The sequence below is a fragment of the Pseudoalteromonas sp. MMG006 genome, from assembly GCF_018101025.1.
Lineage (GTDB): Bacteria > Pseudomonadota > Gammaproteobacteria > Enterobacterales > Alteromonadaceae > Pseudoalteromonas.
This window is the reverse complement of record NZ_JAGJEJ010000003.1, coordinates 286,675-341,125: the sequence shown is the minus strand read 5'-3', so window position 1 is coordinate 341,125 and position 54,451 is coordinate 286,675. Positions and strand designations below refer to the sequence as shown.

Sequence of the window (54,451 nt, the reverse complement as noted above, 5' to 3'; positions counted from 1 at the left end):
CCCGAGCTTAGTCTCGGGTTTTTTAATGCCTGAAATTTAGCATACATGAAGGTGGCGCTCTTACCTTAGGTGTAGGTGCTTTGTAGCAACGTTCAACGAGTAATAGTTAACAATTAGTACTGAAAAAAACCGAGCTTAGTCTCGGGTTTTTTAATGCCTGAAATTTAGCTTACATGAAGGTGGCGTTCTTACCTTAGGCGTAGGTGCTTTGTAGCAACGTTCAACGAGTAATAGTTAACTTTTAAGTTAATTAATACTAAAAAAACCCGAGCTTAGTCTCGGGTTTTTTAATGCCTGAAATTTAGCTTACATGAAGGTGGCGTTCTTACCTTAGGCGTAGGTGCTTTGTAGCAACGTTCAGCGAGTAATAGTTAACTTTTAAGTTAATTAGTACTGAAAAAAAACCGAGCTTAGTCTCGGGTTTTTTAATGCCTGAAATTTAGCTTACATGAAGGTGGCGTTCTTACCTTAGGCGTAGGTGCTCCGTAGCAACGTTCAACGAGTAATAGTTAACTTTTAAGTTAATTAATACTGAAAAAAAACCGAGCTTAGTCTCGGGTTTTTAATGTCTGAAGAAAAGTGATTAATTTCAGCTATCAGTTATTAGTAAAATGATCTGACCCCGATAATTACTCTACCTATAGTGCGCTTAAATAAACTAATTAACTTCTATTAAAAAAAACTCACAAAGCTATCCCCTAGATATGTGTATTTGATAAGGTAAAGTGTCACTTATTAAAGGAGTCCTTATGCTAAATAAACAAATATTTACCGCAAAAGAAGTTAGGGATAACGAGGCTCTCGCTGCTAAAAATAGTCATTGTGAGTTATTTACTCTTATGCAGCGCGCAGGGGAGGCTGTGTTCAGCACTTGGAAAGAGTTTAATGCTGAGCATACCTTGGTGATTGTGGGTCATGGTAATAACGCTGGAGATGGTTATATAACCGCGAGCCTAATTAGGCAATCGGGTAAGCTGGTGACTTTGTGTGCCGTCAACCCTGAACAAGCACTAACAGGAGATGCCGCTAAAGCATATAAATTGTGGCGTGATGAAGGCGGTGAAATTAATGCATATTCAAGTGAATTATTAAACCGTAGCGATTTAATTATAGATGCAATGTTAGGTACTGGGATCAAAAGCTCAGTACGCGATAATTTTGCTAAAATTATTAATGAAATTAACGCCTATAATAAACCGGTATTGAGTATAGACGTCCCCTCAGGCATCAGCTCTGATACTGGCCAACCTTTAGGTATTGCTATACAAGCAAGTAAAACAATAACTTTTGTTGGTATTAAGCAGGGGCTGACAACGGCTGCCGGTAAACAACATTGCGGGCAGTTAATATTTGATGATCTAAATATTGGACCTGCATTTTTTGAGCTCGCTACTTCAAGCGGTACACTAATAAATATTAATAGTTTTAAAAAGCTTGGTGCGCGTAGCCTAAATAGTCATAAAGGTACTCATGGCAAACTACTCTGTGTTGGCGGAAATGAAGGGACTGCCGGTGCAATTAGATTAACCAGCGAAGCTGCACTTAGAGCCGGTGCTGGTATGGTAAGAGTATATACACATTCAAGCTCTATAGCGCCTGTAAGCATTGGTAGGCCAGAATTAATGGTAGGCAGTGCAAATTTACAACAAGCGCTTGAATGGGCTAGCAGTGTGGTAATTGGCCCTGGACTTGGGCAAGATGAGTGGGCACAACAAACGTTCGATGAAGTAATGCAATATTGCCAAAACAATAACACCCCATTAGTTATAGACGCAGATGCTCTTAATTTACTCGCTAAGCAAGCTTCATCATATATGTTAAAGCAGTGTGTATTGACTCCGCACCCAGGCGAAGCCTCGCGACTGCTAAGTGTTAGTACCAGCGATATAGAATCGGACCGCTTTAACTACGCCCGCCTCTGCGCAAAGCGTTATAACGCGACTTGCGTTTTAAAAGGTGCAGGAACTCTAATTGATAATGCAAGCCATACATGGGTTTGTGAAAATGGTAACGCAGCACTTGCTGTGGGTGGAAGTGGTGATGTACTCACCGGTATTATAGGTGGATTGTTTGCACAAGGCCTTGATATGGACGAAGCAGCCCGGTATGGCGTAACATTGCATGCTAAAGCAGGTGAAATTGCGTCTGAATGTGAAGGGCAGCGAGGTATGCTCCCCTCAGATTTATTTAAAATAGTTAGATCGTTAATAAATTAAACTTTTTATTTTGGTTCAATTAAATCCCATTTATTACCGTATAAATCTTCAAAAACAGCAACTGTCCCGTAGGGTTCATTACGGGGTTGTTCATTAAAGATGACCCCGTTTGCTAACATGCTTTCATGATCGCGCCAAAAATCGTTAGTATGTAAAAACAGCCAAACCCGACCTCCCGCCTGATTTCCAACAGCACTCAGTTGCTCCGGCTCAGTGGCTTGAGCAAGTAGTATATGTGTACCGTTTGATAGCGGTGGTGTAATTAAGACCCAACGTTTTCCTTCGCCTAAATCAGTGTCTTCAACTAATTCAAAGCTTAATTTCTTCGTGTAGAATTCAATCGCTTCATCATAATCTTTTACGACTAAGGCAATACTCCCAATGTGTTGTTTTATACCTGACATAAACTACTCCCTGACTGTGTTGCTGCGTATTTTTACATACCAGTGTGTGTTTTGTGTAAGGTTGTATACTTTTGTAGATTATACCTCTTCATCATCGAGTGGATCGCCTGATTCTCCTTTACGTTTACGCTGTTCTTGTTTTGCTTTTTGTACATTTTCGTAGGTGGGTGGCGGAATAGGCATCAGTGAAATAAGCGGAAAGAATGCTAAAAATAAATAAGCCCCCTTAGACATACTTTTACCCCAAGTGACCATTTTGAGCATAGAGCAAACTAAGAATGAAAATAATCCAGTCACAAGAGCAACAGAAATAAAGAAGGTGAATATTGTGTTATTACTTAATAAATCCATTTAATATAAATCTTAGTTATACGTAACTTAGTTATGGGTGTAAATTAAACAATATCAATAATACCTGTAAAAATAAGAAATTCTTAGAATCGACGTAAAAGAATAACTGCAAACATACATAATCAAACACTTACGAGTTTTGTAATAACCTTTCATGTATGCCCTAATTTGCGCCTCAGCATGTAAGACAAAGCTCAGACCTTAACTTTTAGTGATTTATTGTCATCTTGTTAATTGTAACTTTTTTGTAAAAAAAAGCTTGTTTTTCGTTCCTTTTCAAGGTATTTTCCCGCCTCGTTTAATTACTTGCACTTACTTTTTACGTTGTTACCTAATCAAAAAGACTACCTATTGATTATCTGCACACAATTCAAACAAATTAATGAGAAATAAATAATGATTCGAAAATTTAAATTATTACCGCTAGTATGTATTTTATTAACAGGTTCGATACAAGCGAATGCAGTAACTATTAAAAACGCAGGTTTTGAAAATGGGTTAACGTATTGGTCAATAGTTGAACCAGGAAGGGCTTCTATAATTAGTAACTCTGGTACACAATCGTTACAGTTGCTAGGTGCCCCAGCAAGAGTACACCAATGGATTGATGTAGAAAAAAACACTGATTATATCTTAACAGGTTATGTTAATGGTTCAGGAAAGATTGGTGTAAATAATGGTTACGACGTAGTAAAAAAAGTAGCTTTCGAGTTTAACTCGTGGAGTAAAGTGACTGTACCATTCAACTCTAAAACAAAATCAAGAATTCAAGTTTATACAAAGTTTAATGATACGCTTCAACATGGTTATTTTGATGATATTCAAGTTGTAAAAGCTGATGCAGAGCCAGAGCCAGAGCTCCCTATAGAGCCTACAAACCCTGTGCCAGAACAGTGTTTAGTAACTAAACTTGAAGTAACGGCGAGTGATGATGGCTCTTATGATAGTAACTATTCGCCTGAAAGAGCAATTGATGGCTTTTTAACTAGTTCATCTCGTTGGTCTTCAAAAGGCATTGGTAAGTGGATCCAGCTTGATTTAGGTGGCGAAGCAAAAATCGATAATATAAAAACGGCTTGGTTTTCTGGTGATAAACGCACAGCCTATTTTAATATTGAAACGTCATTAGATGGCGTGAACTGGACTTCAGCAGTACTTGATGCTGAATCACAAGGTGATAGCCTTTTAAATAGTGATGATTTGAATGATGCTTTAGCTCGCTTTGTTCGTATTATCGGCCGCGGCAATAGTTCTTCAGAAGACAATGCTTGGAATAGCTTGCTAGATGTGGAAGTACATGGTTGCCTCGAATTAAAAGAGAGCCCAATTGAAGTGCCTGTAGAGCCTGCACCAGTAGAGCCTGCACCAGTAGAGCCTGTACCAGTAGAGCCTGTACCAGTAGAGCCTGCACCAGTAGAGCCTGCACCAGTAGAGCCAGCTCCAGTAGAGCCAACACCAGTAGAGCCAACGCCTGTAACAGGGACTACTTATTATACAAGTGCGGATGATCTTAATGATACGTTAGCAGAGGCTGCAGGAGGTGATGAAATTATCATTACAAACAGTGGTGAAATTTCAATTAAAAATATTAGTTTCGATAGTCCAGTTTTAATTCGTGCAGAATCCATTGGAGCCCTTAAATTAGAAAATGCGACTATTAATAATTCAAATAATATTACGCTACAAGGGTTCCTTTTTGGCCCATCAAATGATGTAAGTACCTTAGTTAAAATTGAAAATTCGACCAATATTAAAATCTTACGTAATTACTTTGACCACTTAGATGTAACAGAAGGGCAAAGTTCTTTAGTGATCACCCAGTCAAGTCAATATATAGAGATTGGCTACAATGAATTCCATGATAAAAATATCAGCGTTGTTGATGGTGAAAAAAACACTGGTAGCTACATTAAGCTACAGTATGACGATGGACAAATGACAAAAAATGCACATATCCATCATAACTATTTTAACAACATTGCTCCTTATCTTATCGATGGTGTTCCAGCGGGTGATTCAGATCGTGAAGCAATAGTAATGGGGATCTCTTCATCTCAGGATATTGTGACAAATAACGTGGTTGAATATAACTTGTTTGAAAACTGTGATGGTGAAAATGAAATTTTAACCATTAAAACGTCAGAAAATACGTTTCGTTATAATACCTTTAAAAACTCTATGGGCTCATTATCATTGCGTCTAGGGCATAGTAATGAAGTATACGGAAACTATTTTTACGGAACTGGTGCTAGCGATACTGTAAGTGATGATAATTATCAAACGGGTGGTATTCGTGTTTATGGTGCAGGCCATGGTATTTATGATAACTACATGGAAGGTTTATCTGGTACAAGCTGGAGACTACCTCTATTAGTTGATAATGGTGATACATCAGACAGTTCAAATGGTGATAACCACCAAACCCCTACTGATGTCACTATTACTAACAATACAATTGTGAATAGTATCGGTGGTGGTATTTATATTGGCCGTGAAGACAGCAAGTATAAAAATAAACCAACGGATATTTCGATTATTGGCAATGTTGTAATTGGTAGCGAAGGATTACTGTTCAATAATAGTGCTGCTAGCGATACAAATACTTTTTCTAATAATACTGCCTATGCAACAGGGTCTGCCGTGGTAAATGGAGGCACTATATTAACGAGTGCTCAATTGAAAGTATTAACGACTTCGCCTTCAGTGTCTGTTCCAACGCCATTAACACCAAATGATGTTGGCACAAAGGCACAATAACAGTTAGCGTGTAACGCACGATTTATACTGCGCTTTAATTAAGCCGATTGCCTTTGCAAGTAATCGGCTTTTTAGTGAAAGATATATATTAAAAGCTATCATTTTATAAAATCTCCTATGTGATTACGCTTGGTTGTTTAACTCGCTAACGAGGCGAATTAAAAGGTAAGCATACGAATATAATAAATAGCACTGTGTGTGCTCCAATATTATATTGGGGGAGGAGCGAAAGTATTTTGTTACGGTAATTAGCTCTTCGAGTACGTTTAGTACCAATTCGCTTAATTAAGAGATCTATTTTAGGTAAGAAAATCGTGTCGATAATAAGGCAAAAACTTCGTTACTTAGTTGTTATTACTAATTGCTCTTGCATTGCACTACCACTTACATCCATGCATCCGTATTTCAGAAGCTTTTAATTCTGTTCACGTTATATTGAACCCCCAAAATTGGTTAAGTAACCCGAACTGTGGATAGTAAATCTATCTTGAGCCGCTACTTTCAGCGCTAACCGCGTTGAATTTACTTGCCTTCCATAGGCCAGCTATTGACGGGTAAATTCGCTTCGTTTTCATTAAAAATCTCTGGCTAGAAAAAATAAATTTAAATATCACATTAATTCAACGTGTTAACAAGTTTTTTAAGCAGAGTTCAGGTTAAGTCTTATTGCGAATTGGCATAAATTGCAACACATAGAATTGAAGGCTGCTAAAAAGCAAAAACCCAGCAAAAGCTGGGTTTTTATATAAGCAAGGTGCTTAAGCGGTGATGTTTACATCATGCCGCCCATGCCACCCATTCCGCCCATGCCACCCATATCAGGGGCACCAGCTGCTTCTTCTTTAGGAATTTCAGCTACCATTGCTTCAGTTGTGATCATCAGACCCGCAATCGAACCTGCAAATTGTAGTGCAGAGCGCGTTACTTTAGTTGGATCTAGGATACCCATCTCAAGCATGTCGCTGTATTCACCAGAAGCGGCATTGTAACCGTAGTTACCTTCACCGCCTTTAACTGCGTTGATTACAACAGACGCTTCGTCACCTGCGTTAGTTACGATTTGGCGAAGTGGTGCTTCCATCGCACGAAGTGCAACTTTAATACCGTGGTTTTGATCTTCGTTATCACCAAGTAGTTCTACAAGCTTACTTGCAGCACGTACTAATGCAACACCGCCACCAGGTACTACGCCTTCTTCAACCGCTGCGCGAGTTGCATGTAATGCATCTTCAACACGGTCTTTTTTCTCTTTCATTTCAATTTCAGTTGCTGCGCCTACTTTGATTACTGCAACACCGCCGGCAAGTTTAGCCATACGCTCTTGTAGTTTTTCTTTATCGTAGTCAGACGTTGCTTCTTCAATTTGCGCTTTAATTTGTGCAACACGGCCGTTAATGCCGTCTTCTTCACCTGCGCCATCAATGATAGTTGTATCATCTTTAGTGATAACTACGCGTTTAGCAGTACCTAAATCTTCGATTGTAGCTTTTTCAAGTTCAAGACCAATCTCTTCAGAAATAACGGTACCGCCAGTTAATACTGCGATGTCTTGTAGCATTGCTTTACGACGATCGCCAAAACCAGGCGCTTTAACTGCTGATACTTTAACAATACCACGCATGTTATTCACAACTAGTGTAGCTAGCGCTTCACCTTCAAGGTCCTCAGCAATAATGAGTAGTGGCTTGCTTGCTTTAGCAACTGCTTCTAATGTAGGTAGTAACTCACGAATGTTAGATACTTTTTTGTCTACAAGTAGAATGAACGGGTTGTCTAATTCAACAGCGCCTTTTTCTGCGTTGTTGATAAAGTAAGGCGATAGGTAACCACGGTCAAACTGCATGCCTTCAACAACATCTAGTTCGTTTTCAAGTGATTGACCTTCTTCAACAGTGATAACACCTGTATTACGGCCTACTTTTTCCATTGCATCTGCAATGATTTCACCAATTTCTTTATCAGAGTTTGCTGAAATAGTACCTACCTGTGCAATTGCTTTAGTATCTGCACAAGGAACTGAAAGTTCTTTAAGCTCAGCAACAGCTGCGATAATTGCTTTATCAATACCGCGCTTAAGATCCATTGGGTTCATACCCGCTGCAACTGCTTTAAGGCCTTCATTAACAATAGACTGTGCAAGTACTGTTGCGGTAGTTGTACCATCGCCCGCTGCATCATTTGCTTTAGATGCAACTTCTTTCACCATTTGTGCACCCATGTTTTCAAACTTGTCTTCAAGTTCGATCTCTTTTGCTACAGATACACCATCTTTAGTGATTACTGGTGAGCCAAATGATTTGTCTAGTACAACGTTACGGCCTTTAGGACCTAATGTAACTTTAACTGCGTTTGCTAGGATGTTTACGCCAGTTAGCATTTTAGCGCGTGCGTCACCTGCAAAAAGTACTTCTTTTGCTGCCATGTTTAAATTCCTCTAAATTCTTAAATGTTTGTTAAACGAAAAGTAGGGTTAGCCTACAATGCCTAAAATGTTGTCTTCACGCATGATCAGGTACTCTTGACCTTCGATCTTTTCAGTTTTTTCAACATATGAGCCAAATAACACTGTGTCACCGGCTTTTACTTCTAAAGCTCTAACGTCACCGTTTTCTAGAACGCGACCATTACCAACGGCAATAACTTCTCCGCGAGTTGATTTTTCAGCTGCAGAGCCAGTTAATACAATACCGCCAGCAGACTTGGTTTCTTCTTCTAGACGCTTAACGATTACGCGATCTTGTAAAGGACGAATGTTCATTTTTTAGTTCTCCTAACAGTTTCTGAACAGTACAGAAAAAAGCTTTTCTAATTTGCAATCATTAATGGGGGTGGAGTAAAAAATTCCAAGAGAAAAAACGATAAATTTTTAATCTTTTCTTTCATATTCTCCATCAATAGTTGTTGGTTGTTCCATTTGTGGCTGTTCTTGCTTTGTTTGTTGCTGCCCAGCGAATGGAGATGGACCTTGCTGCATACCCGCACTCATTCTAACCGTTGCTTGGCTAGCAAGGCCTGCAGCTAATTTATTACGAATTGCAGGGGTTAATAACAGTAAGCCAAATACATCAGTCATAATGCCAGGCGTTAAAAGTAATACACCTGCAATTACCACGCAAATTCCGGTAAATAACTCTTTGGCTGGCATTTGCCCTTGTGCCATTTGTGTCTGCACATTTTGCAGTGCACCCATGCCTTGTTGCTTCACCATTTTAGCACCTAAAATCGCGGTAATAACAACTAACGCAATGGTCGCAAATCCACCTATTACATCACTTACTTGTATAAGTAGTGCAATTTCAATAATAGGAATGATGATAAACAGCACAAATAAAAATCTAAACATAACGCTCTCTAAATAATGACACTCAAAAGAGTTGATGAAATATAAGTGAGGGTGAGGAGGTCTATTTTCAAGGTTACTGGTTACGTATCGTTACTTTGTAGATGTTTTAGCGCCTACACATTGAACTTGCTATCGGATACTATGATGTTAAACAACGTCAAATAAGTAAAGGTTCATTATGAATACGCAATTTAAACTGATTTTTACAACCTGCAAAGATGAGCCAGAAGCTCGCGCATTGGCAAAAGCGTTGGTAGAAAAAAAGTTAGCCGCATGTGTGAATATCATACCAAACATTAGTTCAATATATATGTGGGAAGGTGAAATTGCCGAGGCTACCGAAACAAAGTTACTGATCAAAACCAAACTAGATAAAATGAACGATGTTTTTTTAACTATAAAAGAGCTGCATAGTTATGAAGTGCCAGAGATTCAGGTTGTAGAAGTGTCAACTGGTAATTTGGCGTATTTTAATTGGATGGACGAGGTGTTGAATTAATGCGTTTTTTCTTTTTATTGCTGGTAACGTTATTAACGCTTCCTGTAAAAGCGGAGAATAATAACTTACTTGGTGATTTGCTTGGGCCGCCTCAGCAAACATTTTTACCGGTAGAGCAAGCCTTTGTATTTGATTTTGATCAGCAAGGAAGCACATTATTTGTTGGTTGGGATATTGCACCAGACTACTACCTATATAAAAAGAAAATAGAAATAATAGCCAAGGGAGCCAACATTCAAGTAGGCGACTCTGGCAGTGGCGAAATTATTGAAGATGAGTTTTTTGGTAAAACTGAAGTATTTTTTAATGCTGTAAGTGTTGTCAGCAAACTGAGTGATATTACTGAAGGGGCTATAGTTAAGGTACGTTACCAAGGCTGTGCTAAAGCTGGGCTCTGTTACCCGCCAGAAGTAATAAGTATTCCGCTTAGTGTGATTAATACAGAAGAGCCTAAAAATATTAATCAAACTAATTCGAATGATGTAGCTACAGCACAAAGTACATTTGCAGCACTTAATGAAAAGCCTACTGAGCTTGTAAAAGTAAATTCTAATGAGCCAGAAAAAGAGCTTTCGTTTACTGAGCAATTAGCAAGTCAGAGCCTAATAACTAATTTATTGATATTTTTTGTAGTGGGTGTGGGGCTAGCATTTACACCGTGCGTTTTTCCTATGTTTCCTATTTTGTCGAGTTTAATTGCAGGGCAACAAAATCTTTCCACTAAAAAAGCATTTGCATTATCGCTTGTGTATATACAGGGTATGGCCGTTACCTATGCAGCGCTTGGGCTTGTTGTTGCAGCTTTAGGTGGGCAAGTTCAAGGGTACTTACAACATCCGTTTGTACTTATTAGCTTTAGTTTATTGTTTGTCTTATTAGCTATGTCGATGTTTGGCTGGTACGAAATAAAACTACCAAGCAGCATGATGAGCAAGTTAACTCAGGTAAGTAACAACCAAAAAGGCGGCAATTACGTTGGCGTATTTTTAATGGGTGTTTTGTCGGGGCTTATTGCATCTCCTTGTACTACAGCGCCATTGTCGGCAGCTTTATTATTCGTAGCGCAAAGCGGTGATTACCTAGTTGGTGGTTTAACGCTTTATGTATTAAGCCTTGGTATGGGCTTGCCGTTATTGTTATTAGGTACATCTGGCGGAAAGTTACTTCCAAAAGCTGGCGGCTGGATGGAGCAAGTTAAAATCTTGTTTGGTTTTATAATGCTTGTAGTACCACTTATTTTATTAGAGCGCATAGTAGACGCTGATATTATTTTACTCATGGCTGGTCTACTTGCTTTAGCAACTGCGCTGTATTTACATTATTGGCAAAGCGCTCAGGTGCAGAGTAAATTAAAAACAGCATTATGGTTTAGTGCCATTTTGCTTGTTTTAACTGGGTTTACACTCACTAAAAACTATATTTGGCCGCAGCAAAATCAAACTATTCATTTCAACACTCAAACTAATGAGTTTAAAAAGGTCGCTGATTTAGCTGAGCTAAAAGAAGCTGTAGCGCAAGCTAGCGATGAAGGCCGAATGGTTATGGTCGACTTATACGCCGACTGGTGTGTGGCGTGTAAAGAGTTTGAGCATTACACATTTCCCGATGCAAAAGTGCAAAGTGAGTTTAACCACTTTCAGCTTATTCAGGTTGATCTAACCAGTAGCGATAACAGCACAATTGAGTTGATGGAAGAGTACACTGTGTTTGGTTTACCCAGCATTTTGTTTTTTAATGCCCAAGGCGAAGAGCTAAGTACACAACGAGTTACTGGCTTTTTAAATGCTGATGATTTTGCTACTCACTTAGCTGCAGTGCGCGCTAGCGCACAATAATAGTGCAATTAAGCCGCTTGTATAAACCAAGCGGCTTACTATTTCCCTCCCCAAAATTTGTTCCCATCATAGAGATTAGACCAGTATTTTGCTGCTATTTACATCGAACTCACTATAATAGTTGGTTAACGTGAGAAATTGTTGCTATCTTGGTTTTTTATACAGATGTTATAGTAAAAAATCGTTAGTAACCGCTTAACTCATTACTTATAGGATATATCGCGTATTATGGCTGCAAAATTTAACATTTTAGTTGTTAATGGTCCAAATTTAAACATGCTGGGCAAACGTGAACCGGATAAATACGGTTTTCAAACGCTAAGTGAAATTATGAGCGAACTAACAAGTGCCGCTGATAGTCTGGATGTTGAGTTAACGCATTTTCAAAGTAATAGTGAGCAAGCGCTCATTGAACGCATACACAGTGCTTGGCAAGCGGTTGATTATATAATAATTAACCCTGCTGCATTTACGCATACAAGCGTCGCATTACGTGATGCATTGCTAAGTGTTGATATACCGTTTTTTGAAGTGCACTTAAGCAATGTGCACGCACGTGAAGCGTTTCGTCACCATTCTTATTTTTCTGATGTGGCGCAAGGCGTGATATGTGGATTAGGCGCAATGGGTTACCACGCGGCACTAAACTGTGCAGTGGGCCGATTGCAAAACGCAATTTAATTTTAAATTAACACACAAACTAACAGGCGGGTCGTAAAATGGATATTCGCAAGATAAAAAAACTTATCGAATTAGTAGAAGAATCGGGTATTGCTGAGCTAGAAATCACTGAAGGTGAAGAGTCAGTACGTATTAACCGTAACAACATGAGCGCGGGCCCAGGTTACGCACAATTTGCTCCACCGCAGTATGCTCCAGCGCCTGCAGCACCCGTTGCCGCAGCGGCTCCTGTTGCAGTTGAAGCTGACGCAGCTCCAGCAGCACCTACGGGTCATCAAGTTAAATCACCTATGGTTGGGTCTTTTTACTCTGCTGCATCTCCAGAGGCACCAGCATATGTAGAAGTGGGCTCACAAGTTAAAGTGGGTGACACGCTTTGTATTATCGAAGCTATGAAGATGATGAACCAAATTGAAGCAGATAAAGCCGGTACTATAAAAGCTATCCTAGCTGAAAATGGCGAGCCAATAGAATTTGATCAACCTCTATTCATCATTGAATAATAGCGCAACCTAAAAGGCCAACTCTAATGTTAGATAAAGTAGTCATTGCAAACCGAGGTGAAATTGCACTTCGTATATTGCGCGCCTGCAAAGAGCTTGGGATCAAAACGGTTGCTGTGCATTCAACGGCAGATCGCGATCTTAAGCATGTATTGCTTGCAGATGAAACCATCTGTATTGGTAAACCATCAGCAACTGAAAGTTATTTAGATATTCCGCGCATTATTGCAGCGGCAGAAATAACAGACGCAGTAGCGATTCACCCAGGTTATGGTTTCCTTGCTGAAAATGCTGATTTTGCCGACCAAGTTGAGCAAAGTGGCTTTGTATTTATTGGTCCTAAGGGCGATACAATCCGCTTGATGGGCGATAAAGTGTCTGCAATTGCAGCAATGCGTAAAGCAGGTGTTCCGTGTGTACCGGGTTCTGATGGCCCAGTGTCAGACGATAAAGAACGCAATATGCAAATCGCTAAGCGTATCGGTTATCCCGTAATTATTAAAGCCGCTGGTGGCGGTGGTGGCCGTGGTATGCGTGTAGTACGCAGCGAAGCTGAACTGATTGATTCAATTTCATTGACTCAACAAGAAGCTAAGCAGTTCTTTGGTAATGGCATGGTTTACATGGAAAAATTCCTTGAAAATCCACGTCATATCGAAGTTCAAGTACTTGCAGATGGTCAAGGTAATGCTGTGCATTTAGGTGAGCGAGATTGTTCTATGCAACGTCGTCACCAAAAAGTAGTTGAAGAAGCACCGGCGCCAGGCATTACTGCTGAAACGCGTAAATTTATTGGTGAACGCTGTACTCGAGCATGTATCGAAATTGGATACCGTGGCGCAGGTACGTTTGAGTTTTTATACGAAAACGGCGAGTTTTACTTCATTGAAATGAATACACGTATTCAAGTAGAGCACCCTGTAACTGAGATGGTTACTGGTATCGACTTGGTTAAAGAGCAGTTAAAAATTGCTGCGGGTCAGCCATTATCTTTCACTCAAGATGACGTGGTTATTCGCGGACATGCTGTTGAGTGTCGTATTAATGCTGAGGATCCTGAAACGTTTATTCCTTCACCGGGTAAAATTACACGTTTTCACCCAGCGGGTGGTTTAGGTATTCGTTGGGACAGCCATATTTACGCTGACTACACAGTACCACCACATTACGATTCAATGGTTGGTAAGTTAATCACTTACGGCGAAAACCGTGATGTTGCTATAGCACGTGCGCGTAATGCACTTAACGAGCTAGTAATTGACGGCATTAAAACGAATACTCCTTTGCATAAACGTATTCTTGCAGATGAGCATTTTCAAAATGGTGGAACGAATATCCACTATCTTGAGAAGAAATTAGGGTTATAATTTCCCTGTTTTTAAAAACCGGCTTAGGCCGGTTTTTTTATGCCTAAAACGGCAATTTATCGCCTTAAATAAATATTCTGGTATGATTAGCAAACATGCGCTTTTAAGTAAATTTTTGAGGTAGTAATGACGCGTAGTTTCCAATCTCACTTAAATGATGAAATAGCCACAGTAGCAATGGGTAATCAGGTTGCTGCTATTGTAGAGCAAGGTGCGGTTATATATTTACATGGTGATTTAGGTGCTGGTAAAACAACATTTACGCGAGGTGTGGTGCAAGGTTTTGGCCATACAGGTAAGGTGAAAAGCCCAACATATACACTGGTAGAACCTTACGAACTTGAGCGAGCTAACGTTTATCACTTTGACTTGTATCGTTTAGGTGACCCTGAAGAGCTTGAATACATGGGAATACGAGATTATTTTTCTGCTGATGCTATATGCGTAGTTGAATGGCCCGAAAAAGGTGGTGAATTTATTCCTGTGCCTGATTTAGATATTACTCTAAGCTATGTAGGCGATGAGCGAAAAATTGTTATTAATAGTGCAAGTGAGCGCGGTGTAGCAATTGTCGAAAAACTAAATAGCTAAGATACATAAAGCTAGCTCTTATAATAAAAAATAGTTAAGGCAGTGGTTATTAAAATGACTCGAGGTATAACTAAATTTCTTTTTACCCTTATGGTATTTGCTGTGAGCTTGCCACTGTGGGCGCAAAATACGATTAACAGTGCCCGAGTTTGGCCATCACCAGATAGCACTCGCGTTGTATTTGATTTAGATGAAAAGCCAGATTTTAGCTATTTTATGCTTAAAAATCCGAGCCGTTTAGTTGTTGATTTAGACAATACTAACGAGCTGAAAATATTACCCGGTATACCGTCAAAGCATCAAATAGTTAGTAAACTTCGCTACTCTAAACCTAAAAATAAGAAAAGTGTTCGGTTAGTGTTCGAATTAAGCTCTCCTGTTAAACCGGTTATTTTCGCACTAGCACCCGCAGGCCCTTATAAAAATAGATTAGTGGTCGATTTATACAATAAAGCTCAAAAGCAAACCGTCGCGTCTCCTGCGCAAACAGCAGCTAAAAACCGTCAGCTAAGCCAAGAGCGCGATATTGTTATTGCTATTGATGCGGGGCATGGTGGTGAAGATCCAGGCTCTATTGGTCCATCAGGTACATATGAAAAAACGATTACTTTACAAATTGCTAAGCGCTTAGAGCGCATGATAGATGGCGAGCGGGGAATGATTTCGCGCATGGTGCGAAGTGGTGACTACTTTGTAAAACTTAATACTCGCACTAATCGTGCTCGTCAAAAAAAGGCGGACTTTTTTGTTTCTATTCATGCTGACGCATTTACAAGCCCAGGTCCTAATGGCGCTTCTGTGTGGGTATTGTCGTTACGTAGAGCTAACTCTGAGATAGGTAAATGGATAGAAGATAAAGAAAAACACTCTGAGCTTTTAGGGGGAGCTGCAGATGTAATTAAAGATGCTGCTAACGAAAAATACTTAGCGCAAGCATTACTTGATATGTCGATGGATCACTCAATGAAGACCGGTCTAAGCGTTGCCGATGAAGTAGTTAAAGAGCTTAAAAAGGTAGCTAAACTGCATAAAAAAGATCCTCAACATGCAAGCCTTGCTGTTTTAAAGTCGCCTGACATTCCTTCTATTTTAGTTGAAACTGGGTTTATATCTAACCCAAGAGAGGAGCGTTTGCTTAAAAGTGCTAATCATCAAGAGCGCTTAGCTAAAGCGATATTTACGTCTATTAAAAATTATTATTTAAAAAACCCGCCTGATGACTCGTTATTTGCAAAACTTAAATCGCAATATCCTACCAAACATAAAGTACGCCCTGGTGAGTCTTTAAGTATGCTTGCAAGTCGTTATGGGGTAACAGTTAGTAAATTAAAACAGGCTAATAAGCTTAGCTCAAATACGCTGTTTATTGGTCAAGAACTCGATATACCGCAAAGTTAAATCCTCAGTAAAAATATTTGTTAGGACGTTCATGAGTATTGAAATATTACCCGCGCGTTTAGCCAACCAAATTGCTGCAGGCGAAGTGGTAGAGCGCCCCGCGTCGGTAGTAAAAGAGTTAGTAGAAAATAGCTTAGATGCGGGCGCTACGCGTATTCAAATAGACATTGAACGGGGCGGCCATAAGCTTATTCGTATTCGTGATAACGGCTCGGGTATAGGTAAAGATGAGCTAACACTTGCGCTTTCTCGCCACGCGACGAGCAAATTAAAATCGCTTGATGATTTAGAGAATATTTGTTCATTAGGCTTTAGAGGTGAGGCGCTGGCATCCATAAGCTCTGTATCGCGTTTAACGCTTAGCTCAAAACCTAAGGAACAAGAAGCTGCGTGGCAAGCATTTGCAGAAGGCCGCGATATGGCGGTGCAAGTTAAACCTGTTGCCCACCCCGATGGAACTACAATAGAAGTTAAGGACTTATTTTTTAATACCCCTGCACGGCGTAAATTTTTACGCACCGAAAAAACCGAATTTACTCATATTGATGAGCTTATAAAACGTATTGCACTTAGTCGCTTTGATGTGTCTATAACGCTAACTCACAATCAAAAGGTTGTAAGGCAATATCGCGCTAAAACAGACCCTGCTCAAGCTATTACTCGCGTTGCGCAAGTAGCTGGTAAAGCATTTGCAGAACAAGGTTTACATATTCAATCTGGTGAGGGCGGTTTGCAATTGCATGGCTGGGTTTTACCTGTCGGCTCAGCTAATACAACACAGTACACGTATGTAAATAATCGAATGATGCGCGATAAGCTTATATTGCATGCTATACGCCAAGCATTTGAAGAAGTGAGCGGTGCACAAGAGTTACCTGGTTTTGTTATTTATATTGATATAGATCCTCGCCAGGTTGATGTAAACGTACATCCTGCAAAGCACGAAGTGCGTTTTCATCAAGGTCGCTTAGTACATGACTTTATTTTACAGGCTATTAAACAAGTTGTAGTACCTTTACAAGGTGAGTTTGTTAGTGAATCAATAGACAATGCGCAACAGGCTATAACAGCTGGTTCTGAGTCTTTGTATACAGGTAATGAAATAACACAGTCGGCAGGTGTTTTTGATTACCCCAAATCGCAATTACAGCCATCTAACTCAGGCTTTGGTGGCGGCTCTACCTCACGTTCTTCAAGTGGTGGGAGCGATAATGCTTATCGTAGCAATGAAGCGACTAATCATCACGACGTAAATGCGTTTTATCAAGGTGTAAGTGAGCAACATGCGGCGCATTTTGACAATGTTACAAGCACTGCGAGCAATACTTTTAGTAATGAACAGCCCGCAAAGCTAAACGAAGTTGCAATATTAAGTGTAACCGAAGGCTTATGCGTATTCAGTTTACAGGAGCAACTTTATTGCTCGCACTTTAAATATGCATTGCTTGATGATTGGCATAACCAAATAAAAGAGTTAGGGAGCCTTGAAGGTAAAGCGCTTTTATTACCAGTAAGAGTCAATTTATCAACAGAAGATTGCGTCATAATAGCAGCGCAACAATCATGGTTTACCTTACTTGGCTTTGAACTTGTTATAGAAAAACAATTCGTTATGGTTAAAAAATTACCTGCTTGTTTGTATTTACTTGATGTATCGAATGCAATTGAACATTTACTGAGTGCATGTAAGTTAGAGTTTGAAAATATTGAAAGTTGGCTTGAATGGCAGTTAGCGTGTGTACCTACTCGCTTTTATTCAAGTAATGTATTTTTAGAGCAACAAATTCGCTTACAAAATAATCCGCAAACAATTGAACGTTTGCAAGAGAAAGCAGTTAAAATAGAGCTAAATAGCTATTTAACGCAATTAAACTAAGGTGTTCGTGTTGAGTAATTTACCGGTCATATTTTTAATGGGCCCAACCGCAGCTGGCAAAACAGCATTGGCAATTTCGTTGTGTGAGCATTTAAATACTGAAATTATCAGCGTCGATTCAGCGTTAGTGTATAAAGGTATGGATATTGGCACTGCAAAACCAGACGCTGAAGAACTCGCACGTGCCCCGCATCATTTAATTGATTTACTGGATCCGAGTGAAACCTACTCGGTGGCCGACTTTAGGCGAGATGCGGTACAAAAAATTGATGAATTTCATAATCAAGGTAAAGTACCTGTACTTGTTGGCGGTACAATGATGTACTTTAAGGCTTTAATTGATGGCTTATCACCATTGCCAGAGGCTGATGCAACTATACGAGCAGAGCTTGAAGCACAAGCTAATGAGCATGGTTGGCCTTACTTATATAAAGAACTAGTTAAAGTTGACCCTAAAGCTGCCGAAAAAATAAGTGAAAACGATTCACAAAGAATTAATCGCGCTTTAGAAGTTTATCGTATATCAGGTAAAACAATGACTGAGTTGCAAAAGCAAAAGCAGCCATCTTTACCCTATACTTTTCATCAATTTGCCATTGCGCCACAGCAGCGCAGTGAATTGCATAAGCGAATTGAAGAAAGGTTTAAAATAATGATTGATCAGGGGTTTGAAAATGAAGTTTCGTCCCTATATCTACGTAAGGATTTACATCCCAATATGCCTTCTATTCGTTGTGTAGGTTATAGACAAATGTGGGATTACCTTGCGGGTGAAACAAGCCATGATGAAATGGTTTTTCGCGGCATTGCAGCAACACGTCAATTGGCTAAACGTCAGTTAACGTGGCTACGCAGTTGGCCTGATGTTACTTGGTTAACAACAGGTGATGAAGAAAACTTGCATCGTGTAGTAAGTTCGCTAAGCTAGTAGTAGTTGAAAATTATTTAGTTTATTTAAATAAGTTCAGCCACTTAATTATAATAACACCTAGAACGAAGGAATAATAACATGGCAAAAGGCCAATCGTTACAAGACCCATTTTTGAATGCACTACGTCGTGAGCGCATTCCAGTATCAATCTTTTTGGTAAATGGCATAAAATTACAAGGTAAAATTCAGTCATTCGACCAATTTGTTATTTTACTTGAAAACACCGTAAATCAAATGGTGTATAAACATGCAATTTCAACAGTTGTACCTGCTCGCGCAGTCAACTTCCAAGGTGTTCAAGGGGATGAGAGCACTGAAGAACCAGAAGCTGGAAACTTTTAATTAGGAGCGTAATGCTTGTTTGACCGCTATGAATCCGGCGAACAGGCAATTTTAGTTCATATCGACTTACCTAAAGATGGCGATCGTGAAGATCTTCATGAATTAGAAATGTTGGTATCTTCTGCTGGTGTTAGTAGTTTGGCGGTTGTGCAAGGCAGCCGTCAAGCACCACATCCGAAACTATTCGTCGGTACCGGTAAAGCAGAAGAAATAGCTGAAATTGTCAAAATCCACAATGCAGATGTCGTCATATTTAACCATCAATTAAGTCCGTCTCAGGAACGCAATTTAGAGCGCGTTTGCCAATGCCGTGTACTTGATAGAACGACACTTATTCTCGATATTTTTGCTCAAAGAGCTCGTACTCATGAAGGTAAGCTTCAAGTTGAGCTAGCACAGTTACGCCATATGTCGACCCGACTTATTCGCGGTTGGACCCATCTTGAAAGACAAAAAGGTGGTATAGGTTTACGCGGACCGGGTGAAACGCAGCTTGAAACCGATAGACGTTTATTACGTGCGAGAATTAAAAACATTCGCGCTCGATTGGCTAAAGTAGCCGTGCAACGTGAACAGGGCAGGCGTGCGCGTACGCGCAACGAAATCCCGACTGTGTCGTTGGTTGGTTATACAAATGCGGGTAAATCAACGTTATTTAACCGAATCACTGATTCTGACGTGTATGCAGCTGACCAATTATTTGCAACACTTGACCCAACACTACGTAAGCTTGATATAGGCGATGTAGGCTCAGTAATTTTAGCTGATACTGTAGGGTTTATACGCCATTTACCGCATGATTTAGTCGCAGCTTTTAAAGCAACACTTACCGAAACGCGAGAGGCAGACTTACAGTTACATGTTATTGATGTGGCAGACCCTCGTCGTAAAGAAAACATTGAACAAGTTCAGTCGGTGCTTAAAGAAATTGAAGCCGATGAAGTTCCGCAATTACTTATATACAATAAAATTGATGCACTTGATGATGTTAGCCCAAGAATTGATCGGGATGACGAAGGCCAACCTATAAGAATATGGCTAAGTGCACAAACTGGTGAGGGTTGTGAGTTATTAAGTGAAGCAATTAGCGACCTATTAGCTAAGCAAATGTTTAGCGAAACGTTACTGCTAGCGCCTATGTACGGGCGTTTGAGAGCTTCATTGTTTACGTTAAATGCAGTTCACGAAGAACGCTTTGATGAGCAAGGCAATTGGTTATTAGATGTTAGAATGCCAATGGTTGAGTGGAATCGTTTAATTAAAGAATTTGGTCCTGAAATTGCTGGTTTTATCAGCCGTAATTAAAAATTGACGCATTAACGTCGGTTTTAGTATGAGAAACGCGGTAGATTTGTTAGATTTAACACAATTTCCTAATTTATTTAGATAACAATGGAGTATAGCTATGGCCTGGAATGAACCGGGTAATAATGGCAATGACAAAGATCCGTGGAATAATAAAGGCGGACGTGATCAAGGCCCACCTGATTTAGACGAGGTGTTCCGTAAGTTTAGTAACAAGTTAGGCGGCTTATTTGGCGGAAAAAAATCCGGCAATGGTAGCGGTGGTGGACTTGGCGGAGCCGGTATTTCATTTATCCTTATTATCGCCGTTATTGTATGGGCGTTAAGTGGTATTTATACGGTAAAAGAAGCTGAGCGCGGAGTGGTACTTCAATTTGGTAAATACGACCGAATTGCAGATCCAGGTTTACGCTGGAAAATGACGTTTATTGAAACTGTTATTCCTGTTGATATTGAAGCAGTTCGCTCATTATCGGCCTCGGGCTTTATGCTAACTGAAGATGAAAACGTGGTAAGCGTTGAGTTTGAAGTACAGTACCGTGTTATTGACCCATACCTATATAAGTTTAGTGTCACTAATGCTGATAACAGCTTAGAAGAAGCACTGGATAGCGCGCTTCGTTATGTGGTTGGTCATGCAAAAATGGATCAAGTACTAACGAATGGACGTGAAGTTGTTCGTCAAAATACGTGGGATGAGCTTAATAAAATCATCGAACCTTATAATTTAGGTTTAATCGTAACAGACGTTAACTTTAAAGACTCACGCCCACCAACAGAAGTTAAAGATGCTTTTGATGATGCAATTGCTGCGCAAGAAGATGAAGAACGTTTTATCCGCGAGGCCGAGGCTTATGCGCGTGAAATTGAACCACGTGCTCGTGGTCAAGTAACACGTATGACGCAAGAAGCTGAGGGTTATCAAGAACGCATTACACTTGAAGCACAAGGTGAAGTGGCACGTTTCGAAAAGCTCTTACCTGAGTATCAAGCGGCTAAGCAAGTTACTCGTGAACGTTTATACATTGACGCAATGGAAGAGGTGCTAGGTAGCAGCTCTAAAGTGTTAGTTGATGTGAAAGGCGGCAACAACATGATGTATTTACCTCTTGATAAAATCATGGACAAGCAAGGCACTGCAACTCGCGTAGCACTTCCTAGCTCAAGTGATATTCAAGACTTACGTAATAAAGTTAATACGTCACGCAATAGCTCTGTTAACAGTGGTAATGACCGCTTTAACAATGACCGCTTTAATGATGGGAGATAATCATAATGAAAAACTTTAGTTTAGTAATACTATTAGCTGCCATTGTTATGTCTTTTTCATCGGTATTTGTAGTACCTGAAGGACAAAAAGCGATTGTAATGTTATTCAGCAAGGTGCAAAAAGACAGTGACGACAAAGCGATTGTATATGGCCCAGGCCTACAATTTAAAGTGCCGTTTTTTAGCCAAGTACGCCGTATCGATGCGCGTATTCAAACGCTAGATGGTACGCCAGATCGTTTTGTTACAAGCGAGAAAAAAGACTTAATTGTTGACTCGTTTGTTAAATGGCGTGTAAACGACTTTAGCGCTTTTTACTTACGTGCTCGAGGCGATAAGCAATATGCTGAAACGTTACTTAAGCAAAAAGTAAACAATGGTCTGCGTACTAACTTTGGTACTCGTACAATTCGCGAAATTGTGTCAGGTGAACGTAGTGAATTAATGGAAGAAGCATTAGTTCAAGCTTCTGAAAGCGCACGTGAACTTGGTATCGAAGTACTTGATGTTCGTGTTAAGCAAATTAACTTACCACAAGAAGTTAGTAGCTCTATTTACCAACGTATGCGCGCTGAGCGTACTGCAGTTGCAAAAGAGCATCGTTCTGAGGGTCAAGAAAAAGCCGAGACTATTCGTGCGGGTGTTGATCGTCGTGTAACGGTAATGCTTGCTGATGCAGAGCGTAATGCGCGTTCTGTACGAGGTCAAGGTGATGCTGATGCTGCTGCAATATATGCTGAAGCGTACAACAAAGATCCTGAGTTTTTTGGTTTTGTACGTTCTTTAGAGGCGTATAAAAAGACCTTTAAAGATAAGCAAGACGTTATGGTGCTTTCACCAGACAGTGACTTCTTTAAATATATGAAAGGCGCTAAAGTGCAATAAGCTTAGCCCTAATATTTAAAAAGTTATAAAGCCTCGCATTTGCGGGGCTTTTTGTTTAATGCGTTTTAGTTGTTTAAATTACTGTTATTTATGTGGTTATTAGCCTCTGTTTTACTTCTAAATTTTACCCGCAGAAAAAATAAGCTGAACAGGGGTGATCTTTCGTTTGGTTTTCTGGTAAAATCTCGTCCTAATTTTCTCTAAGTGAATTTACGATGGGTAAAAACGTTGTTGTATTAGGCACCCAATGGGGTGACGAAGGTAAGGGTAAGGTTGTTGATCTCCTTACAGACAAAGCATCTTTAGTAGTTCGATATCAAGGTGGCCACAATGCGGGTCATACTTTAGTTATCGACGGTGAAAAGACAGTTCTACACCTTATTCCATCGGGTGTATTACGTGACAATGTTAAATGTGTGATTGGTAATGGTGTTGTTTTATCACCAGAAGCGCTAATGAGAGAAATTGGCATGCTAGAAGAGCGCGGCGTACCAGTACGCGAGCGTCTTTTAATAAGCGAAGCATGTCCGTTGATCCTGCCTTTCCATGTTGCATTAGATGTAGCTCGCGAAACTGCTCGTGGCGACAAGCCAATTGGTACAACTGGCCGTGGTATCGGTCCAGCATACGAAGATAAAGTGGCACGCCGTGGTTTACGCGTAGGTGACTTATTTAATCCTGAATTATTTGCAGCTAAATTAAAAGAAGTACTTGAGTACCACAACTTCACATTAGTTAACTACTACAAAGTAGACGCTGTAGATTTCCAAAAAACGTTTGATGATGCAATGGCTGTTGCAGATATCTTAAAAGCAATGGTTGTTGATGTAACTGAGCTTTTAGATCAAACACGTTTAGCAGGTGAGCACATTTTATTTGAAGGTGCACAAGGAACATTACTTGATATCGATCATGGTACTTACCCTTATGTAACGTCTTCAAATACAACTGCTGGTGGCGTTGCTACAGGTGCAGGTTTTGGTCCGTTAAACCTTGATTACGTTTTAGGTATTATTAAAGCGTACACAACACGTGTTGGCTCAGGTCCTTTCCCTACAGAGCTCTACGATGGTCTTGATAAGCAAGACCCTGTAGGTAAGCACTTAGGTGATAAAGGTCATGAGTTTGGTGCTACTACAGGTCGCCTTCGTCGCACTGGTTGGTTAGATGCAGTAGCAATGCGCCGTGCAGTTCAAATCAACAGCATCTCAGGTTTTTGTTTAACTAAGCTTGACGTTTTAGATGGCTTAGAAACACTTAAAATCTGTACTGGTTACCAGCTTGAAGATGGCACAGTTACAAACGTAACGCCATTAGCTGCCGAAGGTTACGAGAAAGTAACGCCAGTATACGAAGAAATGCCTGGTTGGTCTGAAAACACTGTTGGTGTAACAAGCCTTGAAGGTTTGCCAAAAGCAGCGATTGACTACATTAAGCGCATTGAAGAAATCACAGGTGTACCTGTTGATATTATTTCTACAGGCCCAGATCGTGTAGAGACTATGGTACTTCGCAACCCGTTTGCATAATGACCAATGATGTAAAAAAAGCTGCTTAATGCAGCTTTTTTTGTGTCTAAAATTCACCTTGGAACGATCTTTGTATATTATTTAGTAAGTCTATTTTTGTACGTGGTGAACATGCGCCAATTTTTTAAAAGTTCAGTACTAGCTGTTCCGTTAGTGTCGTTATCTTTATTTATAAATACCAATGCGTTAGCAGATGAATCTCCTGCTGCAGTACCTCTATATACTGAATCAGAGCTTATTGCACTTATAAATAAAAATACACATTTGCAGCGTGTAAAGGCAGATGATTGCCAGTTAGTGCAAGATATTGAAGCGCGAGCCAATAAAATGGCGTTACCATCATATCAGTTCTTATATGGCGACATGCTGGCTTATAGTGTGTGTGTTGAACGAAATGTAGAGTTAGGCGTGTATTACATGCGTAAAGCGGCTGAGCAAGGCTTAGCGGCGGCATTAGAGCAATTGGGGCGCTATTACGACACGGGTCGATTAGTGCAGCAAGATAAAGCGATGGCCATTACATATTTACGAGAAGCATCATCGCAAGGAAATTTAAAGGCGCAGCTACGTTTAGTAACGTTGTTTAACAATGGTTATGGTAGCCCGCGTGACTTTGAGGATGCTTATAGGTGGCTGTTTAATTCAATGGTGGCTGATAAAGCAACACATAAAAAAATTGAACGCGCTCTGAGTAAGTTAGCGCAAAAGATGCCAGACAGTGTTGTAGCGCGAGCGCGCATGCCAATGTAATCAAATAGAATTTTGATTAATTGAGATAAAAAGAAACCCTAGCTTTTTGAGCTAGGGTTTTGTGTTTTAAGATTAATTTAAGCGACTTAACTTTCTTCTTTAGTCTTGTTTTGTGGATCTTTCAAAACTGACATTTTAGGAGGTTGTAATGCGACAATACGTTCGCCCTCTTGAGGCGGCTTTTCCATATTTATTGTAAATGGCCTTAGTTTTACAGGTGTATCGTCATCGCTATCTTTATCACCTTTCAATATAAATAACGGGATAGCCTCAGAGTTCATTTCTTGATATTGCTCCCAGCTAAACTCTTCTGAAATACGGGTTGCACTGACTTTACCGCCTTTAGCTATAATGCTACTCAAGCGTGCGTATGAGCCATCATCACCAAACAGTATCTGTCTTGATAAAAATGTGGCACTGTCTTTGTTTGCTTTAGCATGTGAGGTAGATGAGCGCAAAGAAAACACATTTTTCTCATTTAACAAATGAGAAAAATACTGAACGCCGAGTGCATTGTGATGCCTGTTAGGCGACAATGCTAATACACTTCGAATGGTGGTTAATGGTAAATAGCGCTCAGCATGCTCCGACTGCGGATTACCATAATAACAAGGCAATCCATCCATGCGCGCCATTCTACAGTTTTCCCAAGCTGGATCTGATAAGTGAACGGGTATGTTTTGCTCTTTTAAGCCTCGACCAATAGCCCGTGATACATGGTTAGCACCAATAATTAAAATAGTATTAGGTGATGGTTGGCGCACACCTAACAATTTAGCCACAGGTATGGCTGTTAAACTTTGTAATACGACAGTGATAATAATTACAGTAAATATTAACGGCACCATTTTTTCAGCATCTGCCACGCCAGCTTCCATCATACTTAACGCAAATACAGAGCCTACTGCCGCAGCAACAATACCTCTAGGGGCAATCCAAGAGAGTACCAAGCGAGACTTCATGGGCAGATCAGTTCCAAAAGTGGATATTGCAATACACAGTGGGCGCGCAATAAATAATACGACGGCTAAAAAGATGAAAACATCGCTATCAAGCATCATTAAATCAGAGAGTTGTAATCGGGCGGCAAGTAAAATAAACAGTGTCGATATTAAAATCATCGACAAATCTTCTTTAAATTCTAGAACTGAATCTATTTCCAAATCATTTTGGTTTGCCAGCCATATACCAAATACGGTGACTGCTAATAAGCCAGATTCGTGGCTTAAATAGTTTGATACAGAAAAACTAATTAGTACAAGTGCCAAAATACCAAACTTATGGAGCTCAAATGGCAGCCATTCACGGCGCATAAGTTGCGTTGTTACCCAGCCTGCTACGACACCTATACTTAGTCCAACACCCAGTGTTTTGAATAAAGCAATAATAGTGTGGCTAAGTACTTCGCCTTGGCCTACAAGCATTACCGCTTCAAATACTAAAACCGCAAATAACGCGCCTATTGGGTCAATAACAATACCTTCCCAGCGCAAAATGCGATCTATATCTTGTGTAGGGCGCATTGAATTCAGTAACGGTGCTATAACGGTAGGGCCTGTAACAACCAAAACGGCGCCTAACACTGCAGCCACACGCCAATTCAGCTCTAATAACCAATAAGCGCTGAGACTAATGATAATACAGGTAGTTAGCATTCCTATAGAACATAAATTGCGCACCACCTTGCTTATTCCTTTAAGTTCTCTGAAGTGCAAGGTGAGAGAACCTTCAAATAAAATCACAGCTACACTTAGCGACACAACAGGAAATAATAAGTCACCCAAGAGTGCATCAGGGTCTAAAACACCACTAAATGGCCCGAGTAAAAGACCAGTAAGCAATAAAAAGAGAATAGCGGGTACCCTAAACGCCCACGCTACCCATTGGGCAAGTACGGAGCAAAGTGCGATACCGGCTATATAAATTGCTGACATAGAATAAAAATTCCTTATTGATGACGTTATTTAAAAGTATAACTTTTGTTAGTTATTAATACAGGGGTATACACGCGAAAGTTTATATTTACTAATTTAATTTTAATTACTTAAGGAATTTTAGTCGGCATTCGGGTTTTTGCGAGAGGGTGACTAGCTTATTTTGTTAAGCTGTATCAATTCAATTTATTGAATTTTAATCAAAAATAACCTTCAAGGATCATTTTGTATTTACTTAGCACGAATTTTAACCTTGATTTTAAAGCATAAAATAGCGTAATATACTTTGTGTTCTAATAATTAGTTATCTAATTATGTTTATTTAATAAAAATTGCGTTGTTAATCATAACGTCATTTTTAATCATTATAATCAGTTGTTAATGACTAATCAGGCATTAGAACGCTATAAAAAATCATTTACTGAACTATTGGTATGGTTTTACTAAACACGTTTATTTAATTTTTTAAATAAACAAAGGTTTGAGTTGAACTATTACTTTCAATATTTTACCCCCATCGTGGCGGTTAAATCTCGGTCCTTTGGTCTTCACCCTATCTGTTGGTGTATCAGACTTTAGAGGCTCTATGTATGTTGTTAATAAAAAAGCCACACACAGCTTTTTACAGCGATGCATAAACAACACTTTTAAATTTTTTAATTAGTGCCGCTCAGGTTTTGAGTTGTTGCTATTTTTATATGACCTCAAATTTAAAGCTAAGGCTTTAGATATGGTTTTTGTGTGTGCGCAAAAAAGTGTTTTAAATGATTAAATAAATTCGCAGCTATGTTTATAAACGTGGCTACTAAGTTTTAGCTCACGAAAGCTGAGCACAAATAAAATGGAAAGTGGAACATTTATGCAAAAGTTAAATTGGCGACGTATCGTACTTAAAGTTGGTAGTGCTCTGATAGCACCAGATCAAGATGGCTGTCGTTCGCGCTACATATTAACCATCGCACAGTTTATTGTTCGTTGTCGTGCCCGTGGTATTGAGGTTATTTTAGTTTCTTCAGGCTCGGTGGCGGCAGGGTCGCACTTATTTCCTTCAGATAAACCTCGTTCAGTTGTTATGAAAAAGGCAATGGCGGCTGCAGGTCAAACAGAAATGATTGCTATGTGGGACCGCTTTTTTGATTTTCCTTCAGCACAATTATTATTAACACACGGCGATTTGCGTGATCGTGAGCGTTACCAAAGTATTCGAGAAACTGTTTTTACTCTGCTTGAGCATGGGATCCTACCAATTATCAACGAGAATGATGCAGTCACAACGGATGATTTAAAAGTCGGTGATAATGACAACTTATCTGCCATGGTGGCAGCTGCCGCTGATGCAGACGCGCTATTAATATTTTCAGACGTTGATGGGTTGTACGATAAAAACCCTAATTTGCATGATGATGCTATTTTATTACCTGAAATTAAATCAATTGATGAGTCTATTTATGCTATGGCAGGATGTGCTACAAGTTCAGTAGGCACGGGCGGCATGAAAACAAAAATTGAGGCCGCTGAAAAAGCAACATCACATGGTATTGCTACTTATATTATTAACGGTTTTAAAGAAGAGACATTTACTCGTTTATTAGCCGGTGACAACCCAGGAACAGTATTCTCACCATATGAAAAACCAATGCAAGATTCAGTTCACTGGATGACGCACACGGCAAATGAGCAAGGTGAAGTAGTAGTCGATGGCTCATTTGATGAGTCTCTAGAAGGTGAAAGCGGCTGTATCCGTGGTGATGAAATTATGGAAGTACATGGTGAATTTGCCGTTGGCGACACCATTTTAGTACGAAGTGAAGACGGTACGCGTTTAGCCAAAGCGACCGCAAATTATAGTAGCTGTTTGTTAAACTTTATTGCAGATAACGAGCAGAGTGAATTTAGTGAAAAAATGCAGGATTCAATTGGTCCTGTAATTTCTGAAAAAGATATCGCATTATTGGAGAAGTCATGAGTTTAATTACGGATATATCACGCCAGGCAGCAAAAGCTGCGACAACACTTGCTTTACTCGACACCGAGACTAAAAACCAAGTATTAACAGAAATGGCTCAAGCGCTACGCGCTCAAAAAGCGTTTATCATTAAAGAAAATGAAAGTGACTTGAGTGCAGCGCGTGATAATAATTTAGCAGCCTCTATGATCGACCGTCTAACTTTAAATGATGAACGTATCGAGGCAATGGCCGAAGGTATTGAGGTAATTGTGAGTTTAGATGATCCTGTTGGTCAGTTACGTGACATCACTGAGCGACCAAACGGTATTAAAATTCGCAAAATGCGCGTACCTCTAGGCGTTGTATGTATGATTTACGAAGCTCGCCCTAATGTAACAGCAGACGCGGGTGCACTTTGTTTCAAATCAGGCAATGGTGTTATTTTACGTGGTGGTAAGGAAGCACTTAAAAGCTCACAAGCTATCGCAAGTGTAATGCACAGTGTGCTTGATAAGCATAATCTACCAACTTCACTTATCTCTGTTATTCCTGATCCTGACCGTGCTTTATTGATGGAATTAATGCAGCAACGCGAAAGCATCGATTTGATTATTCCTCGCGGGGGCGAAGGTTTAATTAACTTTGTAACTGAGAACAGCACTATTCCTGTTATTCAGCACTTTAAAGGTGTGTGTCATTTATACGTAGATAAAGATGCTGATCTAGAGATTGCACTTAACTTACTACTTAATGGTAAAACACAACGTACCGGCGTTTGTAATGCACTTGAAGGTTTAGTAGTTCACCAAGATGTTGCTGATGAATTTTTAAATTTATGTGCCGTAGTATTACGCCAAGAAGGCGTAAAAATTAATGCCGATAGCACTGCAGCAAAGTATTTTGATGATGCAACCGTACTAGCCGATAACGAATTTGGTGAAGAATACTTAGATCTTGAGGTAGCTATTCGCGTCGTGCCAACTTTCAGCGCTGCAGTTGATCATATCGCTCAGTTTGGTTCTAACCATACCGAAGTAATATGTACTAAAAACGACACGACAGCAGAGCTGTTTCAACGCAGTGTTGATGCATCAGTAGTTATGGTAAATGCATCTTCTCGATTTTCAGATGGCTCTCAACTTGGCCTAGGCGCAGAGATTGGTATTGCTACCACTAAGCTGCATGCATATGGTCCTATGGGCTTAGAGTCATTAACGACTGAAAAATACTTAGTTAATGGTGTCGGGCAAGTTCGCGAATAATAGCTGCGGGCTAGTCAAAAAAGCCGAGTCGTTAAACTGCTCGGCTTTTTAGTTTTACTTTAGTTTTTCTAACCAGTCATTTGCAGGCTCTGGCTTATGTAAGTAATAGCCCTGCAAAATTACTTCAGGGTACTCTTTTAACAAATCAAAATGAGATTGGTTTTCTACCCCCTCAGCAATCACTTCTAATTCAAATACACGACCTAAACTTACTATCATATCAATTATTAATTTATCGTTATTATCAGTCGGTGCATCAAAAACGAACGAGCGATCAATTTTTAGCTCTTGTATAGGCAACTGTTTTAAGTAGGTTAAGCTTGAATACCCAGTACCAAAATCATCAATTGATACGCGCACACCCAAGTTTTTAAGAAAACGTACCGCCTCAACAGCTGCTTCCATATGATTAAGTAATGTGCCTTCAATAATTTCTATTGTTAGTTGATTTGGTTGTATATTATATTTTTCAATTTCGGTTTGTATTTGAGATAAAAAGCGTGATTCGTGAAAATGCCTTCCACTTATATTTATAGAAAGACTTAAGTCTCGGTGACGCTCATCTAAGCTCTCAATAAGTTTAAGTCCATTAGAGAGTACCCAGCAATCCAGGTCATAAATGATGTCCGATTCTTCAGCTACCGGAATAAATTCAGCGGGACTAATAAAGCCTTTTTGTGGGTGAGTCCAACGTAGTAAAATTTCGCCACCTTTTAGCTGCTGTTTACCATCAAATTGTGATTGTACATAAAGCGACAGCTCATTTTGTGAAATAGCTTTGCGTAAATCTTGTTCTATTTCAAATCTGCGCCTTGCTTGCTCCCCAAACGAATTATCAAAGAAAGTAACTCTGTTACCACCTTTTTCTTTTGCTTTATAACAAGCTGCCTCACAGTTCCTTATTGTTTCAATAGCGTTTTCCCATTGATCTTCACGAGGGAATATATAAGTTCCTATACTTATGGTGATACTAATCTCTTGGTCTTCAATCATGAAGGGGGCATTAATGACTCTTAATAGCTCTTGCGCTTTTCGTTCTGCTATTTCTTGTGTTCTAAGCCTTCCTACGCCCTTATCCACACTGCTTAACGCTGCAAATTCATCACTACCTAGGCGAGCTATCACATCTTTTTTATCAAGTTTTTTGTGAATTCGGTTGGCGAGCTCTTTTAATACTTTATCGCCAGCTAGCAAACCTAGACCATCGTTTATAGAGTGAAAGCTATCTATATCAATAATATAAATATAGGCATAACTGTGTTCATTGGAGCAATTTTGTAATTGTTGTTCAAGCTGTTTTAAAAAGCCGTTTCTATTTGGTAAGGCTGTGAGCTCATCGTGCCAAGTTAAATAGTCTATTCTTTCTTGGGTAACTTTTATGCTCGATATGTCACTAAATACACCAATAAAATGTATATTGGTATCTTGATCGCCTTTAACCATACTTAGTGTTAAAAGTTCTGGGTATAGCTCACCATTTTTACGCCTAGTAACAAGTTCACCACTCCAATATCCCGCCTTATTTGCATGTTGCCATACGTTATTAAAACTAATGCCGGGTTGATTATTTTGTTTTAACTTATGCAGCTGAGTGCCTAGAGCCTCAGCTTCACAAAAGCCTGTTATTCGGCAAAACGACGGGTTAACAGCAATTATTTCACCTTGAGAGTCTGTAATTACAACGCCATCGGCTGTGCTTGTGAGTGCTTGATAAAAAAGCTTTTGTTTGGATGATAGTTGCTTTAGCTCTTCTTCTCTTTCACTTAACTCTTGTGCTAAAGACTCTATTTCTAATAATTTATCGTGTAGATCGAAGTTTTTTTCTATAAGCCTATCAAGCATACCTTGAGAGGTGATGTGTGTGCGAATACGAGCCCTTACTAGCGCAAGTTTGTAGGGTTTATGTATATAATCAATGGCACCTAATGCAAACCCATGCTCTTCAGAGTCTTCATTGGTCATCGCAGTAACAAAAATGATCGGGATACCTTTAGTATTCTGTCGAGATTTTAGTGTTTTGCATACCTCATAGCCGTCCATGCCAGGCATCATAATATCAAGCAAGATCAAATCAGGTTTTATCGATTCTATAAATACAAGCGCTTGCTCACCACTAGTTGCAATCCTAACATCATAATCGGTTAGCAGACCTTCAACCAGAACGTGTAGATTGTTAGGCTCATCATCAACAATTAAAACTAATGGTTTGTGTTTTTGATTATGATAATCATTGTTTTTTTCAGCCGAATACATCGCGTGCACATTCAATCCTTTTAGATATATTAACTAATATAACTTAGCTTAATTTTTTAATATTGGCTAATTAAAATCACCATTTCGATACTGAGTTATAAGTTCAATAACAAGTTGATAGTTAAATTGATTTACTGCGGATTTAAGCTGGTGTAATGGATGTGATGTTTCTAAGGTAGAGCTGTTTAAATTTTTTAATAAATCATTTGGAATCGGTTTAGCACTCACAGCTAATTCGTAAATAGCATCTATAGATTCATCAAGGTTATGAATCTCGCCCATAGGCTCTTTTTCACTTAACTGCTGTGTGAGCAAATATTGTTTAATTGCATGAAATGTGAGTATTAACTGCCCATCTAACTGTGAAAATAAAATAGGCTCCTTATTATTTATTTGCCGCTCTACTTCCTTTGCTATTAGTTCTAGCTTTTCGAGCCCTAACGTACCTGCTAAGCCTTTAATCGCGTGTGTGTTTCTAGCCAGTTCAGCGCTGTTGTTAGCATCTAAGTGCTTTTTGAATGTAACACTAAAGCTTCTGTAATCTGCTGCAAATTGCTCCAAAAGCTTATTAATAAGTTTTCTATTCTGTTCTAAGTTCTCTAAGGCTACGGGAATATTCAGCACCATTCTATTTTTATTTGTAGTTAAATGTTTTTTTATACATTCATAAAGCGAGTCAAAAATAAGAGGTTTAGTTAAAAAATCATTCATCCCTGCATTTATCGCGGCTTTTTTATCCTCAGGAAGAACTGCGGCTGTTAATGCAACAATAGGAAGTTGCTCCTGATTCTCTCTTAGAGTTCGTGTTGCTGTTATGCCGTCCATTACTGGCATTTGAATATCCATAAAAATAATATCAAAAACGTGCATTTCCACTGCTTCAATGGCCTGTTGGCCGTTTAATGCACTAAATACTTCTAAACCTAGTTTTTCTAGCATGACAGTTGTCACCTCAATATTGAGTGGGCTGTCATCAACAATCAGTGCTTTATTACCTGTAAACTGAATAAGATTTTCATGTATAACTTGTTTAGGAGAGCCATTTGGAGCTAGTAATTTTAAAAGTTCAGAATTACGGTAGCTTTTAGTTATGATATGAACATCATGTGGCATGTTACTTAAATTAGGGGTATCGGTGTCAGTTATAATCGCAATTATTTTTAGCTTTTGAGTACCTGTCTGAGCACTCTCAATAAGCTTTTGCAAAATAATACTGTTTTTAGTTTCTTCCTCGCAAAGCGTCAAAATAACAATGTCGAAAGGGGAACTTGGCTGAGAGACTTTTGCCAGCGCTCTAAGTGGCTCTTGGGTTGTCTCTGGAATTATATTTATACTAGTTAGTAGAGAAAGCAGCTGCTCTGTTTGTTCTTTATGCTGTGTAATTAACAGCGCGCGTTTTTTTAATTTGTGCTGAGGTGCAATTTCAAATGGAAGAGTAAAATAAAACTCACTTCCTTTACCTTTCTCGCTTCTTGTTTGTATTTCCCCACCTAATACCTTTGTAAATTCTTGGCTTATTGTAAGACCTAAGCCCGTTCCGCCGTACTTGCGAGTGGTTGAAGCGTCACCTTGATAGAAAGAATTAAATATTTGCTTTTGCTGTTCTGCATCCATGCCTATACCAGTGTCTTTAATACAAAAACGCAGATTAATTATGTTTTTTTGTTGTGCAATAGTTTCAATAATTAATTGAATTTTTCCATATTTAGTAAACTTAATCGCATTTCCAATGCAATTATTGATTATTTGATTTAGGTGAAAAGGGTCGCCAATAAGCTCAAGGTTAGGGTCTGCATGCAAGTTAAATTCTAAATTTAATCCCTTTTGATTAGCACTGTCTTTAAAAAGGTTTGTCGTATTTTTAATAATCGAATCGAGAGTAAAAGGGATTTTCTCTACTTTTATTTTATCTGACTCAAGTTTAGAAAAATCTAAAATATTATTTAATATATGCAGTAAATTATGAGCACTAGAGTAGGCTTTATCAGCATAATGCTGTTGTTTAGTTGCTAAATCACCGTCTCTTAATAATTGCAGCATACCTAATATACCGTTCATGGGAGTGCGTAACTCATGACTCATATTTGCTACAAAATCACTCTTCATTTTATTCGCGCTTTTGGCTTGTGAAATAGCCACCGTTAAATCTTTATTCATTGACTCCATTTGTATGTTTAAAGCTTGGGTTTCTATTAGTAACTCTTTAGTTTGTTTGTTTTTTTCATAAAGTGTATTGGCTGCTCTAATAACTGAGGCTATTTCACTTTGGTTTTGGTTACTATTATTTAATGTAATTTTCTTCTCGTTACTCATACCATTCAATAGCGTGGTTAACTGAGTAATAGGTTTAATGACAGCATTAAAAATAAAGTAGCTTGCTAAAATAATAATTATGGTAATTAAAGCAGCAAATACGTTTGCTTGATCTGTATTACTTTCTAGTTGTGAGCTCAGTTTTTTTTCTGTTTCAGACAGTTTTTCATGTTCAATATTTTTTATTTGAGTGGCTAGGTAGAGTAGTTCGTTTTCTATGCCTGTTAGCACTACATTGGTTGAAAAAGTATAACTGCGAGTAAGCAAAATAAGTTGGTTGTATGCTTTTTTTAATTCATCAACTTTTGTTAAAAATGAGTGATTATCGCTGGTGATACTAGTTAACTTTGTTTGTAAGTGATTTAAATTTTGCTTCACATTTTGAGCTTCGTCAAAGTTTGGCTGGTATAAATAGCTCACTACAGCATGCTCTAGGTTACTAATTGTGAGTAAAGTATCTGCGTAGATAGTTTGCTGAGTTGCGTCTATTTGTAGTTGTTCAATTTCAAGTATTAATGATTCTATTGGCTTTTGGAATTGTTCTGAATAAAGACGCTCTCTTTTATTTCTGTTAAGTACAGTCTGATCAAATGTTTCTTTATAATTGTGTAGGTACTCATCAAGGCGTATTAATATATTTTGATACTCAGGTGAGCGTTGTGAGATGCTATTTTTTAGTTTTCCTAAGCTTATATTGGCGTGATTGAAATACAAATTAAACTTATCAATTGTACTTTTATTTGCTTTATCTATAAAAGCAATTGCTTGGCTTTGTAGAGAAATCACCTCGTTTTCAAGTTGTGTTACGTTACTACTTTGAACAAGCGCCTGTTGCTGCGCTTTTTGCAAAGACAGCAAGGTGTTTTGTGAGTAGTTAAATAAATAGCTTTGAATGATCAGTAAACTGATTAGCACAAACAGCGCTAATGTTATTTTTGACTTTATTGAGCGAGTTAACATTATCGGCTAATTAACTCATACCATTTTTGTAAGCTGTAGTCGTAGGTAGGCATCACTGAGTTCCAAACTGCAACATTACTAAAGCGTTTAACATAGCTGCCACCGTTTCTGCTTTCTCCTGCTTTAATTGCTATATCTCCATTGGTATTTAAAAGATCGACAGGCGTTTTTTTACCATCATACCAAAAGTCCCACTCTGCTTGAGATAAAAGGCTCTTAGATCGCTCAGGGTTACTAATGTAATAACCTTGTCGAGCAATAAATGCGCCTGGCCAGCCAGAAAGCCACCAATTCATATAATCGTAAGCTGCGTCTTTAACGCTACCTTGTGTTTGTGATGATAAACACATAACCCCGTGCCATCCCCTATAACCTTCTTTTGGCGCCGCAAAGCGAACATTAACATTTTGACTATTTAGGGCTGAAACAGCTGGGGAAAACATGCTTTCTATATGAGCTCGATTACTTTTCATAAATTCAACAGACTCAGGTACTGAGTTCCAATAGCCACTAAAGTGGCCTTGGCGTTTATAATCTAAAAGAATGCTGAATAGCCTGTCGAGCTCTGAGCGTGTCATTGAACCTATATTTTTAAATTTAATTAGCCCTTTGCTTTGGGCAGCTAAAGCAAGGTCAAACAACCCAATGGTGGGGGCATTTACTATCGCAACTTTTCCTCTGTTGGCTTCATCTAGTAACCAGCTCCAGCTCTCGGTTTCGTAAGCAATACCGGGCTTTATAAATTCAGTGTTATAGCCAAAGGAGTCAACATTATGTACATAGGGTAAAAAGCTAATGGAATCGCTTTCTTGTGCACTTAACGTACCGTCGTCTTGCACGTTAAGTAATTTATAAGGAGCATCTCCTGCGCCTATATTTGCATTTTCAGTAAGTTTACCAGTCTTGGTTAAAGAATTTATTTCGTTAAAGTGAGATAAACGATTTTTCGCTATTGGCTGTATAGAGCCCGCATTCCAAAGTACATTAATACTGTTAGACCATTGCTCGTATAAATCAAAAGAGCCTGGATTCATTGACGCTTTTTGTAGCACCGTTGCGCTACCTGCAGGGGAGAACTCTATATTAATACCTAAGTCGCTCATGGCTTGCTTACGAATGGCTTCTTGCAGAGTTACGTGGGTACCTAACACTCTTAAAGTTACTTTTTTTCGAGCAAATACATATGGAACATGTGTAATAGCACCTGCGGTTAGCCCTATGGTTGCTAACTTTTTTAATGAGGAGCGTTTATGCAAATCCATGTTAAGCCTAAAGTATTAATATGTTTGACATTATGTATAGCCAACAACATGCAAAGACACAAGTTAACAGCACAATATAAAAATTATAATTAATAAAAAAAGAGTATAGGATTAAATGATAAAACAGACTGATATTTGAGTATTTTTAGAAAGTTACTAAAGGTATAAAAGAAGGGGTAGGAAAGTGGTGGAGCTAAGCAGGATCGAACTGCTGACCTCCTGCGTGCAAGGCAGGCGCTCTCCCAGCTGAGCTATAGCCCCACATTCCTAAATTACGTATTTCGTAATTACTTGGCTGCTGAGTTCCAAGCGGGACGAACTTTAAGTTTTTTTATAAAATTGGTCAAGTATTTTTTCGTAATTTTTCACTGTTTACACTAATTTTTGATAGACTCAGCTTAATTCAACACTAAAACGATAAAAACAATGAAAAAATCTGTTCTAGCGCTTATGGTTTTACTCGCGGGTTGCGCCACAAATGACGAGCCTCCTTTTGAAATAAATAATAAACAATTCCACGAAAAGCAAGATGAGCAAGGCAATAAGTTGTTTGCATATGTTGTGTCGGTTAAGGCAAAGCACCGCAGTAATATTAATTTAGATGATGGTGGTGGACGAGGCGGTAAAAAAAGACCTAATCGTTCGGATGTGCAGCGTTATATTGAACAAGAGCATTTTGAAGAGTCGAGTGTATTAAAACTGCAGTTAGAAGATCAAGCTGTAGAGCTTTTAAATGAAGAGCTAGCATCGCGTAACTATTGCCCAGACAAACACGAAGTGAATGAAGTGCTTTGGCGCGATTTAAGTGTGCAGCTTCGAGGGCGTTGTTTGTAACATGTTAGCGGATAAAGCAAAGCTAGCTGAAGCACTGACTCAGCTAAATATAAATTACGATGTAATAGAGCACCCACCATTGCACACAAGTCTTGATGCAGATGCCTTTATGATAGAGCGCCCTGGTACTCGACTAAAAAATCTATTTTTACGCGATAACGAAGGGAAGCGTCACTTTTTAGTTATTACAGCGCACGATAAACAGCTCGATTTAAAAACCTTGGCTAAACAGCAAGGTTTGTCGCGATTAGGGTTTGCATCAAATGAGCGCTTAGCGCGTTACTTAAAGGTTGAGCCTGGTTGTGTGTCTATGTTGGCACTGTTTAACGACAAACAAAACAATGTTAGTTTATGGTTAGATCAGGATATTTGGTTTGGTGATCTATTTCATTGCCACCCGTTTGACAACACTCAAACATGGTTGTTAAAAAAGCCTGATTTAGAAAGCTTTTTTAATTATACCCAGCATCAGCCACGGGTGGTTTTTTTACCATCTCGGTAAGCCCAAACAATGAGCATAAATCCACATAGGCAAATACACAATAAGCTAAACATAAACGCTGTTTGCCCATAATGCTGATACACCACTCCTGGTAATAAAGACCCAAGCGCTCCTCCACTGTAGTAAAACGATACATAGCCACCATTTGTTACACTTGGCGGAGCTTTACTTATTTTATTAACGAGTGGCGCCGCTGTAGAGTGAATAACAAACATAGCGCCACAAAATAATGTAAACGCAATTAAAAACACTATTAGCTGCTGGCTCATTAGTAATAAAATACTGATGTTATAAAAAATAAAAATTGCAGTTAATAGATGCCAAGGGGTAGAAGCTTTTTTAAGTAACCAAGGTGCTGTAATAGATGCTAGTGCGCCAATTAAGTAGCCGCTATACACTAAGCCAATATCCCGCGTATTTGTTATTTTAAATGTTTGCTGCAAAATAAAGGGTAAATAGTTTAAAAGCGCTGCAAAACAAAAAAACATACAAAATACTGCGCCATATACTTTTAGTACAGCCCCTTCTTTAAGTTGTTTAATGTAACCAAGAGGTGAGAGCGCCTCGCTGATAGGCGGCTTAATAAAGCGTGAGTGGTTAATGCTCAAAGCCAAAGAAATTAATGCAAAGGCAATTACATAGTAAAAACTTTGCCAATGCCATAAGTCACTGAATAAAGCTGCTAATACGCGGCCAAAATAACCACCTATTATGCTACTGCCTATGTATAGCGTCATGTTTTTCTGCAAGCTATCAGCGGTATAGCTCATTCCTATATAGCTGGTCATCGCGGTGAGTGCTGCGGGAAGCGTTAAGCCTTGTAAAAATCGAACAAGCAACAGTAGCTCAAAGCTTGGTGCGTATATAAAGAGTATGCAGCTAAAACCTAAAACAATCATGGCAATGCGAAGTATTAAAAGCGGGTTACGCTTAGCCAACACTAATCCATACACAAGTGGTGCAATAGCTAAAGGCAACATGGTTACGGTCATTAAACTGCCTGCAAGTGCAGGCAGAACATTAAATTCATTAGCAAACAAGCTAAGTAGAGGCTGCGGGGCGTAAAGCACAAAAAATATAAACACAGAGCATGCTAGTAAATGAAATAGACGCATTGTGAAACTTAGAATAAGGGGAAATAAGTTAACCAAAGTATATTAAAAATGGCTTATATTTCATATGTTAAATGAGCAACATTTGCGCCAAATCATGGTTAGTAATCATTCGTATGATAGATTAATACCGATAGCACTATTATTTGTAGTCGTTGGTGATTAAAATGACCTTAATATAAGTTTTTAGTGGAATAAAGCCATGGGTTCATTACAAGACCAATTGCTGCAAGCAGGATTAACAACTTCGCACAAAGCTAAAGTTGCTAAGTCAGAAAAACGTAAGCAACAAAAAAAGCAAAAAAAAGGGGCAACAAGTAACCCTAGCGATCTGCAAAAGCATATTCAACAAACCAAGCTTGAGCAGCAAAAAAAGGCGGAAGAACTTAACCAGTCTCGCCAAGATGAATTAAAACAGCGTGAGCAAGAGGCACGTGTTAAGCAAATTTTAGAGCATCATAACCAAGACACTATTCGTGGCGAGCGTACCTTTAATTTTACTTATCAAAATAAAGTTAAAGGTTTAGACGTAAACGAAAAAACTCAAAAAGCGCTATCGGGCGGTCGTTTAGCTATTTGTGTGCTTGAAGGACAGTTTTTTGTACTTGAAGACGAACCGGCACGTAAAGTGGCGGAAGTAGACGAAAAGTATATTGTTTTTCATGTTGAGCCTGAAAACAAGCCTAAAGATGAAGACGATCCATACGCAGACTTTGAAGTACCAGATGATATTGTTTGGTAAATCTTCTCTAAATTTTGCTTATACATAGAGCATGTTTAGGTTAATTAAGTTGTCGCTCATTTTTATTTGCTAAGGTATATAAGAGTGAGCATAAACTTATTAGTCGCGCTGTTTTGTTTGATCGTCAAGGGCGACTTGGTACGTATGCTTTTTATTTGATTGTTTACTACAATCATTGAAGAAGTTTTTCTAACCGTCAAAAAGAAGAGAAAATACAATGAGCAAGATGAAAACACTACTAGTAGGCGCGGGTATTAGTTTAGCCGCAAGTTTTTCGTTTAATGCAGCAGCTGCTGATGGCGCTGCATTATATACCGCTAAAAATTGCCAAACATGTCATGGTGCGGAAGGTAAAGCACCTATTATGGGCGCATACCCAAAACTAAACGGTCAAAACAAAGACTACTTAGTAGCGCAAATGAAAGACATTAAGTCAGGTGCGCGTAACAACGGTATGACTATGGCAATGAAAGCAATGGTTGCTACAGTAACTGATGAAGAGTTTGATGCAATTGCAGATTACCTATCTAAAGTAAAATAACTTGCAGCAATAGCTAAGCTTTAAAACAGCCACACAATAGTGTGGCTGTTTTGTTTGTGTTTGCTATAAAATTAATACTGCTTTAGACTTCTAAACATCTATTCGCATCTTGTTTTGGTGCGTCTTTTAAAAGGCTTATTATGTTTGATTTACCCCAACTCGATTTAAAAAATAAAGTATCAGAACAAGAGTGGCAACTACGTGTTGATTTAGCTGCTTGCTATAGACTGGTTGATCACTTTCGTTGGGGAGATTTAATATACACGCACTTGTCGGCTCGGCTACCCGGTACCGATCATTACCTTGTAAATGCCTTTGGTTTGACGTTTGATGAAGTAACCGCGTCTAATTTAGTGAAGGTAGATTTAAACGGTCATATTATTGATGACACGCCGTTCAAGATTAACCCAGCGGGCTTTACAATACACAGTGCTATTCATGAGGTACGTGAAGATGCACATTGTGTTATTCACTTACACACCAAAGAAACAATTGCAGTTGCGACTCAAAAAAATGGCTTGTTACCGCTGAGCCAATATTCAATGTTTTCACTGCCATCACTTTCGTACCATGGCTACGAAGGGCTTGCCGTAAACGACGATGAACGCAAAGTGCTACAAGATGATTTAGGCACAACCAATCATATGCTGTTAGTAAACCATGGCGGCTTAACGGTAGGGCCCACTGTGGGTGATGCGTTTATGCGTTTTTACGATTTACAGCGTGCTTGTGAAATACAATTAGCATTGCAAGCCAGCTCACAAGAAGCTATTGAAGTGCCACAGCCAATAATCGACAATATTTATAACCAAGCGAACGTGGTGCACAGCGGTATTACAGGTGGTCAACTTGCGTGGCCAGCTATGTTGCGTAAAGCCTACCGACTTGATCCCAATTTTGCTAATTAAGGAATTTAAATGAAAGTAAATCGCGTAGAAGTATTTGATATTCATTGCCCTGACAGACCATCGTGGACACCTGTGTTTGTGCGTATTCATACCGATGAAGGTATTAGCGGCGTAGGCGAAGCAGGTCTCGCCTACGATTTAGGGCACAGTGCAGCCGCAGCCATGATTAAAGAAATGGCTGATGCGTTTTTAATTGGTCATGACCCATTTCAAACTGAAAAATTATGGTCGCGTATGCTACGAGAAAGCTTTTGGGGCTTAGGTGGCGGTCCAGTTGTATATGCTGCAATGAGCGCTATTGATACCGCGCTTTGGGATATTAAAGGTAAAGCACTTGGTTTACCTGTATATCAACTTCTTGGCGGTAAAGTTAACGACAAACTACGTACTTACGCATCGCAATTACAGTTTGATTGGGATAGCGAGTTTAAAGCGTTAGTACAACCACAAGAATATGCAGAAGCAGCTTTAAAAGCGGTTGCTGAAGGTTACGATGCAGTAAAAGTTGACCCGATTCAGTACGATAAAGATGGTAATACTTATTACGACCGTACAAATATTATTTCTCGTACAGAAATGAAACTATACCGTGCGCGTATGCAAGCAATACGTGAAGCGGTAGGCGATGAAGTTGACATTATTTTTGAGTGCCACAGTTTACCTGGTGCTACATCGGCGATTCAGATTGGAGAAATAGCAGAAGAGTTTGACTGTATGTATTACGAAGAACCGGTTAACTACTTAAATCACTCATTGCATGCCAAAGTAGCCGACAAAGTAGCTGTGCCTATTGCTGGTGGCGAGCGTTTATACAACCGTTGGGGTGTGCGCCCGTATTTAGAAGATCAAAGTATTGATGTGCTACAGCCAGACATTGGTTTGTGTGGCGGCTTTACTGAAACTAAAAAAGTGTGTGACTACGCTGATATTTTTGATGTGCGAATTCAGGCTCACGTATGTGGCGGGCCAGTTGCAACAGCGGCATCGCTTCATTTAGAAACGGCGATACCTAACTTTTTGATTCATGAGCACCATACTTATGCGATTAAAAAGTGGAACCGTGAATTGTGTTTACAAGATCCACAACCTAAAAATGGCTTCTTTGAAGTATCAGAAGAGCCTGGGCTGGGTATTGAATTAAATGATGAAATAGTTATGCGCTCACAGCGTGTAGAAATAAAGTAACTTTTTAAGTTACAAAAAAGCCGGTAAGTGATTATTCACTTACCGGCTTTTCTTTTTATGGAAGTTGTAGTTAGTTATAACTCGTTAATTTTACATTTGGCCTCTTTAAGCTCAATAGTGGCTTTACTATCAAGATGGCGAATATAACACTGCGTGCCTTTTATCATCAGCTCAAACTGATCTGCGGTATTACGACTTTGTGTATCGATAATATTATTACCTTTTACATTATTGAGAATTACAGTGCTGCTAGTAGTAAATACATCGTTAGCTAATTGGACCTCTTGAATGTGGACAAGTGCTTTAATAGCTTTGCCAACGGCTGCTTTATCTGGCTCAACCAGTAAAGCGTGTTGCAGCTTAGGTGTAGGGTCTGGGCTTTGTGATATACAGCCATTGAGAAAAAGTGCCGAAAATACAACGATTACTAAAAAGTATGCTTTCATAAGTTGGCCGAATTATTAGCAAAAGAGAGCTTAATATAACGATTTTTAGTTACACTTGATAGTAGTGCTTAGCGTTTGTATAGCTAAGGTTATGCCATATGCTATTGTTTAAACACATACTTTTGTAGCTGTGCCACAAGTTGTTGTAGCTTGTATTTATTTGACACACAGGGAAGTTACTAGCAAATATAACGCGCTGCTCACCAAAGTGATTTAAAAGAAAAGTAAAACAAGTAACCTGCTGCTGTTTGGTAAAGTGTAGTAATTCAAAGCCAGAAAATTTGATGGCGATATTGTTGTGTTGAGCAAGTAACTTAACACCTTGCTGCCATGTAGCTAAATCGCTAGGTAGCCCTGCGTGATTAATTATAATCTGAAGTTGCGGTAGCTGCTTAGCGTAGTAAGCGACTTGTTTAGTAATATCGCTATTTTCAATATTAAATTGTGCGTCAAAATGCAGTTGGTTGTTTGAGAGCATCGCTAAGTTTTTAAAGCTATTAGCGCTTAATAAACGCTTTGCATCAGTCCCTTCGGTTATATCTCTGATACCACATAAACTTGGGTGAGCTTGAGCGTTTAAGGCGCTTTTAAACTGCTCTGTAGGTGAGTCAATTTGGTTATAACTAACGGCTTTAAAAGGCAGTTTTTTTAAATGCGAGCTTAGCCAATTTAGCTCGTTTATAGGTGATTGATTATCAAACCCAGCCTCAATGTGCACAATACCCGCAAGTTCAAAATCAGTACTTTTAATAAGTTGCTCTGCACTTACTGGTTGTTTTATTCTTTCTAGATTAGGCCATGCTGGTGGGGTTTCGCCTTGTAGCCAAGTATATTGCCCCTCAACAAGATTAAAAAAATGCACGTGAGGGTCAATAATTTGCATGCTCATTGCGCTGTGTAACCACCATCAATACTTTGCAGGCTGCCTGTTATAAAGCTTGCATCATCACTTGCCAAAAAGCTAATCAGTGCAGCTACTTCATCGGCTTGCCCTAAGCGGTTTAGTGGTTGTAGGCTTGCCTCTTCTGCGACTATTTTGTTTTTATCAGCACCACTTTTTTTACAGTAGGCATCAATAGCATTATGAAATAACGGGGTTTCTATAGTGCCTGGGCATACTGCATTTGCACGAATGTTAAAGCTTGCGTAATCAAGTGCTGTAGTTTTAGCCATTGACGCAAGGGCGTGCTTAGTAAGGTTATAAGCAAACGAATTTTGCTTACCTATAATTGCTTGATCTGAGGCAACTAAAATAATAGCACCGCTGTTTTGTGCTTTCATACTTGGCAGTACACTTTGTACTGCCGCGTATGCGCCTTTAACGTTAAGTGCAAAAAGTGCATCGAGAGTTTCCTCATCGGTATGCTCTATATTTGCACTTAAATGTTTACCGGCATTAGATACAAGTATGTCAATCTTAGGGTTTTGCTGGCAAATTGTATTTATACATGTTTGCACTGCGCTTACGTTACTTACATCACATTGATGAAATTCGCCAAACTCACTTGGCTCAATATCAAGGTTATGTACAGTAAAACCACGTTCAATAAAGCGTTTTACTACGGCTAAACCAATACCTTTTGTTCCGCCTGTAACAATAGCAACCTTCGACATACCTGCTCCTTTATTTACAACTAAAATGCTTAGTGAGAGTGGCCACAGCCACCTTCAGCGTGAACATGCCCATGAGACACTTCTTCACTTGTCGCTTCACGTACTGACACAACTTCAACATCAAACGTTAAGGTTTTACCTGCAAATGGGTGGTTTAAATCACAGTCTGCGTTAAAACGGCCAACCTTAACAATCGTTACTTGGTGGCGACCTTGGTTAGACTGCACCATTGCCGTCATACCTGGCTTCCATACTTTTACATCACCTTGTAGGTGCTTAAGAGGAATGCGTTGAATTAAGTCATCAACACGCTCGCCGTATGATTCGCTTGGCTCTAACGTAACACTAAACTTATCGCCAGCTACTTTGCCTTCAAGTGATTTTTCTAAACCAGGAAGCATGCCTTCGCTGCCGTGTATGTAGCTCAGTGGCGCATCGTTTACGCTGCTTTCAATTTGTTCGCCCGCTTCGCTTAGGGTGTAATGAAATTCAACTGCTGAATTTTTACTAATTTGCATGCTTGTCTCTTTAAATTTTACTGTTGTAAGGCGTGATTTTACGCGAAATATAGTACTTTAGAAACTTACCAAGGTTGATTTAGTGTTTTTTGTAAATCGAGCAGTAAGTTTTTTTTTATCGGGGCTGATTTTGGCTGTTCGGCTTGAGGTATAAATAGTATTAGCTGTTTGCCTGGCTTTAATACACTTGAAGCTGATAACTTGTTCCACTTAGCTAAGTCACTATGAGGTACATCGTAGAGCTGGCTAATACTCCAAAGCGTGTCGCCTTGTTTAACTTCGTAGTCTATTTCAATTGTTGGGATCACAACTTCTTTTGGCTCAAGGTAAGGGCTTATTTTGTAATCTACTATAAGTGATTTAGGTAACGTTTTAGGTTGCCCAACTAAGAGTTTTTCACCAACTCCAATAAGGTTAGTTTGTTTGTCGTTAAGCTGTTTAAGCGCACTGACAGACATACTAAAACGTTTAGCTATGCCATACAGCGTATCGTTTTGTTTAACTATGTATTCGCCAGCAAAGTTAGATTTAAAAAACTGGCTTTTTAATAATGCTTCTTGCCCTATTGGTAAGAGTAAAGTGTGAGGCCCATTAGGTGAGCTTTGGTTTTTTAAATAACCTTGGTTTAAAGAGTGTAGTTGTTTTGAACCCACGCCAGAGAGCTTAGCAATAACCGAAAAATCAAATTGTTGGCCTACATTCATTTGCGTAGTAATTGGTTTGTTCGAAAGTTTTGGCCGGTTAATTCCTTTTTGCGGGTGTTTTACTAAGTAACTTAAAGCAAGCAATTTAGGAACGTAATCGGCTGTTTCTTTTGGTAGCTTAAGCGACCAATAATCCGTGCTTTTACCGCGTTTTTTATTTTTTTCGATTGCTCGCTTAACACGTCCTTCACCGCTGTTGTATGCAGCAAGCGCATGCAGCCAGTTACCATCAAAGCGTTTATGCAAATAGCTTAAGTAATCAAGTGCAGCATCGGTTGATGCCAATACATCTTGGCGTCCGTCGTACCATTGATCTGACTTAACCCCAAAATGATGTGCAGTTGCGCCTACTAATTGCCAAACTCCAACGGCTTGCTGCGAGGAGGCAACCGTAGGCCTAAAGTCGCTTTCAACAAAAGGTAGTAGAGCAAGCTCCATAGGAAGTTGCTTTTGCTCTATCTTTTTTACGATATGGTATAAATAAGGGGCTGCACGCTTACTCACTGTGCGTAAATAGTTTGGCTGCTTTAAATACCAGTCAATACGTTTATTTAAGGCGCGGTTTCGGTAAATGGTAAAATGCAGGTTATTTGCTATGTGCACCCATAAATCAGTTGTTTTGGGTGGTCGCTTTTTTACGATAACTTTTTTTGGGGCTTGTGATGTGGTGTGCGTAGCTTTAGGCTCAGTATCACCTGGCGTTTTTGCAAGTTGCTTTTGGCGTTCGTAGCTAGGCTCAAAATGAGTAAATATTTGTGGTGCTTCTTGAACTTCAGGCTCCGTCGTCTCACAGCCAAATAAAAAAACACCCAGAAAAAATATAACCAAACTGCGCATAGTAATCACTTTTATAAATTCCTTTTACAATTTTAACACAATCCGTTGTGTTGAGTTATTTACTGTTTCTTAGCGCGGTTAAGCCCAGCTTGTAAAAAAAAGTTGCTGGATTTTATATTAAGCGCTTCTTGTTTGTAAGGCTTAATAACTGACTCAGGAAAAGACTGCATTAGTTGCTCTACAGTTTGGCCGTCGTTATTTTTTACATGCTCGGTTATGGCCGTTAAAAAAGAGAGTGGTTGTTTAAGCTGCTCCTTTGTTAAAACGTCGCCGTGCCCTGGAATAATTACGCTGAGATTTTCATCGTTAATATATTGCGTAAGTAATGTTTGCCACTTTTTTAATTCCCCATGCCCAGGATATGGCAGCCAGTCAACGATATCGCCACCAATAAGTACAGTGGCGTTATTAGTGCTAATTGTTAAATCACCATTGGTATGAGCTTGCTGTGGAGCAATCATAATTTCAAAACCACCAAGATTAATTTTTTTAGGAGCCTTTATTGTTATTTGCGGATTATTGAGTTGGTACTCTTGCCAACGAAATAATCTACTTTTAGCAAGCTCCAGCTTATTACGCCACAGAGCTTGCTCGTCTTTATCTACGTTTGCTAAGCGCTGGTAACTCAGCTCAATACTTTTTTCATAGGTGTCTAACTTGTCAGTATATGCTTTTTGATATTGGCTAAAGTTAGTATTTACTTGCTGATGAACGATAAGTTTGGCGTCAGGGAAAAAGCTTTGCATAACCGCCATGCCTAATAAGTGGTCGTCATGGTAATGAGTCGCGACTAAATAACACAAAGGCGTTTTAAGGCGCTTTTTTAAATCTTCGGCAAGTTGTTCAACTGCAGCAAAGTTGGCGCTGGTATCAACTAGTAGAGCGCATTTGTCACCTTCAATGAGAACCTGATTTGAGTCGTAAAATCGAAGGTCATCTTGTTGCTTTAAAAATTGAATATGAGGGTTAATTGTATTCCAAGTGACAGCTGCATAGGCATTTTGGGCTAATGATAATAAAGTAAAGCCTAATAGTAAGTGCTTACATAAAGAGGTGATTTTTGAAATTTTTAACTTCATTTATTATCTCTACGCTAATATTTAAGTACTTTATAATAAATAAAAAGCGCAGTGTGCGCTTTTTATTTTTTGTGTTTGGGGTCATTTGTCAATTGCTGACTGAGCTTATCAATCAGTTGGTCTTGATGCTGCTGCTCAACTGTAGCCTGTGTTTTTGCTTCTAGCAATTCGTGGCTTAAGTTTAATGCTGCCATTAGTAGGGCTTTTTGATCGTTTCTTACGGTTGAGCGTTGTTTCATTTGCTCAACAAGATCGTTTAAATTTTTAGCTGCTGCTATTAATGCATCTTCCTGCCCTTCGGGACAAGCAAATTGCTGCTCTTTACCTAGCAACTCAACAGTGACCCGCTGGTTTTGCAGCTCAGACATTAGCTAGCCTGTTGTGCGCTTTGTAACTTATCAAGAAGACCAGATAACGTAGTGCTGGCATCTTTTTGCTTTTCTTCATTTTCTAGCGCTTCAAGCTGTAGTAATTCGTTGTCATCGCTTAATTTAGCGTTTTGTTCTTTTAAGCTTGTAACGTCAGCTTGTAATTGATTATTACGTTCGATTAAAGAGTCGATCAGTTGTTCGAGTTGTTGAAGAGTAGTGTTATTCATAAAGGCGCTCATAAAACTGTAATTAATGTCATGCAAATGTAAAGCAAAGCGTGTTGATTTGCCAGCATTTACGGTGGTTTTAGCTGATTTTTCTTCTTCATTAAGGGATAATTCAGTATATGTGCTTTTTTGTTCAGAAACGGTTCACTTAAACACTCTCTTATGTTGGTGCAAGTTGCCAAAGCCCTGTGCTTATGGTTCACTTGCGATATTAAATTGCGTATGGCGAAAATAAATAATGCTTAGTTACAGACACTCTTTTCACGCGGGTAATCCAGCCGATGTACTTAAACATTTAGTACTGGCTCAGGTGTTAAATTATCAAACAATTAAAGATAAACCGCTTGATTATATTGATACTCATTCGGGGGCTGGTTTTTTTGAACTTGCCGCTGCAGATGCGCAAAAAACACAAGAGTATCAAGATGGTATTGAAAAGCTTTGGACCCACACAAGTAAGCATGAAGCATTAAACGATTACATTGATTTAATAAAATCGTTTAACGAGACAAGCGAATTAGCGTTTTACCCAGGTTCGCCAAAAATTGCTGAGCATTATTTACGTCGTCAAGATAAGGGTTGGTTTTTTGAGCTGCACCCGCGCGATTTATTGTTACTTGAAGAAAACATGCAAGGTAAACGCTCTATTCGAGTGCGCGGAGAAAACGGCTTTGCAGGGTTAGTTGGCTTACTGCCACCAGCATCACGCAGAGCGTGTGTGTTAATTGACCCTCCATATGAAATTAAAGATGATTACGAAACAGTTGTAAGTACACTCGTTAAAGCTCACCAACGTTTTGCTACAGGTACCTATATGATTTGGTATCCGGTAGTGGATAGAGAACGTATTGATAATATGGAGCAAGGCTTAATTAACTCAGGTATGCGAAACATACAATTGTTTGAGCTAGGTACCGAAGCTGATACTGACGTTCACGGAATGACGGCATCAGGCATGATAGTTATTAACCCACCATGGAAACTAAAACAAACTATGGATGCGGTAATGCCAGAATTAGTTGAGCTTTTAAGTAAATCAAGTGGCTTTTATAGAAGCGAGCAGCTTGTCGACGAATAAGTTAAGTTCTATAAAAAAACGCCCAGACTCATCTGGGCGTTTTTATTAATATAAAGCATAGCTAGGTTAATCAGCGGTGCTTAATTAAAATATACAGCGTTAAACGTTGCTAGAGTATTGGCGTTAGTGTCTTTAAGTTTTAAAGACTCTCCAGTGATTTGCCACTTTTTAGCTTTACTGAGTACGTCTGACATGGCAGCTTCTTGATCCATGTTTTCTGAGCACATTTTCTTTGTACTTGCTAACTGGCTAAATGATATAGATTGCTGCTCAGTGTTGTAACTTCCACTGAAATTATTACAGCCTAAAAAGCCATTAACTCGGTTGTCTTCATCAAACTTAATAAATGGCTCTTTAGTTTTAACACTCACCGCTTTTGCATTTACTGTTACCGCTTTCCAATAAGTGTTAGCGAGAGTAACATTTGGCTTTTGTACTTTAACTTTAACAACTTCTATCTCGTGCGGCACACCCGACAGCGTATTTTTAAATGGGTTGTATTGTGCATCACTTTTATAAAGTACGTTGTCTTTATTAATAATTCTGGCTGTTAAGTTATAACTGTGTTGGTCATTAATTTTGTCAGCGTCATATACCATCTCAACAGTGAAAGGTGGCGCTTGGGTTATATCTATTACTTCTTGTGCGATTATGTCGGCTTTAACATCCATTTTAGACACATCAGAAAGCGTGACTATTAACTGTGAATCAGGGCGAAGCATACTGCGATCTTTATACGTAACGAGTGTAGTCAAACTCGATACACTCTCGGCTTGCTCGGCTTTTTCAGTATGCGTAGTTTGTTGGTCGCAGCCTGTTAATGTAAAAGCGCTGAGTGCCAATATACTTAAGCCTGTTAATGTTTTTTTACGTGAAAATACTGCCAGATGCTTTGTCATGTTAGTTATCCTTACTCAATATTATTTGCACAGTGTAGTAATTCGCTGCTTAATAATTGCTTAATTACTCAGAGTTCAGGTGAGCTTTAGGCACAAAAAAAGGCGCACCAGCGCCTTTAATAATTAAATACATACCATTATTTTTTAACAAACTTAGTTAAAATAACAATACGTTGCCCATCAACTCGCCCTTCAATATGTTCAGGGTTACTCGTTAAGCCAATATTACGTACCGCTGTACCACGTTTAGCGGTCAGGCTGCTGCCTTTTACGTCTAAGTCTTTAATAAGTGTTACTGTGTCGCCTGCTTGCAAAACAACCCCGTTACTATCTACGTGCTTTACGTCATCGTCTTCGGCTAATGCTTTTTTGGCCCATGCTAATGTATCTTCTTCAAGATAAATCATATCCAAAGCGTCTTGTGCCCAGCCATTCTCAGGCGCTAAGCGCGATAACATTCTGTAAGCCACAACTTGTACAGCGGGTGTTTGGCTCCACATGCTGTCGTTTAAACAGTGCCAATGTGTTGGAGTGAGTTCGCTGTTATTCTCGATTTGATCTTTACATGTTTGGCATGTGTAAATGCATTTGTCTGAATGAGTTTCAGTAACTGGCGGTACTTCGTAAACAGATAAGTTGTCGGTTGCACCGCATAATTCACATTGATTATTACTACGTTCAATTAAGGCTTTTTCAATACTCATGGGGCTCTTTCTGGTTCTGATGGAGTTAACATTTGCTGCTATTATACCCCATTACATAAAGTCCGCGCTATTAATCCCTTAATTTTGTGTGGGTATACCAATCTATACTAGGACTTAATCATTTGTAGGTGCTTTACCAGACGCTAGTCACTTTGAGGTCTACTGTAAAAGATTGCATAAATACGCAAGCCAAAACCTTGCGGTAGTAATTATTAGTTAAAGAAGCCAAATAACAAGGCCATACCTTACTACCTACAATGTTTAGCTCCTTCAAATAGAGCGCTTAGTTAAGCGAACCAGTGTTGAGAATGTACTTATCTTCAATATTTTTTATATAGCCTTGGCTGTGAAGGTTTTTAATTGCTTGGTTTATTTTCGGTAATAGGTTTTTGTGTTTACTTAACAAACGAATAGTTAAAAAACCATGAGAGTGCTGCGCACCAAACGCTATACGCATATCTAGCTGTTTGGCCCAATAAAGCGCTGTTAGCTTACCAACGAGTGCAGCTTCTACACGGTTTCTTGATAGGGCTGTCATAAGTTCCTTCTCTGATGGAAAGTCAACACGTTCAAAGGTGTTGTCATCATAGTAATAGTAGCCTAGTACCGTTCCGACATTTTTACCCTTTAAGTTATCAGCGCTTTGCCAGTTATTAGCATTTTGAGGCAAAGTAACAATCATTTCTGTGGCATAAATAAGTGGTTCTGAAAAAACATAATGAGGGTCATTCCTTTCACTCTTAGGGAGCCATTCCAATGAAATTACATCAAAATCTATTACTTCATTTTGTAAGTATTTGGTAATACGCTTTGTAGGTAAGTCGACATGAGAAGCCTCAATATTTGCACCATCGAGTACTTTTTCGATAATTTCTGGGAGTATGCCAGGCTTTTTGGGATTATTCGTATAATATGGATAGTGACTACCCGACGCGCTAATATTATATTTAAGGGGGATCGCATTAGTGCTAGCGTAGCTAAAAAATACACATAGCAAAGGACATAACGCTAATAATCGAATTAAGTTTGGCAAACCTTCACGCTTTATAGTTAAATTTTATCTAAGTGTTATGTAGTTTCAGTTGTTTTGCAATGATTGCTATATTTATCTTGTGTTACTTACTTTAAAGTACACTTAATTATTGGCTGTTTAGCCACCGTCTTATAGGTTTAGAGCGAAGTGAAATTACAAAATATCTCTGACAAAGCACAAAAAATAACGCAGTTTGTTGCAAGGCAGCCTATTTTTGATGTTGATCAAAATGTGTTCTCTTATGAGCTCCTTTATCGCGACTCCGCTAATAATGCGTTTCCTGCGGGTACTTCTGATATGCACGCTACTAGTCGATTGTTTTTCAATGCGTTAATGCTATTAGGGCTAGATAGACTAACTGCGCATCATTTAGCGTTTATAAACTTATCGTCAGAAACTATTTTAGATAATTTTCCTAAGCTCTTACTGCCAGAGAACAGTGTAATTGAAATTGTGGAGCGTATAGGCAACATTCCAGCTGTTGCTAAACGTGTGCAGGAGTTAAAAGAAGAAGGGTATGTGTTTGCTTTAGATGATTACAATGGGGATGCTAAATGGGAGCCTTTATTGGCGCATGTTGATTATATAAAAATAGAAATAGATGAACCGGTTATTAAAACCAATATACGTATTAAAAAAATCAAACGCGCCTATCCTCACGCAAAAGTAATTGTAGAAAGGATTGAAACGTATGAGCAATTTAATGCATTAAAAGCCGCTGGGTGTGATTTATTTCAGGGGTACTTTTTTTCTCGCCCAGAAATGATTACCTACAAGGGCGTAGAGCCATCGAAGTTAACCGTTTTTGACTTACTGCGCTTTACGGCTAAAAAAATGCTTTGCTTTAAAGAAGTTCATCAACGAGTAGCAAAAGATGTAGCTATTACCGCTAGGGTATTAAAACTAGCAAATGCGCGTTCGGGTAAAGCAAACTTAAAAATCACCTCTATTTCACAAGCCGTTATTTATTTAGGTGAAGACACTATAAGGCAATTTGTACGTGTTTTAGCAATAAGCGAACTAGGCGTTGAAAAGCCAACAGAATTGACTAAGTTAGCTTTAACGCGTGCGCAGCTTATGTCGCTTATATTGGAGAAAAATAATGAAGACTTAACCGAGCAGGGTTATCTTGTTGGTTTATTCTCAGTGCTTGATGCTATTTTAGATGCTGATTTAAAAGACGTAGTTAATGAGTTCACTTTAGATGAAGCGATATCGGATGCATTACTTTTAGAGAGCGGAATCTTAGGGAGTTGTTTGTCGCTTATAAAAGAATTTGAATTAGATAATACAGATGAAGCAATGATTAAATTGGCTAAAATAAATCCTGAGCTACATATTGGCCACATGTTTAACTTTGTATTAGATGCTGTTTTATACAGTGATGACATTATTGAGGCGATAGCAGAATAAATATGCGTAATTGGTTATCGGTTATAAGTGTAGTAATTGCACTAGGTTTACTTTTTCCTGGTATTACAAAACCAGTGTTAAGCATTGAAGGTAATATTGATAAATCAAAACTAGCGCAAGCGGGTATTGAAATGCTTGCCGAAGAAGGTGATGGGCGTACCCGAAGTATGTTAATGATGTTCTCGAACATGTTAGGGCTTGATAAGTTAGAAGGCGAAATAAGCGCTTACAGCAAAACACAAAGTATTTTAGGCACGGTTAAAGAGCTGGCCAATAACAACAACTTATTTGTAGCTGCTTTGGTGGCGTTATTTTCTATTGTTATTCCTAGCTTAAAGCTACTTATGCAGCTGCTTTATTGTTGTCTACCTGTGGGAGGTGTTAAGCAAAAACTCGGTTTGGTTATATGTGCACTGAGTAAATGGAGTATGGTTGATGTATTTGTTATTGCATTAATAGTAACCTACCTTGCTGGAAACGCGCACGGGAAAAGTGGTGAGTTACTTATTATGAATGCTCAATTTGGCGAAGGTTTTTGGTATTTTTGCGCATATTGTATTTTTGCTATTTTAGCGAGTAACTTAATAAAAACACCAATTACAGTTTCTAAATAACGACTTAAAAATTTGTGGCAGCAACTGAGTTGCCATATAATTACACCGACATTTATTTTAAAGGCACTACATTGCAGCGTTTTTATTCAAGCTTACTTATCGTCACCTTGTTACTCACTTTTGTGGGTCAAGCTGTTGCGTCTGTAGCTATGGTGTGTGAAATGCCGCATGAGGGCGCTAAAACATTCGCGCACAGTAAAATGGATATGCCGAAAAGTGATTTTAAAATGCATGAGAATATGTCTCATAACATGGCTGCAATGGATTGTTGTGACAACGAAAACACATCTAAAAATGAATGCAAATGCCCCATAAACGGCTGCGCT

General features: G+C 39.0%; 50 protein-coding genes and 1 tRNA gene (1 of these 51 cut by a window edge). 29 read left to right on the top strand and 22 right to left on the bottom strand.

The window, feature by feature from the left end:
• The first annotated feature begins 749 nt into the window (after nt 1–749).
• Nucleotides 750–2,216 carry an NAD(P)H-hydrate dehydratase gene (locus J8L73_RS05745; protein WP_211015334.1) on the top strand — a complete coding sequence of 489 codons (1,467 nt, stop codon included), beginning with the start codon at nt 750–752 and terminating at the stop codon, nt 2,214–2,216.
• A 5-nt stretch (nt 2,217–2,221) separates the two neighbouring features.
• On the opposite strand, the gene J8L73_RS05740 is transcribed toward J8L73_RS05745, so the two are convergent.
• Complete coding sequence (locus J8L73_RS05740) at nt 2,222–2,620, bottom strand: VOC family protein (RefSeq protein ID WP_211015333.1); 399 nt, start codon at nt 2,618–2,620, stop codon at nt 2,222–2,224.
• 78 nt (nt 2,621–2,698) lie between these two features.
• Nucleotides 2,699–2,971 (bottom strand): hypothetical protein, encoded by a 273-nt coding sequence (locus tag J8L73_RS05735; RefSeq protein WP_211015350.1) that lies wholly within the window; start codon nt 2,969–2,971, stop codon nt 2,699–2,701.
• Nucleotides 2,972–3,367: 396 nt separating this feature from the next.
• Here J8L73_RS05735 and J8L73_RS05730 point away from each other — a divergent pair, with 396 nt between their 5' ends.
• Nucleotides 3,368–5,728: a chondroitinase-B domain-containing protein gene (locus J8L73_RS05730; RefSeq protein ID WP_211015331.1), complete on the top strand. Its 2,361-nt coding sequence runs from the start codon at nt 3,368–3,370 to the stop codon at nt 5,726–5,728.
• A 772-nt stretch (nt 5,729–6,500) separates the two neighbouring features.
• Here J8L73_RS05730 and groL read toward each other — a convergent pair.
• From groL to J8L73_RS05715, 3 genes are all read right to left on the bottom strand, one after another.
• Entirely contained in the window at nt 6,501–8,150 is a 1,650-nt protein-coding gene (groL, locus tag J8L73_RS05725; RefSeq protein WP_210998713.1) for a chaperonin GroEL, read from the bottom strand.
• Nucleotides 8,151–8,198: 48 nt separating this feature from the next.
• Nucleotides 8,199–8,486 carry a co-chaperone GroES gene (locus J8L73_RS05720; RefSeq protein ID WP_089348829.1) on the bottom strand — a complete coding sequence of 96 codons (288 nt, stop codon included), beginning with the start codon at nt 8,484–8,486 and terminating at the stop codon, nt 8,199–8,201.
• 108 nt (nt 8,487–8,594) lie between these two features.
• Nucleotides 8,595–9,071, bottom strand: a complete 477-nt coding sequence (locus J8L73_RS05715; RefSeq protein ID WP_210998714.1) for an FxsA family protein — start codon at nt 9,069–9,071, stop codon at nt 8,595–8,597.
• A gap of 178 nt (nt 9,072–9,249) precedes the next feature.
• On the opposite strand from J8L73_RS05715, the gene cutA reads away from it, so the two are divergent.
• The 15 genes from cutA to J8L73_RS05640 all read left to right on the top strand — a co-directional run bounded on the left by cutA (nt 9,250) and on the right by J8L73_RS05640 (nt 24,832).
• Complete coding sequence (gene cutA / locus J8L73_RS05710; RefSeq protein WP_210998715.1) at nt 9,250–9,570, top strand: divalent-cation tolerance protein CutA; 321 nt, start codon at nt 9,250–9,252, stop codon at nt 9,568–9,570.
• Nucleotides 9,570–11,405 carry a protein-disulfide reductase DsbD gene (locus J8L73_RS05705; RefSeq protein WP_211015330.1) on the top strand — a complete coding sequence of 612 codons (1,836 nt, stop codon included), beginning with the start codon at nt 9,570–9,572 and terminating at the stop codon, nt 11,403–11,405. The genes cutA and J8L73_RS05705 overlap by 1 nt, the downstream gene beginning before the upstream one ends.
• A gap of 228 nt (nt 11,406–11,633) precedes the next feature.
• The gene (gene aroQ / locus J8L73_RS05700; RefSeq protein WP_210998717.1) at nt 11,634–12,086 is read left to right on the top strand and encodes a type II 3-dehydroquinate dehydratase; all 453 of its coding nucleotides are present in this window, start codon (nt 11,634–11,636) and stop codon (nt 12,084–12,086) included.
• Between the two features lie 38 nt (nt 12,087–12,124).
• Nucleotides 12,125–12,589, top strand: a complete 465-nt coding sequence (gene accB / locus J8L73_RS05695; RefSeq protein WP_211015328.1) for an acetyl-CoA carboxylase biotin carboxyl carrier protein — start codon at nt 12,125–12,127, stop codon at nt 12,587–12,589.
• 26 nt (nt 12,590–12,615) lie between these two features.
• Nucleotides 12,616–13,956, top strand: a complete 1,341-nt coding sequence (gene accC, locus J8L73_RS05690; protein ID WP_210998719.1) for an acetyl-CoA carboxylase biotin carboxylase subunit — start codon at nt 12,616–12,618, stop codon at nt 13,954–13,956.
• Nucleotides 13,957–14,082: 126 nt separating this feature from the next.
• Entirely contained in the window at nt 14,083–14,547 is a 465-nt protein-coding gene (gene tsaE, locus J8L73_RS05685) for a tRNA (adenosine(37)-N6)-threonylcarbamoyltransferase complex ATPase subunit type 1 TsaE (RefSeq protein WP_210998720.1), read from the top strand.
• 54 nt (nt 14,548–14,601) lie between these two features.
• Nucleotides 14,602–15,945 (top strand): N-acetylmuramoyl-L-alanine amidase, encoded by a 1,344-nt coding sequence (locus J8L73_RS05680; RefSeq protein ID WP_210998721.1) that lies wholly within the window; start codon nt 14,602–14,604, stop codon nt 15,943–15,945.
• Between the two features lie 31 nt (nt 15,946–15,976).
• Complete coding sequence (mutL, locus tag J8L73_RS05675; RefSeq protein WP_211015326.1) at nt 15,977–17,821, top strand: DNA mismatch repair endonuclease MutL; 1,845 nt, start codon at nt 15,977–15,979, stop codon at nt 17,819–17,821.
• Between the two features lie 37 nt (nt 17,822–17,858).
• Nucleotides 17,859–18,749, top strand: coding sequence for a tRNA (adenosine(37)-N6)-dimethylallyltransferase MiaA (miaA, locus tag J8L73_RS05670; protein WP_247659583.1), 891 nt, complete (start codon nt 17,859–17,861; stop codon nt 18,747–18,749).
• An 81-nt stretch (nt 18,750–18,830) separates the two neighbouring features.
• Nucleotides 18,831–19,094 (top strand): RNA chaperone Hfq, encoded by a 264-nt coding sequence (hfq, locus tag J8L73_RS05665; RefSeq protein ID WP_007375939.1) that lies wholly within the window; start codon nt 18,831–18,833, stop codon nt 19,092–19,094.
• A 15-nt stretch (nt 19,095–19,109) separates the two neighbouring features.
• On the top strand, nt 19,110–20,399 hold the full coding sequence (gene hflX / locus J8L73_RS05660) for a ribosome rescue GTPase HflX (RefSeq protein ID WP_211015322.1): 1,290 nt from the start codon (nt 19,110–19,112) through the stop codon (nt 20,397–20,399).
• A gap of 100 nt (nt 20,400–20,499) precedes the next feature.
• Nucleotides 20,500–21,669: an FtsH protease activity modulator HflK gene (gene hflK / locus J8L73_RS05655; RefSeq protein ID WP_210998724.1), complete on the top strand. Its 1,170-nt coding sequence runs from the start codon at nt 20,500–20,502 to the stop codon at nt 21,667–21,669.
• A gap of 5 nt (nt 21,670–21,674) precedes the next feature.
• Nucleotides 21,675–22,553: a protease modulator HflC gene (gene hflC / locus J8L73_RS05650; protein WP_210998725.1), complete on the top strand. Its 879-nt coding sequence runs from the start codon at nt 21,675–21,677 to the stop codon at nt 22,551–22,553.
• A 215-nt stretch (nt 22,554–22,768) separates the two neighbouring features.
• Entirely contained in the window at nt 22,769–24,082 is a 1,314-nt protein-coding gene (locus J8L73_RS05645; protein WP_210998726.1) for an adenylosuccinate synthase, read from the top strand.
• Nucleotides 24,083–24,193: 111 nt separating this feature from the next.
• Nucleotides 24,194–24,832 carry a tetratricopeptide repeat protein gene (locus tag J8L73_RS05640; RefSeq protein WP_211015321.1) on the top strand — a complete coding sequence of 213 codons (639 nt, stop codon included), beginning with the start codon at nt 24,194–24,196 and terminating at the stop codon, nt 24,830–24,832.
• Between the two features lie 86 nt (nt 24,833–24,918).
• Here J8L73_RS05640 and J8L73_RS05635 read toward each other — a convergent pair whose 3' ends face one another.
• Entirely contained in the window at nt 24,919–26,766 is a 1,848-nt protein-coding gene (locus J8L73_RS05635; RefSeq protein ID WP_211015319.1) for a sodium:proton antiporter, read from the bottom strand.
• Between the two features lie 859 nt (nt 26,767–27,625).
• On the opposite strand from J8L73_RS05635, the gene proB reads away from it, so the two are divergent.
• Entirely contained in the window at nt 27,626–28,732 is a 1,107-nt protein-coding gene (proB, locus tag J8L73_RS05630; RefSeq protein ID WP_210998729.1) for a glutamate 5-kinase, read from the top strand.
• Nucleotides 28,729–29,976 (top strand): glutamate-5-semialdehyde dehydrogenase, encoded by a 1,248-nt coding sequence (locus tag J8L73_RS05625; RefSeq protein ID WP_211015316.1) that lies wholly within the window; start codon nt 28,729–28,731, stop codon nt 29,974–29,976. Before proB ends, J8L73_RS05625 begins: the two co-directional genes overlap by 4 nt.
• 54 nt (nt 29,977–30,030) lie before the next feature.
• Here the strand turns inward: J8L73_RS05625 and J8L73_RS05620 are convergent, their stop codons facing one another.
• The 4 genes from J8L73_RS05620 to J8L73_RS05605 form a co-directional block, all read right to left on the bottom strand.
• Nucleotides 30,031–32,229, bottom strand: coding sequence for an EAL domain-containing protein (locus J8L73_RS05620; protein WP_211015348.1), 2,199 nt, complete (start codon nt 32,227–32,229; stop codon nt 30,031–30,033).
• A gap of 66 nt (nt 32,230–32,295) precedes the next feature.
• Complete coding sequence (locus tag J8L73_RS05615; RefSeq protein WP_348771960.1) at nt 32,296–35,457, bottom strand: response regulator; 3,162 nt, start codon at nt 35,455–35,457, stop codon at nt 32,296–32,298.
• 44 nt (nt 35,458–35,501) lie between these two features.
• Nucleotides 35,502–36,764 (bottom strand): extracellular solute-binding protein, encoded by a 1,263-nt coding sequence (locus J8L73_RS05610; RefSeq protein ID WP_211015312.1) that lies wholly within the window; start codon nt 36,762–36,764, stop codon nt 35,502–35,504.
• A gap of 185 nt (nt 36,765–36,949) precedes the next feature.
• Nucleotides 36,950–37,025 (bottom strand) — tRNA-Ala (locus J8L73_RS05605).
• Nucleotides 37,026–37,190: 165 nt separating this feature from the next.
• Between J8L73_RS05605 and J8L73_RS05600 the strand changes: the two genes are divergently transcribed.
• Nucleotides 37,191–37,598, top strand: coding sequence for a hypothetical protein (locus J8L73_RS05600; protein ID WP_210998733.1), 408 nt, complete (start codon nt 37,191–37,193; stop codon nt 37,596–37,598).
• A gap of 1 nt (nt 37,599) precedes the next feature.
• Nucleotides 37,600–38,100 (top strand): prolyl-tRNA synthetase associated domain-containing protein, encoded by a 501-nt coding sequence (locus tag J8L73_RS05595; RefSeq protein ID WP_211015310.1) that lies wholly within the window; start codon nt 37,600–37,602, stop codon nt 38,098–38,100.
• Here J8L73_RS05595 and J8L73_RS05590 read toward each other — a convergent pair.
• Nucleotides 38,067–39,215, bottom strand: coding sequence for an MFS transporter (locus J8L73_RS05590; protein ID WP_211015308.1), 1,149 nt, complete (start codon nt 39,213–39,215; stop codon nt 38,067–38,069). The genes J8L73_RS05595 and J8L73_RS05590 overlap by 34 nt on opposite strands.
• A gap of 199 nt (nt 39,216–39,414) precedes the next feature.
• On the opposite strand from J8L73_RS05590, the gene J8L73_RS05585 reads away from it, so the two are divergent.
• The 4 genes from J8L73_RS05585 (at nt 39,415) to J8L73_RS05570 (ending at nt 42,588) form a co-directional block, all read left to right on the top strand.
• Nucleotides 39,415–39,954 (top strand): DUF2058 domain-containing protein, encoded by a 540-nt coding sequence (locus tag J8L73_RS05585; RefSeq protein ID WP_210998736.1) that lies wholly within the window; start codon nt 39,415–39,417, stop codon nt 39,952–39,954.
• A 217-nt stretch (nt 39,955–40,171) separates the two neighbouring features.
• A complete protein-coding gene (locus tag J8L73_RS05580) occupies nt 40,172–40,495 on the top strand; it encodes a c-type cytochrome (protein ID WP_210998737.1) in 324 nt (107 codons plus the stop codon).
• A gap of 140 nt (nt 40,496–40,635) precedes the next feature.
• On the top strand, nt 40,636–41,403 hold the full coding sequence (locus tag J8L73_RS05575) for a class II aldolase/adducin family protein (RefSeq protein WP_211015306.1): 768 nt from the start codon (nt 40,636–40,638) through the stop codon (nt 41,401–41,403).
• A 9-nt stretch (nt 41,404–41,412) separates the two neighbouring features.
• A complete protein-coding gene (locus tag J8L73_RS05570) occupies nt 41,413–42,588 on the top strand; it encodes a mandelate racemase/muconate lactonizing enzyme family protein (protein WP_058549318.1) in 1,176 nt (391 codons plus the stop codon).
• 74 nt (nt 42,589–42,662) lie between these two features.
• Here the strand turns inward: J8L73_RS05570 and J8L73_RS05565 are convergent, their stop codons facing one another.
• The 8 genes from J8L73_RS05565 to zapB form a co-directional block, all read right to left on the bottom strand.
• The gene (locus J8L73_RS05565) at nt 42,663–43,034 is read right to left on the bottom strand and encodes a hypothetical protein (RefSeq protein ID WP_211015304.1); all 372 of its coding nucleotides are present in this window, start codon (nt 43,032–43,034) and stop codon (nt 42,663–42,665) included.
• A 49-nt stretch (nt 43,035–43,083) separates the two neighbouring features.
• On the bottom strand, nt 43,084–43,923 hold the full coding sequence (locus J8L73_RS05560) for an amidohydrolase family protein (protein WP_210998741.1): 840 nt from the start codon (nt 43,921–43,923) through the stop codon (nt 43,084–43,086).
• A complete protein-coding gene (locus J8L73_RS05555) occupies nt 43,920–44,648 on the bottom strand; it encodes an SDR family oxidoreductase (RefSeq protein WP_211015303.1) in 729 nt (242 codons plus the stop codon). Before J8L73_RS05555 ends, J8L73_RS05560 begins: the two co-directional genes overlap by 4 nt.
• A gap of 29 nt (nt 44,649–44,677) precedes the next feature.
• Nucleotides 44,678–45,166, bottom strand: a complete 489-nt coding sequence (locus J8L73_RS05550) for a peptidylprolyl isomerase (RefSeq protein WP_210998743.1) — start codon at nt 45,164–45,166, stop codon at nt 44,678–44,680.
• Nucleotides 45,167–45,231: 65 nt separating this feature from the next.
• Nucleotides 45,232–46,707: a LysM peptidoglycan-binding domain-containing protein gene (locus tag J8L73_RS05545; RefSeq protein ID WP_211015301.1), complete on the bottom strand. Its 1,476-nt coding sequence runs from the start codon at nt 46,705–46,707 to the stop codon at nt 45,232–45,234.
• 59 nt (nt 46,708–46,766) lie between these two features.
• Entirely contained in the window at nt 46,767–47,786 is a 1,020-nt protein-coding gene (locus J8L73_RS05540; RefSeq protein WP_210998745.1) for an MBL fold metallo-hydrolase, read from the bottom strand.
• 62 nt (nt 47,787–47,848) lie between these two features.
• Complete coding sequence (locus tag J8L73_RS05535) at nt 47,849–48,154, bottom strand: cell division protein ZapA (protein WP_210998746.1); 306 nt, start codon at nt 48,152–48,154, stop codon at nt 47,849–47,851.
• Complete coding sequence (gene zapB, locus J8L73_RS05530) at nt 48,154–48,384, bottom strand: cell division protein ZapB (RefSeq protein ID WP_058549326.1); 231 nt, start codon at nt 48,382–48,384, stop codon at nt 48,154–48,156. The genes J8L73_RS05535 and zapB overlap by 1 nt, the downstream gene beginning before the upstream one ends.
• A 238-nt stretch (nt 48,385–48,622) precedes the next feature.
• Between zapB and rlmJ the strand changes: the two genes are divergently transcribed.
• A complete protein-coding gene (gene rlmJ / locus J8L73_RS05525; RefSeq protein ID WP_210998747.1) occupies nt 48,623–49,462 on the top strand; it encodes a 23S rRNA (adenine(2030)-N(6))-methyltransferase RlmJ in 840 nt (279 codons plus the stop codon).
• A gap of 80 nt (nt 49,463–49,542) precedes the next feature.
• Here rlmJ and J8L73_RS05520 read toward each other — a convergent pair whose 3' ends face one another.
• The 3 genes from J8L73_RS05520 to J8L73_RS05510 form a co-directional block, all read right to left on the bottom strand.
• The gene (locus tag J8L73_RS05520) at nt 49,543–50,361 is read right to left on the bottom strand and encodes an META domain-containing protein (protein WP_211015299.1); all 819 of its coding nucleotides are present in this window, start codon (nt 50,359–50,361) and stop codon (nt 49,543–49,545) included.
• A gap of 137 nt (nt 50,362–50,498) precedes the next feature.
• A complete protein-coding gene (locus J8L73_RS05515) occupies nt 50,499–51,065 on the bottom strand; it encodes an alkylphosphonate utilization protein (protein ID WP_211015297.1) in 567 nt (188 codons plus the stop codon).
• Between the two features lie 283 nt (nt 51,066–51,348).
• Nucleotides 51,349–52,098 (bottom strand): transporter substrate-binding domain-containing protein, encoded by a 750-nt coding sequence (locus J8L73_RS05510; RefSeq protein WP_211015295.1) that lies wholly within the window; start codon nt 52,096–52,098, stop codon nt 51,349–51,351.
• Nucleotides 52,099–52,245: 147 nt separating this feature from the next.
• On the opposite strand from J8L73_RS05510, the gene J8L73_RS05505 reads away from it, so the two are divergent.
• The 3 genes in view from J8L73_RS05505 to J8L73_RS05495 are tightly spaced (at most 14 nt apart) and all read left to right on the top strand, a layout consistent with a single transcriptional unit that may run on beyond the window.
• Nucleotides 52,246–53,511, top strand: coding sequence for an EAL domain-containing protein (locus J8L73_RS05505; protein ID WP_211015293.1), 1,266 nt, complete (start codon nt 52,246–52,248; stop codon nt 53,509–53,511).
• Nucleotides 53,512–53,513: 2 nt separating this feature from the next.
• Entirely contained in the window at nt 53,514–54,125 is a 612-nt protein-coding gene (locus J8L73_RS05500) for a paraquat-inducible protein A (protein ID WP_211015291.1), read from the top strand.
• A gap of 14 nt (nt 54,126–54,139) precedes the next feature.
• Nucleotides 54,140–54,451: the 5' portion of a hypothetical protein gene (locus J8L73_RS05495; protein ID WP_348771959.1), read on the top strand. 132 nt of this gene lie beyond the right edge of the window; only the first 312 of its 444 coding nucleotides appear in the window; the start codon lies at nt 54,140–54,142; its stop codon lies beyond the right edge, outside the window.

What these genes read in the sequence shown, in the direction of transcription:
- J8L73_RS05570 (WP_058549318.1), top strand. Translation starts at nt 41,413, where the DNA reads ATGAAAGTAAATCGCGTAGAAGTATTTGATATTCATTGCCCTGACAGA.
- J8L73_RS05500 (WP_211015291.1), top strand. Translation starts at nt 53,514, where the DNA reads ATGCGTAATTGGTTATCGGTTATAAGTGTAGTAATTGCACTAGGTTTA.
- J8L73_RS05645 (WP_210998726.1), top strand. Translation starts at nt 22,769, where the DNA reads ATGGGTAAAAACGTTGTTGTATTAGGCACCCAATGGGGTGACGAAGGT.
- J8L73_RS05575 (WP_211015306.1), top strand. Translation starts at nt 40,636, where the DNA reads ATGTTTGATTTACCCCAACTCGATTTAAAAAATAAAGTATCAGAACAA.
- mutL (WP_211015326.1), top strand. Translation starts at nt 15,977, where the DNA reads ATGAGTATTGAAATATTACCCGCGCGTTTAGCCAACCAAATTGCTGCA.
- J8L73_RS05735 (WP_211015350.1), bottom strand. Translation starts at nt 2,971, where the DNA reads ATGGATTTATTAAGTAATAACACAATATTCACCTTCTTTATTTCTGTT.
- J8L73_RS05560 (WP_210998741.1), bottom strand. Translation starts at nt 43,923, where the DNA reads ATGAGCATGCAAATTATTGACCCTCACGTGCATTTTTTTAATCTTGTT.
- cutA (WP_210998715.1), top strand. Translation starts at nt 9,250, where the DNA reads ATGAATACGCAATTTAAACTGATTTTTACAACCTGCAAAGATGAGCCA.
- aroQ (WP_210998717.1), top strand. Translation starts at nt 11,634, where the DNA reads ATGGCTGCAAAATTTAACATTTTAGTTGTTAATGGTCCAAATTTAAAC.
- J8L73_RS05620 (WP_211015348.1), bottom strand. Translation starts at nt 32,229, where the DNA reads ATGTATTCGGCTGAAAAAAACAATGATTATCATAATCAAAAACACAAA.
- hfq (WP_007375939.1), top strand. Translation starts at nt 18,831, where the DNA reads ATGGCAAAAGGCCAATCGTTACAAGACCCATTTTTGAATGCACTACGT.
- accB (WP_211015328.1), top strand. Translation starts at nt 12,125, where the DNA reads ATGGATATTCGCAAGATAAAAAAACTTATCGAATTAGTAGAAGAATCG.
- J8L73_RS05625 (WP_211015316.1), top strand. Translation starts at nt 28,729, where the DNA reads ATGAGTTTAATTACGGATATATCACGCCAGGCAGCAAAAGCTGCGACA.
- J8L73_RS05540 (WP_210998745.1), bottom strand. Translation starts at nt 47,786, where the DNA reads ATGAAGTTAAAAATTTCAAAAATCACCTCTTTATGTAAGCACTTACTA.
- J8L73_RS05600 (WP_210998733.1), top strand. Translation starts at nt 37,191, where the DNA reads ATGAAAAAATCTGTTCTAGCGCTTATGGTTTTACTCGCGGGTTGCGCC.
- J8L73_RS05680 (WP_210998721.1), top strand. Translation starts at nt 14,602, where the DNA reads ATGACTCGAGGTATAACTAAATTTCTTTTTACCCTTATGGTATTTGCT.
- J8L73_RS05590 (WP_211015308.1), bottom strand. Translation starts at nt 39,215, where the DNA reads ATGCGTCTATTTCATTTACTAGCATGCTCTGTGTTTATATTTTTTGTG.
- J8L73_RS05545 (WP_211015301.1), bottom strand. Translation starts at nt 46,707, where the DNA reads ATGCGCAGTTTGGTTATATTTTTTCTGGGTGTTTTTTTATTTGGCTGT.
- J8L73_RS05585 (WP_210998736.1), top strand. Translation starts at nt 39,415, where the DNA reads ATGGGTTCATTACAAGACCAATTGCTGCAAGCAGGATTAACAACTTCG.
- J8L73_RS05555 (WP_211015303.1), bottom strand. Translation starts at nt 44,648, where the DNA reads ATGTCGAAGGTTGCTATTGTTACAGGCGGAACAAAAGGTATTGGTTTA.
- J8L73_RS05520 (WP_211015299.1), bottom strand. Translation starts at nt 50,361, where the DNA reads ATGACAAAGCATCTGGCAGTATTTTCACGTAAAAAAACATTAACAGGC.
- J8L73_RS05595 (WP_211015310.1), top strand. Translation starts at nt 37,600, where the DNA reads ATGTTAGCGGATAAAGCAAAGCTAGCTGAAGCACTGACTCAGCTAAAT.
- J8L73_RS05705 (WP_211015330.1), top strand. Translation starts at nt 9,570, where the DNA reads ATGCGTTTTTTCTTTTTATTGCTGGTAACGTTATTAACGCTTCCTGTA.
- J8L73_RS05535 (WP_210998746.1), bottom strand. Translation starts at nt 48,154, where the DNA reads ATGTCTGAGCTGCAAAACCAGCGGGTCACTGTTGAGTTGCTAGGTAAA.
- groL (WP_210998713.1), bottom strand. Translation starts at nt 8,150, where the DNA reads ATGGCAGCAAAAGAAGTACTTTTTGCAGGTGACGCACGCGCTAAAATG.
- tsaE (WP_210998720.1), top strand. Translation starts at nt 14,083, where the DNA reads ATGACGCGTAGTTTCCAATCTCACTTAAATGATGAAATAGCCACAGTA.
- J8L73_RS05565 (WP_211015304.1), bottom strand. Translation starts at nt 43,034, where the DNA reads ATGAAAGCATACTTTTTAGTAATCGTTGTATTTTCGGCACTTTTTCTC.
- J8L73_RS05715 (WP_210998714.1), bottom strand. Translation starts at nt 9,071, where the DNA reads ATGTTTAGATTTTTATTTGTGCTGTTTATCATCATTCCTATTATTGAA.
- miaA (WP_247659583.1), top strand. Translation starts at nt 17,859, where the DNA reads ATGGGCCCAACCGCAGCTGGCAAAACAGCATTGGCAATTTCGTTGTGT.
- hflK (WP_210998724.1), top strand. Translation starts at nt 20,500, where the DNA reads ATGGCCTGGAATGAACCGGGTAATAATGGCAATGACAAAGATCCGTGG.
- J8L73_RS05635 (WP_211015319.1), bottom strand. Translation starts at nt 26,766, where the DNA reads ATGTCAGCAATTTATATAGCCGGTATCGCACTTTGCTCCGTACTTGCC.
- accC (WP_210998719.1), top strand. Translation starts at nt 12,616, where the DNA reads ATGTTAGATAAAGTAGTCATTGCAAACCGAGGTGAAATTGCACTTCGT.
- J8L73_RS05550 (WP_210998743.1), bottom strand. Translation starts at nt 45,166, where the DNA reads ATGCAAATTAGTAAAAATTCAGCAGTTGAATTTCATTACACCCTAAGC.
- J8L73_RS05720 (WP_089348829.1), bottom strand. Translation starts at nt 8,486, where the DNA reads ATGAACATTCGTCCTTTACAAGATCGCGTAATCGTTAAGCGTCTAGAA.
- rlmJ (WP_210998747.1), top strand. Translation starts at nt 48,623, where the DNA reads ATGCTTAGTTACAGACACTCTTTTCACGCGGGTAATCCAGCCGATGTA.
- zapB (WP_058549326.1), bottom strand. Translation starts at nt 48,384, where the DNA reads ATGAATAACACTACTCTTCAACAACTCGAACAACTGATCGACTCTTTA.
- J8L73_RS05730 (WP_211015331.1), top strand. Translation starts at nt 3,368, where the DNA reads ATGATTCGAAAATTTAAATTATTACCGCTAGTATGTATTTTATTAACA.
- J8L73_RS05740 (WP_211015333.1), bottom strand. Translation starts at nt 2,620, where the DNA reads ATGTCAGGTATAAAACAACACATTGGGAGTATTGCCTTAGTCGTAAAA.
- J8L73_RS05515 (WP_211015297.1), bottom strand. Translation starts at nt 51,065, where the DNA reads ATGAGTATTGAAAAAGCCTTAATTGAACGTAGTAATAATCAATGTGAA.
- hflC (WP_210998725.1), top strand. Translation starts at nt 21,675, where the DNA reads ATGAAAAACTTTAGTTTAGTAATACTATTAGCTGCCATTGTTATGTCT.
- J8L73_RS05640 (WP_211015321.1), top strand. Translation starts at nt 24,194, where the DNA reads ATGCGCCAATTTTTTAAAAGTTCAGTACTAGCTGTTCCGTTAGTGTCG.
- J8L73_RS05745 (WP_211015334.1), top strand. Translation starts at nt 750, where the DNA reads ATGCTAAATAAACAAATATTTACCGCAAAAGAAGTTAGGGATAACGAG.
- J8L73_RS05610 (WP_211015312.1), bottom strand. Translation starts at nt 36,764, where the DNA reads ATGGATTTGCATAAACGCTCCTCATTAAAAAAGTTAGCAACCATAGGG.
- J8L73_RS05580 (WP_210998737.1), top strand. Translation starts at nt 40,172, where the DNA reads ATGAGCAAGATGAAAACACTACTAGTAGGCGCGGGTATTAGTTTAGCC.
- proB (WP_210998729.1), top strand. Translation starts at nt 27,626, where the DNA reads ATGCAAAAGTTAAATTGGCGACGTATCGTACTTAAAGTTGGTAGTGCT.